This window comes from Achromobacter sp. 01N37, from assembly GCF_056399725.1.
In genome coordinates, this window is record NZ_JBFTRX010000018.1 from 55691 (window position 1) to 102104 (window position 46414).

At 63.6% G+C, this 46414-nt stretch carries 32 protein-coding genes and 1 pseudogene (1 of these 33 only partly in view); 24 read left to right on the forward strand and 9 right to left on the reverse strand.

Annotation, left to right across the window (positions count from 1 at the left end):
• Positions 1-346, reverse strand: partial view of a 30S ribosomal protein S12 methylthiotransferase RimO gene (gene rimO / locus AC1DSJ_RS26660; protein ID WP_054420633.1) — the 5' end (the start) only. The gene continues 971 nt to the left of window position 1, outside the view; only the first 346 of its 1317 coding nucleotides appear in the window; its start codon is at positions 344-346; its stop codon lies beyond the left edge, outside the window.
• 377 nt (positions 347-723) lie between these two features.
• On the opposite strand from rimO, the gene AC1DSJ_RS26665 reads away from it, so the two are divergent.
• The 8 genes and pseudogenes from AC1DSJ_RS26665 (at position 724) to AC1DSJ_RS26700 (ending at position 20584) form a co-directional block, all read left to right on the forward strand.
• Positions 724-2439, forward strand: coding sequence for a ShlB/FhaC/HecB family hemolysin secretion/activation protein (locus tag AC1DSJ_RS26665; RefSeq protein ID WP_441372509.1), 1716 nt, complete (start codon positions 724-726; stop codon positions 2437-2439).
• Positions 2440-2554: 115 nt separating this feature from the next.
• Complete coding sequence (locus AC1DSJ_RS26670; RefSeq protein WP_441372508.1) at positions 2555-16492, forward strand: two-partner secretion domain-containing protein; 13938 nt, start codon at positions 2555-2557, stop codon at positions 16490-16492.
• Complete coding sequence (locus AC1DSJ_RS26675) at positions 16489-16866, forward strand: DUF7674 family protein (RefSeq protein WP_175171742.1); 378 nt, start codon at positions 16489-16491, stop codon at positions 16864-16866. The genes AC1DSJ_RS26670 and AC1DSJ_RS26675 overlap by 4 nt, the downstream gene beginning before the upstream one ends.
• Before the next feature lie 286 nt (positions 16867-17152).
• Positions 17153-18037: pseudogene (locus tag AC1DSJ_RS26680) on the forward strand (hemagglutinin repeat-containing protein); the annotation flags it as partial.
• Positions 18038-18092: 55 nt separating this feature from the next.
• A complete protein-coding gene (locus AC1DSJ_RS26685) occupies positions 18093-18518 on the forward strand; it encodes a hypothetical protein (protein WP_217483403.1) in 426 nt (141 codons plus the stop codon).
• A 456-nt stretch (positions 18519-18974) separates the two neighbouring features.
• Complete coding sequence (locus AC1DSJ_RS26690; protein ID WP_441372519.1) at positions 18975-19244, forward strand: hemagglutinin repeat-containing protein; 270 nt, start codon at positions 18975-18977, stop codon at positions 19242-19244.
• 291 nt (positions 19245-19535) lie between these two features.
• The gene (locus AC1DSJ_RS26695; RefSeq protein WP_175171744.1) at positions 19536-19958 is read left to right on the forward strand and encodes a hypothetical protein; all 423 of its coding nucleotides are present in this window, start codon (positions 19536-19538) and stop codon (positions 19956-19958) included.
• 278 nt (positions 19959-20236) lie between these two features.
• Positions 20237-20584, forward strand: coding sequence for an immunity 8 family protein (locus tag AC1DSJ_RS26700; protein ID WP_441372507.1), 348 nt, complete (start codon positions 20237-20239; stop codon positions 20582-20584).
• 407 nt (positions 20585-20991) lie between these two features.
• Here AC1DSJ_RS26700 and AC1DSJ_RS26705 read toward each other — a convergent pair whose 3' ends face one another.
• Positions 20992-21624 carry a LysE family translocator gene (locus AC1DSJ_RS26705; RefSeq protein ID WP_441372506.1) on the reverse strand — a complete coding sequence of 211 codons (633 nt, stop codon included), beginning with the start codon at positions 21622-21624 and terminating at the stop codon, positions 20992-20994.
• A 93-nt stretch (positions 21625-21717) separates the two neighbouring features.
• Between AC1DSJ_RS26705 and rsmB the strand changes: the two genes are divergently transcribed.
• The 7 genes from rsmB to AC1DSJ_RS26740 all read left to right on the forward strand — a co-directional run bounded on the left by rsmB (position 21718) and on the right by AC1DSJ_RS26740 (position 31172).
• Positions 21718-23055, forward strand: coding sequence for a 16S rRNA (cytosine(967)-C(5))-methyltransferase RsmB (gene rsmB, locus AC1DSJ_RS26710; protein ID WP_175171747.1), 1338 nt, complete (start codon positions 21718-21720; stop codon positions 23053-23055).
• A 39-nt stretch (positions 23056-23094) separates the two neighbouring features.
• A complete protein-coding gene (locus AC1DSJ_RS26715) occupies positions 23095-23685 on the forward strand; it encodes a DUF4390 domain-containing protein (protein WP_156336368.1) in 591 nt (196 codons plus the stop codon).
• Complete coding sequence (locus AC1DSJ_RS26720) at positions 23682-25997, forward strand: sensor histidine kinase (RefSeq protein WP_175171748.1); 2316 nt, start codon at positions 23682-23684, stop codon at positions 25995-25997. Before AC1DSJ_RS26715 ends, AC1DSJ_RS26720 begins: the two co-directional genes overlap by 4 nt.
• Positions 25998-26008: 11 nt before the next feature.
• On the forward strand, positions 26009-26701 hold the full coding sequence (locus AC1DSJ_RS26725) for a response regulator (protein ID WP_054420624.1): 693 nt from the start codon (positions 26009-26011) through the stop codon (positions 26699-26701).
• Complete coding sequence (trkA, locus tag AC1DSJ_RS26730; RefSeq protein WP_054420623.1) at positions 26698-28077, forward strand: Trk system potassium transporter TrkA; 1380 nt, start codon at positions 26698-26700, stop codon at positions 28075-28077. Before AC1DSJ_RS26725 ends, trkA begins: the two co-directional genes overlap by 4 nt.
• 53 nt (positions 28078-28130) lie before the next feature.
• The gene (locus AC1DSJ_RS26735) at positions 28131-29600 is read left to right on the forward strand and encodes a TrkH family potassium uptake protein (protein ID WP_054420622.1); all 1470 of its coding nucleotides are present in this window, start codon (positions 28131-28133) and stop codon (positions 29598-29600) included.
• Positions 29601-29927: 327 nt separating this feature from the next.
• Complete coding sequence (locus tag AC1DSJ_RS26740; protein WP_427949482.1) at positions 29928-31172, forward strand: YbdK family carboxylate-amine ligase; 1245 nt, start codon at positions 29928-29930, stop codon at positions 31170-31172.
• A 27-nt stretch (positions 31173-31199) separates the two neighbouring features.
• On the opposite strand, the gene AC1DSJ_RS26745 is transcribed toward AC1DSJ_RS26740, so the two are convergent.
• Positions 31200-32135: a methyltransferase domain-containing protein gene (locus AC1DSJ_RS26745; protein WP_441372505.1), complete on the reverse strand. Its 936-nt coding sequence runs from the start codon at positions 32133-32135 to the stop codon at positions 31200-31202.
• Positions 32136-32384: 249 nt separating this feature from the next.
• On the opposite strand from AC1DSJ_RS26745, the gene AC1DSJ_RS26750 reads away from it, so the two are divergent.
• The gene (locus tag AC1DSJ_RS26750; protein WP_441372504.1) at positions 32385-32936 is read left to right on the forward strand and encodes a ComF family protein; all 552 of its coding nucleotides are present in this window, start codon (positions 32385-32387) and stop codon (positions 32934-32936) included.
• Between the two features lie 174 nt (positions 32937-33110).
• Positions 33111-33581: a tRNA (cytidine(34)-2'-O)-methyltransferase gene (locus tag AC1DSJ_RS26755; RefSeq protein ID WP_054420619.1), complete on the forward strand. Its 471-nt coding sequence runs from the start codon at positions 33111-33113 to the stop codon at positions 33579-33581.
• A gap of 28 nt (positions 33582-33609) precedes the next feature.
• Here the strand turns inward: AC1DSJ_RS26755 and AC1DSJ_RS26760 are convergent, their stop codons facing one another.
• From AC1DSJ_RS26760 to AC1DSJ_RS26780, 5 genes are read right to left on the reverse strand one after another with little or no spacing between them, the layout of a single operon-like run.
• Entirely contained in the window at positions 33610-34602 is a 993-nt protein-coding gene (locus tag AC1DSJ_RS26760; protein ID WP_175171751.1) for a Bug family tripartite tricarboxylate transporter substrate binding protein, read from the reverse strand.
• Between the two features lie 49 nt (positions 34603-34651).
• Positions 34652-35737 carry an NAD(P)H-dependent glycerol-3-phosphate dehydrogenase gene (locus AC1DSJ_RS26765; RefSeq protein WP_054420617.1) on the reverse strand — a complete coding sequence of 362 codons (1086 nt, stop codon included), beginning with the start codon at positions 35735-35737 and terminating at the stop codon, positions 34652-34654.
• Between the two features lie 15 nt (positions 35738-35752).
• Positions 35753-36292 (reverse strand): protein-export chaperone SecB, encoded by a 540-nt coding sequence (gene secB / locus AC1DSJ_RS26770; RefSeq protein WP_175171752.1) that lies wholly within the window; start codon positions 36290-36292, stop codon positions 35753-35755.
• 40 nt (positions 36293-36332) lie between these two features.
• On the reverse strand, positions 36333-36590 hold the full coding sequence (gene grxC, locus AC1DSJ_RS26775) for a glutaredoxin 3 (RefSeq protein WP_054420615.1): 258 nt from the start codon (positions 36588-36590) through the stop codon (positions 36333-36335).
• 44 nt (positions 36591-36634) lie between these two features.
• Positions 36635-37057, reverse strand: coding sequence for a rhodanese-like domain-containing protein (locus AC1DSJ_RS26780; RefSeq protein ID WP_054420614.1), 423 nt, complete (start codon positions 37055-37057; stop codon positions 36635-36637).
• A 184-nt stretch (positions 37058-37241) separates the two neighbouring features.
• Here AC1DSJ_RS26780 and gpmA point away from each other — a divergent pair, with 184 nt between their 5' ends.
• The 7 genes from gpmA to AC1DSJ_RS26815 all read left to right on the forward strand — a co-directional run bounded on the left by gpmA (position 37242) and on the right by AC1DSJ_RS26815 (position 45608).
• Positions 37242-37994, forward strand: a complete 753-nt coding sequence (gene gpmA / locus AC1DSJ_RS26785; RefSeq protein ID WP_054420613.1) for a 2,3-diphosphoglycerate-dependent phosphoglycerate mutase — start codon at positions 37242-37244, stop codon at positions 37992-37994.
• A gap of 188 nt (positions 37995-38182) precedes the next feature.
• A complete protein-coding gene (locus tag AC1DSJ_RS26790) occupies positions 38183-39796 on the forward strand; it encodes a murein hydrolase activator EnvC family protein (RefSeq protein ID WP_054420612.1) in 1614 nt (537 codons plus the stop codon).
• Between the two features lie 68 nt (positions 39797-39864).
• Entirely contained in the window at positions 39865-41310 is a 1446-nt protein-coding gene (locus tag AC1DSJ_RS26795) for a S41 family peptidase (protein WP_054420611.1), read from the forward strand.
• Complete coding sequence (locus tag AC1DSJ_RS26800) at positions 41307-42062, forward strand: HesA/MoeB/ThiF family protein (RefSeq protein WP_054420610.1); 756 nt, start codon at positions 41307-41309, stop codon at positions 42060-42062. Before AC1DSJ_RS26795 ends, AC1DSJ_RS26800 begins: the two co-directional genes overlap by 4 nt.
• 140 nt (positions 42063-42202) lie before the next feature.
• The gene (locus AC1DSJ_RS26805) at positions 42203-43399 is read left to right on the forward strand and encodes a GGDEF domain-containing protein (RefSeq protein ID WP_441372503.1); all 1197 of its coding nucleotides are present in this window, start codon (positions 42203-42205) and stop codon (positions 43397-43399) included.
• An 80-nt stretch (positions 43400-43479) separates the two neighbouring features.
• Positions 43480-44199 (forward strand): FadR/GntR family transcriptional regulator, encoded by a 720-nt coding sequence (locus AC1DSJ_RS26810; protein WP_441372502.1) that lies wholly within the window; start codon positions 43480-43482, stop codon positions 44197-44199.
• Positions 44196-45608 carry an FAD-binding oxidoreductase gene (locus AC1DSJ_RS26815; RefSeq protein ID WP_342068083.1) on the forward strand — a complete coding sequence of 471 codons (1413 nt, stop codon included), beginning with the start codon at positions 44196-44198 and terminating at the stop codon, positions 45606-45608. Before AC1DSJ_RS26810 ends, AC1DSJ_RS26815 begins: the two co-directional genes overlap by 4 nt.
• 606 nt (positions 45609-46214) lie before the next feature.
• Here AC1DSJ_RS26815 and AC1DSJ_RS26820 read toward each other — a convergent pair.
• Positions 46215-46414, reverse strand: a 200-nt coding sequence (locus tag AC1DSJ_RS26820; protein WP_476760417.1) for a hypothetical protein, incomplete at its 5' end; no start/stop codon positions are given.

Below are 46414 nucleotides of genomic sequence, written 5' to 3' on the forward strand. Positions count from 1 at the left end.
TGGGCGGCGCGGCCTCATGCACGGCGCGCACCACCTCTTCATATTGCTGAGGGCCAGTCACCGCGAGTACGCTGGGGTGCACCTTGCGAATCACCGATTCCTCAACGCCCATACAGCCGGTGACGATCACCTTGCCGTTTTCGGCCAGCGCTTCGCCAATGGCTTCCAGCGACTCCGCCTTGGCGCTGTCGATGAATCCACAGGTGTTGACGACGACAACATCCGCGTCGTTGTACTCGGGCGTGACTTCGTACCCTTCGGTGCGCAGTTGGGTCAGGATGCGTTCGGAGTCGACCAGGGCTTTAGGACAGCCCAGGCTGACGAAGCCGACTTTGGGGGAAGACATGGAATACCTCGGTGGGCGCGAGCCGGCGCCAATGATCAAAAGCTGCGCAATTTTAGCGCGGGCAGAGCGGGGGCCATTATTTTAGGGGAAACCGCCGAAAATCAAAGGGTTACTTGCATGGGGCCGGGCGCAATGTGTCCCAGGCGCTGCGGCGCCGTTCCCTGGCAGGGACGGAAAAGTGAAAATCTGAAAATTACTAAAATCCATCAACGTCGCCCAATAACATTAAAACGTCGTTCAAATATTAGTAAAAATCAGATTTTGACCCGTTGCGGCGATTTCTTGTGGTTATTGGCTATCTTGTATCGCAAACTACATCCACATTTAGTTTCATCGAGATAGATGGCGCCCGCGGCTCGCTGAGGCGCCGAACCGTTATGAATTCCCATTGGTGCCGGCGTGTCGCCGCAAGTATTTTGATCGCGGCGGGCGCTTTTCCCACCGAGCCCATCGCGCAGACTCCGCCGGAAGCGGTGCTGCGACCCGTGGAGGTTGAACGCAGACAAGAGCAAGAACTGGACGCTCAGCGCGCCCGCGCGGCCGAGCGTCCGGACGTCATGTCCTCGGGCGGCGATACCGGCGCAGCCGGGCTGGAGCTGCCCGTTGAGACGCCTTGCTTCGTGATTCGCGATCTGTCCTGGGAGCAAGCCGCGCCGCCTACGGCCATGGCTGGGGCCGCAAGCGGCGTCATCGTCGGCCACTGCGTCGGCGGGCAAGGCTTGCGCCGCTTGCAAGACCATCTGAATGGTTTGCTGATTCAAGGCGGGCAAGTCACCGCGAGGGTGGTCGTGCCTGAACAGTCCCTGGCCGCAGGGGTGCTGACCTTGCGCTACTTGCCGGGCCGCATTTCTGGCGTGCAAGACGAAGGCGCCATCGGCTGGTGGCGCACCGCGATGCCGACCGGCCCCGGCGGCAATTTGAATCAGCGTGATCTGGACCAGGCGTTGGAGAACATTCGCCGGCTTCGCGGCCAGTCCGACGCCGCCATCGACGTCGCTCCAGGCCCGGAACTGGGCGACTCCGACATCATCCTGCGCCCAGGCACCGGCAAACGCTGGCATGGCTATGTGGGCGGCGACAACGGCGGGCTGGATGCCATCGGCAAGTATCAGGTCAACGCCGGACTGACCCTGGATTCCCCTTTGTTCCTGTACGACCAGTTGTCCGTCGCGTGGAACAGCAACGCGCGCTGGCGCGACGCAGATTCAAACACGCGGGCGGCGTCCATCCACTACAACATTCCGTTTGGCTACTGGGCCGTGTTCGCCAGCGCCAGCAAATCCACCTATCGCCAAGCCGTGGCCGGCTTCGATGAGCCCATCGTCTACGGGGGCACGACCAAGCAGCTGCAAGCGGGCGTGTCGCTGGTGCCTTATCGCGGCGCTGATTACAAGGGCACGGCGACGTTGGCCCTGCTGCGCAAACGCGTTGGCAGCACGTTGAACGATGAGCCCATCGATGTTCAACGGCGCGACGTCACGGGCTACGACTTGAACGTTGCGCACCGCCACTATCTGGGCCGCGCGGTGCTGGACATGGGCGCAGGCGTGCGCGGCACGCTGACCGGCTTGTCCGACCAGCCCGGCTACGTCTACGGCAAGCCCGATTGGAACGGCCGCAGCACCATCGTTGCCGCCAATGCCGGCCTGTACCTGCCGTTCCAGATGGCGGACCAACCCTGGGCCTACCACGTGAACTGGCAAATCCAGCATGCCAAGACGCCCGTGGTGCCCTCGGACTATTTCACCATCGGCAACCGCTATGCGGTGCGTGGTTTCGACGGACAGATGACCTTGGCGGCCGAAGACGGCTGGACGCTGCGCAACGACTTGTCGCTGGGCCTGGACAACATGCTGGGAGCGCCCGGCCATCAACTGTATGCGGGCGTGGACGTGGGTCGCGTGGGCGGCGAATCGGCGCAATGGTTATCGGGGCGCACGTTGGCAGGAGCGGTCACCGGACTGCGCGGGCGCTTATCGGTTCCGTACGTTCAAGCCAGCTACGACCTGTCTGCCGGTTGGCCGCTGAAAAAACCTGAGTCGTTAAAGACCGCCTCTACCGTTTTCGCCGCCGCCTTGATGTTCGAGTTCTGATGCCGCGGCCTTGTGCCGCCGGCTTTCCTGATTGATCTGGTCGACATCGCCCGGGGCTTGTGCCCGGGGCGCGACGGCTTACGCCGATGTCGACCCTTACGTTACCCGGGTTCGCATGATGTCCAAGCTTCGTTCGATGATTGTCTGGTCCGTCGTTTTCTTGCAGGTCTGGTCGCCAGTGCTGGCGCAGACCCTGCCGATCACGGTCGACAGAAGCGTGGCGGGCGCCAAGCCTGCCGTGGGCGTGACCAATGGGGTGCCGGTGATCAACATCGCGCCGCCCAGCGCCGGTGGCGTGTCGAACAACCGCTACACACAGTTCAACGTGGGCCCGTCCGGCGCGGTGCTCAACAACAGCGGCGGCGCCAGCCAGACGGAGCTGGCGGGGCAGGTGGCAGGCAACACCATGCTGGGCAACCAGCGCGCAACCACCATCCTGAACCAGGTCACCGCGCCGAACCCCTCGCAATTGCTGGGCACGTTGGAAGTGGCCGGCAACCGCGCCAACGTCATCGTCGCCAACCCCGCCGGTATCACCTGCAACGGCTGCGGCTTCTTGAACGCGGACCGCGCCACATTGACGACCGGGCGGCCGCAGATCGGTACGGATGGACGTATCGGCTTTGACATTGCATCGGGCAACATCCGCGTCGATGGCGCCGGGCTGAACGGCGCGAACCTTGGCCAGGTGGATCTGCTGGCCCGCACGTTGGAAATCAACGCAGGCGTGTGGGCCGACAGGCTCAACGTCACGGCCGGCGCTGCGCGGGTCGATTACGAAACGGGTGTTGTGTCCGCACGAGCCGGACAAGGCGTCACGCCCGAGGTGGCGCTGGACACGGCCGCGCTGGGCGGCATGTACGCCAACAGCATCCGGCTGATCGGCACCGAGGCCGGCGTAGGCGTGAACATCGGCGGCAACCTGGTGGCGCTGACGGGCGACCTGCACGTCAACGCGGCGGGAGACGTGCGCATTGCGTCCAGTGGCACCGTGCAGGCGGCGGGCGCGCTTCAGGTCGACAGCGGCCGGGACCTTGCCGTGCAGGGAATCGCGCAGGCCGCGGGCGCGGCCACGTTGACCGCGCGCCGCGATGCAACCATCTTGGGCGCGGTCGGGTCTGGCGGACCGTTAAGCGTGCAGGCGGGCAAGAATGTGATTGTCGGCGCGCAAGGCAGTTTGCGGACCCAGGACGCATTGAGCGTGGTCGCCGCCAGGGATCTGGTGCTGTCGGGTCACTTGCTGACGGCGGATCAGAACATCCGCGCGGTGGCCTCACGCAATCTGAGGATGACTGGCGCGCAGGTTCCCGCAGTTCAGCCCGACGCGGGCGTGGCGAATGGCAGCGGCAATAGCAGCGGCAACAGCAACAGCAACAGCAACAGCAACGGCAACGGCAACGGCAATAACCCCGGCAACGGCGGTACCGGCAACGACAACGGCGGCAACGGGGATGCGGACAAGCCTGGAAAGGGCGCATCGGCCAGCATTGCGGCATCCGGCAAGCAGGCAAGCGGCGCGTCGGAAATTCCCGGCGTCGTTTCCGCCAAGGCAGGCGTCTCGCTGCAAGCCGGGCGCGACCTGGTACTGCCGCGACAGGTATACACGTCTGGCACGTTGTTGGCCCAGGCAGGCGCCAACATGGTTTCCGAAGCGGGCGCGCAGGCACAGTCGGCAAACGGCATGACGATGCGCGCGGGCGCAGACGCCAATCTGGCGGGCGCGGCCTTGACGGATGGCGCACTGTCGATCGACGCGGCGCGAAATCTGCGCATGGAAGGCAGCGCGCTGGCCTACGGCGGCGGCCTTGATCTTAAGAGTGGAAACGATCTGCGGCTTGGCCAGGCCAGCCGCGCGCAGGGCAAACGCATCGTGGTGGACGCCGATGGCGATGTCCGCACGGGCGGTGAAATGGCGTCCGAGGGAACCGTCGACGTGAAGGCGGGCGGCAATGCCCTGCTGACAGGCGCGCTGAGCGGCAATCAAGGCGTGGCCGCGCGGGCGGCTGGCACGATGGGTATCACCGGCGCGGCCGGCGCCGCACAAGGCGCACTGACGCTGACGTCGGGCGGTGACCTGTCCATTGGCGGCAGCGGCAGCGTACGGGCCAGCGGTCCGGTCACATTGCGTTCCAAGGGCGCCTTGAATGCGGCCGGCACGGTGTCATCCATGGCGGCGCTGACGGCGCAGGCCGCGCATGACGCCAAGGTCGACGGCAAGCTGTTGGCAGGCGGCTCGTTGCAGCTTCAGGCTGCGGGCCAGATGGCGGCAGGCGCGAATGCACGGCTGCAATCCGAAGGGGCGATGACGCTGCTTGCCGGTCAGGACTTGTCCTTGGCGGGCGAAGCGGAAACCAATGCGGGCCTGAAGTTGGATGCCGGGCGCGACTTGCGCATCGATGGTGCGGCGCGCGCTTACTCCGGCGCGCTCTCGATGAACGCGGGCAATGCAGTGCAGCTGGGCAAGACCAGCCGTGCGCAAGGCGACGGCGTATCCGTGCGAGCGGGCGGCGATCTTGTCGCTGATGGCTCGGTGGGTGCGCGCGGCGACATGGCATTGACGGCGGGCGGGGACGCGCGGGTCGGCGGTCAGGCGCAGGCCACGGGCAAACTGAACCTGCAAGGCGCGGGCAATGTCACGGTCGGCCAGGGCGCAAGCATCGACGCTGAACGCAGCGCGGTCGTCAAGGCGGGGCAAAACATCCTGATCGCTGGCGCGCTGCGCAGCAATGACGGCAATCGCGTTGAAGCCAAGGGCGCGTTGCGTCTGGATGGCGAAACGTCTGCCGCGCAAGGCGGGCTGGAGATGCTGGCGGGCGGTGACCTGTTGGTCGGCAAGCAGGGCAAGGCCGTGGCGGGCTCGACCTTGCGTGGCGAAAGCGGCGGCGTCCTGAGGATGGATGGTGCGCTGTCCAGCAAGGGCGCGCAAACACTGGCGGCGGTGCGCGACATCGCCGTGGGCGGGCAACTGCTATCCGGCGACACGCTGTCATTACGCGCGGGCCAGGACTTGGGCGTCCGCGCGGCCGCACAGCTGCAATCGGCCACCAACATGGCCTTGAACGCAGGGCGGAACGCAGATCTGTCGGGCACGGCTACCAGCGACGGCGCGATTGTGATCAACACGGTGCGCGACCTGAACTTTGACGGCGCGGCGCAGGCGTACGGTGGCTCGCTTGACTTGAATAGCGGCAACGATCTGCGTTTGGGTGAAAGCAGCCAAGCTCAGGGCGTAGGCGTTGCCGTGGCCGCCGCGCGCGACCTTTACACAAACGGCGACGTATCCGCCGTGGGCCCGGCGGTGCTGACGGCGGGCAATCGAGCAATGCTCGGCGGCAAGCTTGGCGCCGATGGTGATCTGACGTTGCGGGCGGCGGGTGCGGCCCACGTCACCGGTGCATTCGAAGCCACCGGCAGCGCGGCCTTGGCAGGCGGTGGCGATGTTGGGCTGGCGGGTAGCCTGCGCAGCAACCTGGGCACGCAAGTGAACGCGCTGGGCAAGCTGGATCTCACCGGCACGGTGGATGCGGCGCAGGGCGCAGTGACCCTGGCGTCGGGCGATGACCTGTCCATTGGCACAAGCGGCCGCGTCAATGCGGCAGGGCCAGTGGCCTTGCTTGCCGGGGGCGCGCTGAATGCGGCGGGCACGGTGTCGTCGTTGGCAGCGCTGACGGCGCAGGCGGCACGTGACGCCACCATCGACGGCACACTGCTGGCGGGCGGAAATCTGCTGCTTCAAGCGACCGGCATGGTCGCGGCAGGTGCCCATGCGCGCCTGCAATCGGAAGGGGCCATGAACGTGCTTGCCGGTCAGAATCTGGCCATGGCGGGCGAAGCGCTGGCCAACGCGGGCATCACCCTGGACGCGGGTAACGATCTGCGCGTCGACGGCGCGGCGCGAGCCTACGCGGGCGCGCTGACCCTGAACGCGGGCAAGGCGCTGCAACTGGGCGAGTCCAGCCAGACTCAGGGCCAGGGCATATCGGCGCAGGCGGGCAGCGATCTGTACGCGGCAGGCACGATGGGGTCGCGCGGTGCGATTGAATTGGCTGCGGGCCGCGATGCGCGAGTGGACAGCACTGCGTCGGCCAGTGGCGACGTGTCGCTTGTCGCCAAGCGCGATCTGGACATGGGCCGGGCGGCGCAATGGGAAACCGAGGGCGCGTCGCGCGCGACAGCGGGCAACGATATAACGCTATCTGGCGCATGGCGGGGCAACGGCGACATCAACGTGGCCGCCATCGGCGCACTGACGGTGGATGGCGAAATGGCTGCCAGCACTGGCGGCCTGGACCTGAGTGCGGGGCGCGACCTGTCGGTTGGCGCCTTGGCGCGCATTGCGGCGGCCGGGCCCGCGCGTGCAAAGACGGACGGCGACCTTCATGTGGCGGGCAAGGTCAGCTCATTGAAGGCGTTGACCTTGCAGGCTGCGCGCAACGCAAGCATCAGCAATCAGCTTTACGCGGGTGGCGCGCTGGACGTGCGGGCGGGCCATGCGTTGACCGCGGCGGGCGGATCACACCTTCAGTCCGATAGCGCACTGGCGCTGCAAGCGGGTCAAGATCTGAACATCGCCGGGACCGCGTTGTCCGAAGGCGGCATGGCGCTGTCGGCCGCGCGCGATCTGCGCGTAGAGGGCAATGCGCTGGCCTACGGCGGCACGCTGGCGTTGAAGAGTGGCGATGATCTGCTGCTGGGCTCGGGCAGCCAGCTGCAAGGGCAGGGCGTTCACGCGCAGTCGGGCCGCGACCTTGTCGTCAATGGTGTGCTGGTGTCCAAGGGCGATGCGCAATTGCGGGCCGGCCGGGATGTCGGGGTCGACGGCAAGGTGGGCGTGGATGGCTCGCTGAATATGGCTGCAAAGAACGACGTGCGCGTCGGCACGCTGGGGCAGTTGGAATCCTCCGACAACGCGCGAATCCAGGCGACGGGCGCGGCGACAATCGCAGGCGCCGTTCGCGGCGATCAAGGCGTGTTGATACAGAGCGGCGGCGCAATGGCGCTGACGGGCACGGCGGCGTCGGCGAAGGGTTCATTGCAGCTGATCGCCGCACAAGAGATGGCGCTGTCGTCTGACAGCCGAGCGCTGGCGGGCGGCGCTTTGCTGGCGCGCGCGGGCGCTTCGCTCGTGGCGGCTGGCACGATGTCATCACTGACCGATCTGGTTCTGGATGCGGCGTCCAACATCACGCTGGCAGGCCAGAATCTGGCGACGGGTTCGATCAGTGCAAAGGCCGGCGCCGGTCTGACCGCCTTGGCGGGCTCGCGGGTGCAGGCGGATGGAACCGTAGCGATCCACGCGGATAGCGCGGCGTTGTCCGGCGCGCTTGTCGCCGGACAGGCGGCGCAGTTGCGCACGCAGCACGATTTGACGGTGGACGGCACTGTGCTGGCCGATACGGGCACGCTGTCTGTCAGCAGCGGCGGCAACATGACGCTGGGCGGCGCAAGTGAACTGCAAGCAAGCGGAAAACTGATTGCCAAGGCCGACGGGAAGCTGCTTGCCGCGGGTACCGTTTCCAGCGCAACCGACATCGCCCTGACTGCGGGTACGGACGCTGAATTGCAGGGCAAGACGGTCGCCAACGGAACTCTTGAAATCGATGCCGCCGGAAATCTGACGGTAGCCGACAAGGCCCTGGCGCAAGGCAGCCGCAAGTTGCTGATGGCTGCGGGCCAAGACTTGCGTATCGCTGGCACAGCAGGCACTGCAAACGGCGCGGTCACCCGGGACGCCATGGGTGGCACGCTGCGCGCGCAGGCCGGTGGCGATCTGGTCATTACAGACACGGGCACGGTTACCGCAGGTTCCCCCGTCGCATTGAAGGCGGGCCGCAACATCCGCATTGACGGCATCGCGACCGCCCTGGCGGGCGCGCTGCAAGCAGACGCCGGCGCCAAGCTGCAAGTGGGGGCGGCCGGCAGGATGCAAGCTTCCGACGGCCTTGCCGCAAGCGCGGGCGCCGATCTGGATACCGACGGCGTCATTGCCGCTGGCGGCGGCCTCACGCTGGCTGCGGGCGGTAGCGCCCGATTGGGCGGCGTCGTGGCGGCGTTGGGCGAGCGCGCGGCAGGCGATGCGGTGATCTCTGCACAGCATGATTTGGTCGTGAAGCAAGGCGGACAGGTCCAGGCCGCTGGCGCGCTGAGCGCACGTGCAGGTCAAGACCTGAGCGCCTTGGGCGTATTGAGTTCGGTAGCGGAGATGGCGTTGGCCGCCGCGCGCGATGTGCGAGTGGACGGCACCGCGGCTTCCGACGCGAACCTGACACTGACCGGACGTGACGTAACCGTTGCCGCGTCGGGTCTTGCGCAAGCAGGCGGCGCACTGGCTGCCACCGCGCAACGCGCCATGTTTGCCGCCGGCCGCATGTTGGCCGGACATACGCAAACCCTGATCGCGGGTGACGACTTGACGGTGGACGGCACGGTTGCCGCGCTGAACGGCGATTTGACGCTGACCTCGCTGCGAGGCGACCTGACATTCGGCGCGGCATCGACGGTGCAGGCCAGTGACGCATTGACGGCCGATGCCGGCGCTGCGTTGCGCACGCAAGGTTCGCTCGCTGCGGGCCAGGGTATGCGCCTGCAAGCGGGCACGGATGCCGCGCTGGGCGGCCTCGCCGCAACCCAGGCGGGCGATCTGAACGCGCGCGCGACGGGCAACTTGGCGGTTGCCGCAGACGGCCGTCTTCAAGCGGCCAGCGCACTGGAATTGGTGGCCGGCGGTACGTTGGCCAACGCGGGCGTTGCGTCCGCCCAGCAAGACGCTCGCCTGAACGCGGGCGCAGCATTGTTGAATCAGGGTTCGGTCCTGGCGGCGGGGGACGTGCTCGTCACCACGCCGGGCGTGCTGACCAACGCCGGCCGTTTCGTGGCCGGCATGGACGGCGACGGCGTCCTTAACCAGCCCGGCAGCCTGACGCTGACGGCGGGCGACATCATCCATCACGGCACCAGTCTTGCTGGCAAAGACCTGACGCTTACCGCAGGCCGTCTGGATCTTGCGCACGGCACGCTGTCCGCATTGGGCAACGTCACGCTTGCCACGCCGGGCGATATCGACACGCGCAATGCCGTCGTGCAAGGCGGCGGCCTGGATATCACTGCCGACAATCTACACAACCAGGCAGGCAAACTGACCTCGACCGGCGCTGCGACCCTGACGTTGGATGGCAAGCTCGACAACACCGACGGGCTCATCGCCGCAGCGGGCGACTTGAACATCGCCGCCGCCACGGTCGTGAACCGCGCGGGCACGTTGGCTGGTGGCAATTTGGTGCTCAAGGCGGATGGCGCGCTCGACAACCGCGCCGGTCTGATCCAGGCCGATAACGCACTGACATTGACGTCGGCCTCGCTGGACAACCGCGCCACGCTGACAGCGGATCGTGCAACGCCAAAGGGCGTGTTGGGCAAGGTGATCGCCATTGTGGCGGACCGCGTCGACAACCAAGGCGGCTCGATCCAGGCAGGCGAGGACCTGACCCTGACCACGCGGGAGCTGGATAACCAGGGCGGCGAGGTCGCCGCGCAGGGCAACGCCCGCATCGTGGCCGACACGTTGAAAAACGGCCAAGGCAAGCTGCTGGCGGGCAACAGCCTGACCGTCATCGCGCAGGTCTTGCACGGCCTGGGCACACTGCAATCGGCGGGCGATCTTACCTTTCAATATGCGGGCGCGTTGAATCAGACGGGCGACCTCTCCAGTGGCCGCGACATGAACTTGTCCTTGGGCGGCGTGCTGCACAACAGCGCTACCATCAGCGCCGGGCGTGACTTGAGCATCAAGGCGGACTCGCTGGTCAACCAGGCCAGCGGTCAGCTTTTGGCCGGAGGCGCCAATACGCTCAACGTCGCGCAGGGCTTGACCAATGCAGGGCTGATCGATGGCGCCGCCACGCACATCAACGCCGGCCGCGTGGATAACCTTGCCCGCATCTACGGCGACAAGGTCGCGATTCAGACCCAAACACTCGTCAACAGTGCAGGCGTGGGCGGCGGCGCCGTCATCGCGTCCCGAGGCGCCATGGACCTGGGCGCCGCAACGCTCGTGAATCGCGAGCACGCGCTGATCTATGCCGGTACGGATCTTGCCATCGGCGGCGCGCTGGATGCCGGCGGCAACGCGGCAGGCCAGGCGGGATCGCTGCTGAACACGGGTTCCACCATCGAAGCGGCGGGCGATGCCCGCATTTCGGCGGCGTCGCTGTTGAACCAGAACGCGGGCTACACCAGCCAGACCGTGCAGGTTGCGTCGCAGTCAAAGGTGTACTTCACCCCGGCCGGCAGTACCGACATGTACGACGCCGAGACGCACTGGTTGTGCGACGAGGTCACGCCCCAGTGCAGCAAGGACCCGGCTTGGCTGGACGACGATCCCGAACGCATGTTCCTGCTGCCGTCCGACAAATACCCGGCGGCGCGCTACGGCCCGCCGTTCGACTACACACCCGGCGGAAGGCGCCAGGCGGGTGTCAGCGCGCCGATTGCACTGGCCTTTACCCCGGCCGACGTCGCTTGCAGTGGCGGCGACGCCGGAGGCGGATGCTGGGACGTGCCTGAATGGTTCGGCTATGGCACCGACGCGCGCATCTGGTCGGTGTTCGGCGTCACGCCGCCGACGGGCTCTTTGCCTGTGTGGGTTCCCCCGGAAGCTCCCTGCTTTACCAACAGCCCCGCGTGCCTTGCGGAAGCCGCGCGCCGCAAAGCCTTTGAAGCGGCCTATGCCGCTTACACGGAGCCATACAAAGCGCTGGACGCGCGCATCCGCGCATTCAACGCCGATTTCAACAACCGGCTGGTTGGCACGCTGACCTATTACCAGGTCAACGAAACGGTCACCGAGACGCGCACGCTGTCCTCGGACCCGGGCAAGATCCTGTCCGGCGGCGCAATGACGTTGGCCGGCACGGTCACCAACGACAAAAGCCAGATCGCAGCGGGCGGGGCGCTCAATGTAGCGGGCCCGGCCATCAACAACATCGGCGCGGGCGGACAGCGCACCGTGACGCGCCAAGGCACGGCCACGGTTTCGCAGGCGCGCTCCAAGGACCGCAAGGAATACTCCAGCCCTTACACCGCCACTCTGGCGGGGCAGGCCATTGAACTTCCTGTGGGAACCTCGGGTGGATACACCAGCGTCACGCTCGACGGATCGGCGCCCGGCGCCACGGGCGTCGGTAAGCCGGGACCCGTACTGGTCGCCAGCCTGGATATGCCCGGTGGGGCGGTGGTGCGCACCGTTTCAAACCCGGCCAGCATCCCCGACAACCAACTGTTTGCAGTGGACAAGCGCCCCGACGCGCCTTACATCGTCGCCACCGATTCGCGCTTCATCGGCCAACGCCCCACCGTGTCCAGCGACTATCTGTTCGACCTGCTGCGCCAGCCAGATGCGCTGCCGGGAACCACGGTAGCGGGCAGCGCAGGGGCAGGTGCCGGGCTTGCCGGTCAGCACGCTGACAAGCCTGCCGATCCCAGCAACGTCCAGGCCACCATCGGCAAGGGCGCCGTTACGTCGCAGGGGCCGGCAGGCCCCGCAGTAGGCGCTGGTTCGAGCGTAGACGTGCAGCGTCTTGACGCCCCGACGGCGTCCGCGGCCGGTAACACGGTGCTGGCCAACGGCAGCACCGTAACAGGCAACCCCGTGCAAGACGCCAAGACGCTGTCTGGCGCGCGGCTGGCGGGCTGGGACGCTCTGGTTCCGCCTGGCGCCAAGTTCCTGACGCCTTCGGGTCAACCCAAGCGACTGGGTGACGGATTCTATGAGCAAAAGTTCGTATCCGATCAAATACTCGCCACGACCGGTCAGCGCTTCCTGGGCCGCTTCAGCGACAACGACAGCCAGTACAAGGCCTTGATGGCCGAAGGCGCCAAATTCGCCCGCGACCACAACGTCAAGGTGGGTGTTGCGCTGACTGAAGCCCAACAACGCCAGCTAACCAGCGATCTGGTGTGGCTGGTGGCCGAAACGGTCACCCTGCCTGATGGCAGCACAGAAACCGCATTGGTGCCCAAGGTGTACCTGGTCGTTCAAAACGACGACTTGAAAGGCGACGGCACGCTGATGGCCGGACGCGACGTCAAGCTGGCGGCGGACGGTGATATCAACAACAGCGGCACGATCGGCGCGCGCCACGCCACCGTCATGAGCGCATCGAACATCGTCAATCAGGCAGGCGGCCTGGTCCAGGGCGCCACCGTGGATCTTTCCGCGCGCACCGACCTGACCAACCTGGTGTCGCTGATCAAGGGAAATTCCGTCGCACTGAAGGCGGGGCGCGATATCGCGCTGACCTCCACATCAGCGTCGGAGAATCACGGCGCGACGTGGGGTTCACACATCTCGGGCGTCTCTCGTGTGGACGCCGGCAACCTCAGCATGCAGGCAGGACGCGACGTCACCTTGACGGCGGCGCAGGTGGCCGCCAAGGACGGCGTGCGGGTGCAAGCGGGCCGGGATATCAATCTGGCCACGCTGGAGGAGAGTCATGGCGAATCGTTGGTTCTGAACAGGAAGAATCGGCATGACCTCGCCACCAGCAAGGAAATCGGTTCGAGCATCGATGCGGGCGGCAACGTCACGTTGATCGCGGGGCAGGACGTCAACGCGCGAGTGGCTGATGTTACGGCCGGTGGGCAATTGGCCGTTGGCGCAGGCCGCGACATCAACCTTACCGCCGGAGTGCAGAGCGGCTCGGCCTACGACGAAACGCACTACAAAACCCGTGGTTTCCTGTCGTCGAAGACCACGCATACTAAAGCGGCTCTTGACTGGGAACAGTCCTTGGCCACCACCTTCACCGGCGACACCGCCGTGCTGATGGCTGGCCGCGATCTGACTGTTGCAGGCTCGAACGTTGGCGCGCAGAAGGATCTGGTGATTTCAGCCGACCACAACGTCAACATCCTGGCCGGCCAGAACGCCGAAGACGGCTACGACTACAAGATGGTCAAGAAGTCTGGCTTTGGGGCCATGGGTGGTTTCAGCTATGGCACTCGGCAGCAGACGGATTCGCTTGATAGCAAGAAGGTCTTCCACAACGCCAGCACCGTCGGCAGCGTCGAAGGCGACGTGCTGATCAACGCAGGCGGCGCCCTCAATATCACGGGCAGCAACGTCATTGCGCGGCAAGGCGACATCACGCTGATCGGCAAGGAAGTCAAAATCGGCGCGGCGCTGGATACCACGCAAGAGAAGGAATTCCACGAGATCAAGCAGACAGGGTTGACGCTTACCGCGAGCAATCCTATTGTCAGCGCCGTACAGACTGGTGCACGGATGGCTGACGCTGCGGGCAGGACGGACAACGCTGTTATGAAGGGCCTGGCAGGCGCTACGACTGCCTTGGCAGCCGTCAACGCCTATGACGCCGTTCAGGCGTCCGCCAAAGCCGCCGACGCGGCGGAAGCTGCCAAGGCCGGTTCATCCAACGCGGTCGACCAGGTCGGAGGCGTGAGTATCAAGCTGAGCCTGGGCACCAGCAAGAGCAGCAGCACGACCGACCGTAGTTCGTCTAGCGCCCTCGGCTCGACGGTTGCGGCCGGCAAAGACCTGACCATCGTCGCGCAAGGAGCTGGCCAGGACTCGGACATCACTGTCACGGGATCGAACCTGTCTGCTGGCAACAATGTGGTACTCAAGGCCGAAGGCGACATCGTTCTGCAGGCCGCTCGCAACGCGTTCGAGCAGAAAACCGACAGCAAGAGCAGCAGTGCCAGTATCGGCATCGGCTACTCCACCGGCGGCTCGCAGAATGGCTTCACGCTTGAACTGGGCGCCTCGGTTGGACGCGGCGAAGCCAACGGCCGCGACGAAAGCTGGACCAACAGCAACGTCACCGCGGGGAATGTGCTCGCGATGCAGTCTGGCGGCGACACCACGTTCAAGGGCGCGGCGGGCCGCGCTGAACAGATCATCGCGTCGGTCGGTGGAAACCTGCTACTTGAGAGCCTGCAAGACAGCAGCAAGTACGACTCCAAGAACAAAAGCGCGGGCTTCGGGCTGAGCCTTTGCATCCCGCCGTATTGCGTGGGTTCGAGCAGCGTGTCCGCCAATGCCAGCACCGGCAAGATGAACAGCGACTTCAAGTCCGTCACGGAACAGACGGGCTTGTGGGCCGGCGACGGCGGCTACCAGATCGACGTCAAGAACAACACCAAGCTGGTAGGCAGCGTCATCGCCAGCAGTGACCGCGCGGTAGCCGACGGCTTGAACAAGCTCATGACGGGCACGCTGGTCACGGAAGACATTAAGAACACCGCGAAGTACAGCGGCAGCCAGGTGTCGATTGGGGCGGGCTTTGGATTTGGCGGAGACGCCAAGCCGAGCGAATCGGGCCTGGGCACGACCAAGGGCGGTGAGGTAGCGGGCGGTGCAACGAAGCAGCACGGCACGTCGGTCTCCACGGGCAGCAGCGGCTTCGGGATGGGTATGCCAGCGGTGGTGGCGGCCAGCGGCAACAGCAGCTCGACCACGCAAAGTGCCATCAGCGGCGGCACGATCGCCATTCGGGATGAGGCGGGGCAGTTGGCCCTGACCGGCAAGACAGCCGCGGAGACGATTGCGTCGTTGAACCGGGACACGGCCGATACGTTGAATGCGCTGAAGCCGATCTTTGATAAGGAGAAGATCGAAGCGGGATTTGAGATCGCGTCGGAAGCTAGCCGGCAGGTTGGGCAGTTTTTGACGAATCGGGCGAAGGAGGCGGATGCGCTGAAGAAGGCGATGGATGCCGAGACGGATCCCGCGCTCAAGGACGATCTCAAGGCCCGGTATGACGAAGCGGCAAAGTGGGGGCCGAATGGCGAGTATCGGCTTGGATTGACCGTCTTTTCAGCAGCTGCTGGGGGGAACGTTACGGGAAGTGCGGGGCAATTCGTGCAGTCCGCCGCGGCGAACTACCTGCAGGCGTTGGGCGCAGGCAAGGTGAAGCAGCTTGCGGACACGTTGGACAGCGAGGCGGCCCGGACGGCATTACAGGGATTGGTGGGCTGCGCTGGAGCCGTCGGTCAAGGAAGCAATTGTGGTGCTGGCGCAGCCGGGGCTGCGGCGAGTGTCGTACTTAGCAACCTCATTCAGGGTCTTTCGGGGCAAGGTGCCAAGGACCTAACGGCGGAGGAGAAAGAGTCACGAGTCAATCTGGTCGCCAGTCTCGTCGCGGGCCTCACCGTAGCACTGGGTGGAGATACTGCTGTTGCGACCCTAGCCGCCCAGATCGAGACCGAGAACAACTACTTCGGACAAAGATCCGAGGGTTTCAGGCCGTCCGAACAAAGGCAATTTGATGCGGCGATTGCTTCTTGCGGTCCTGGAAATCCTGAGAGCTGCGCCCGGGCGCGTGAGCTTGCTGGTATATCGGAGCAGAAGGACAAAGAGCTGGCGAGCGCATGCGTTGTCCCGGCCTCCTCTTTGTGCCGTGCCGCCGTCCAGTTAGCGGTGGCCAGCGGCAATGTAGTGTTCTTCGATAAACAGGGAAAGCCAACTGCAGTTCCTGCCGACTCGCCTGTCATTCAAGTCACGCCTGATCCTAGGGATGGAACGTTCCATTACTCCCTAGCGGCGAGTGTTGCCGAGGCTTGGGCGATTGATGCAACCGGCTTTGCATTGGGCGGGGCGATTGCAACGCTTCGAGCAAAAGCGGTCGCTGCAAAAGCGGAAGCTCTGCTTGCGGCAAAGGGTGGAATGGGTTCGGCAGGCAAAACGGTAGTAACTTCTGGAGGTGCTGCCAATTCTGCGACGGGTGCAAAACTTGCCGATGATCTTGCTTCAAAAATGGTCAAGCCACAAGTTTCAGACTCGAAACTTGCCGGGCTAATGGACGATTTATATCGTGATGGGGCGAAAATTGGGACGGGTAGCACAGCCGATGCTGTTCGTTACGAAATTAGGACGGGAAGCCCAGTTGGGGGAAGACTCCATACCCAAAAAGCTAAAGATTACTCGGCTGCGCTTCAGAAATGGTTGAATTTCAATCCGAATGCGTCCTTTAGTGATCGTTCGGCAGCGCAGAATGTCTTGCGCGATCTTCATAATGCTCTGCAGGGAAAATGATGGAAGAAGTGCATACAATTTTTTTGAATAATTTGACCCGTATTCAGGCTATCCATCAAGCTAAGGTGGCCGCTGTTCAGTATTGGGGAGATGATATTCCACTAACCGTTTTGTTTGCGGAATTGGGACGAGCTATCGTCAGTGAATTCGAGAAATTCTCGCATGAAGAGCGGGCTTATGTGTTTGATGTAGTAGAGCAGGGAATGAATTCGTCCGATGCTGTCCTCAGTACCGCTGTCGCAACAGGTTTGCTCGAGGCTATAAGCGCGAAAATTTCTAAAGACCCAAATCTTGATCGAAAATTGGATAGTCAACTTGGAACGGTGTCGAAGAAGTACTTAAATGATTGGAGCAACTGGCACACCTCTAAGTGATTATTCCTGACTGTGTGGCGGGAAAGTTCACCACCCAGTCTGACTGTCTTGTGGTTGGTTCTCGCCCTGCATTTTTGGGCAGATTGCCCCTTAAATTTAAAGTGTCAGACTGCATGGTAATTAAGGGAAGCATTGATGCCAATGCTTTGCAGAAGCTCGCCAATATTCCCAGAGCCGGTCGATTTTTGGATGCAAGGACAGGGCATATCAACGTCATTGAGGAAGTCGAGGGATGGTTGATTCGAATTCACCCTTGAACTAGGGCGCCTAGGTCGGACGCGGAAAGGCCAACGGCCGCGATGAAAGCTGGACCAACAGCAATATCACGGCAGGCAACGTACTCGCCATCCAGTCGGGCGGGGACACGACATTGAAGGGCGCGGCGGGCAAGGCCGACCAGATCATCGCATCGGTCGGTGGCAACCTGCTACTTGAGAGCCTGCAAGACAGCAGCAAGTACGACTCCAAGAACAAGAGCGCGGGCTTTGGCGTGAGCCTGTGTATCCCGCCGTACTGCTACGGTTCAAGCAGCGCATGGGCCAACGCCGGCGCCGGCAAGATGAACAGCGACTTCAAGACGGTCACTGAACAGACGGGCTTGTGGGCAGGCGACGGCGGTTTCCCGATCGACGTCAACAACAACACCACCTCGCTCGGCAGCGTCATTGCCAGCAGCGACCGCGCGGTGGCGGACGGCCTGAACAAGTTGACGACGGGCACGCTGGTCGCGCAGGACCTGAAGAACACCGCCAAGTACAGCGGTAGCCAGGTGTCGATTGGTGGAGGCTTCGGGTTTGGCGGAAGCGCCAAGGCGGGCGACTCAGGGCTGGGCACGACCAAGGGCGGCCAGGTAGCCGGCGGCGCATCGAAGGACGCGGGTTCGTCCATCTCGACAGGCAGCAGCGGCTTCGGGATGGGAACGCCGGTGGTGGTGGCGGCCAGCGGCAACAGTAGTTCGACCACGCAAAGCGGCATCAGCGGCGGCACGATCGTCATTCGAAGCACGGCGCTGAATTTGGGGCAAAGTCATCAGCCGAGTATTTGCAGGTGGGCAAGGACATTATGCAAAGCGGGGATAAAGTTCAATATCTATACAAAGGCGAAATGCGAACTGGCTACGTTCAGTTCATGGGTAACTCGTCCCGTGGCGATGCGAAATATGGATTTGTAGGAGCTAATTCTGATGGCACCATTACTACAATTCATGTGGAAAGTGGTAAGAGCTTTTGGAAGATGTTGAATGGCAATCCCGCAGACAAAACCATAAGTCCTGTACCATGATTTACTCAGTGCTTGTTGATGGCATCAGTCCTGAAGTTGAGGAGGAGGTTTCGATCGTTGTCTGCGGTCAGCGGTTTACCTGCTTTGCAAGCTATCTTCCCTATCAGCTCGAGGTGGGGCGAGTGTATCGGGCAGAGTTATTAACTATGGTTTTTGATGAGTATATTATTCAAGAAATTTCTCATGCTGAACCTGCAGTCGTTAGAGAAGGAACAGGCTATTCATACAGAATTATCGGCGAGCTGAGGGATGGCTGTTTGCGCTGTGGTGGGTTGACTTTCTGTGATGAGATTTTGCTGGCGGATTTCGGTTTCCTTGAGGGAAAGCTGATTTCATGGAAAATCGATAGGTTAGATATTTCGTTTGTCTGAGTTTTCTTTGATGCAAAAGCAACTGATGGCACTGCCGGAAAGGTAGATGATCTAGCTACTAGTGGCTTAAGTTCAGCGTCAAACCTTCCAAGTGGAATAGGTCTTGGTGGTTTCAAGGTCGGCTGAAGTGCAGACGATATCACCGCTATAAATTCACGGTTTGGCGGTTCGGTTTCAATCAGAGAGGTTGATGCGGCTATTGCAAATACTGCCAATTTTGAGGGTTTTTATAATAAAGCTGAATCAATGGTCAGGGATATTTCTGGCGGGCATCTGATTGATAATGGAAATAAACGAACTGCTGCTGAAGTGGTTGTGAGGTTGATTATAAAAAACGGCGTGGAGGGTCAGCCAAAACAAATGGTTTGGAGTGTTCTGGATAAGGTTGCGACGGGGAAGCTAACTAATGTCCAAGATATTTCAAAAGCACTAAGAGGCCTGGATTAATGTCTTTCAATCGTTGCGCAGGGCGCGGGCAAGGACTCGGGAATCACCGTCACGGGGTTGAACCTGCCTGCTGGCAACAATGTGGTGCTCAAGGCCGAAGGCGGCATCCTGCTGCAAGCGGCGCGCAATGCGTTTAAGCTGAAGACGGACAACAAGAGCAGCAGTGCCAGCATCGGCATCGCCTACTCCACTGGCGGCTCGCAGAATGGCTTCACGGATGAACGAATAAGGTGTCAGACTACATTTTCACTTAGGCCATCGCCGGAAAATGTAGTCTGACACCTTATTTTCTGACACCTTATTTTCACGAGCTTTACTGCAGGAAATTATGGACTCTAAACTGCCGGTCGGCGACCCGCGGGGAGTGCCAGGAGCTCTTCGCTGGGATGTCCAAGGCACAATGAATGGAAGCAAAGGTACGTATGAGCTAGTTGTAGATCCTAAGACTGATACGGTGCTTCACTTTCTATTCAAGAGTGGGGGTTAATTGTGATGCATGTTGGCTTTAAATTCGATTTGACAGCAAGTCCTCTTGCTGGGCGGTTGATCTATCGGAGTTCGGAATACTCAGTGGATTTTATTGATTGTTCTCGCGAAGAGGTTGCCTTAAGTGCCGGAGCGAAAGGGTGCTGCTCTTTAGCAGTTGGCACTCTCCAAATTGAAGTGGGCGTCGAGACAGGACGGTTGCTTTACCCATGGGGGTTGTGCAATTTAGCGCATTTAGAATCGAAATGTATACCCATTAAAACCATAGAGCGTGCGGGTATTTATATTGATTCTGGAGGGGTCGAGTTGGCCGTTGGCGCGGCGGTTGAACTTCCCGGCTCGATCTGCTGGCGGATGTTCAAGGATGTGGCTACAGGTTGGATCTGCATTGGTAATTTCGACATGAGCGCCAAAGTACGCCTTATTCAGTTTGCAACGAATGCGATGATCTCGCTCTGTGGTGAGGCGGTAATTGCGGTATGGATTAAACCTGAAGTAGAACCGTAAATTAGTTTTCGTGACTCTGTAGGGGCAAAGGCGGCTGCGTGTCATTCGTGATGGCACTGGCCAAAGTGTCCTGACCAGAAAGACGGCTGCGGAATCGATCGCGTCGTTTATTCGGGCTGCACGAAATTAATCTGTCAGCCTGCATTTCCTGATTGTCGACTCCCAACGGAAAGAAAATCTGAGCAAGATTGCGGCCTAGGACTCAAGATTAGCTGCTGCTGTAAACGGCAGTGGAACGAAAAATCCGAATTTCTCTATAGGACTGATTAGGAGGAGCAATGCGTGCTGTTATAAAAGGTATCTCTAATGATATTGTTGATATTGAGACCTATTTCCCAGGGAGCGTAGACAATTTTTCTTTGAGTCTTCGTGTTCGAATTGGGCTGGATTGTACAAAAGGGGCAGATGATTTTGAGCTTTTCGTCTGCACGCCAAAGTGGCTAGAAGAAACAGTATGGGAGGCTCGTTGGGGTAGAGGTCTATTAATTGTTCGAGAATATAATTTTTCTACTATTAATGGTTTGATTCACGACTATGTTAGTCGCTGTGAGGGAGATAGCTGGGAGGATATCGTGAGACAGCTAGGAAAGGTATTTTCCTGGGAATTCGATGATTATCAAGCCTAGTGGCTAGTGCAGTTAGTTAGTTTATCCAGAGACTCTACGGATAAAGCATCAAATATATAAATCAGGATAAAGAATTAACTGTCGCGCTAGAGATCTGAGTAGGTAATCGCCCAGACGGGCGGCGGCCTGCGTCGGCCACGATTAAGAGCGACTTCAAGTCCGTCATGAAGCAGACAGGCCTGTGGACCTGCCATGGCGGCTATCAGACCGCCCGGTACTACGCCGCATGCATCGCCTAGTGGCGCCTTCGGCTTTGACAACAGCACTTACAGGGGCAACCGCGGAAGTCGCAAAAGCGTTCCCGTTAACTCCTTGCTAGGATTTAACGGCCTCTAATCAAGCGCCTCGAACAAATTCCAGCGCCATCCAATCCGCTTTCCGCCAGTTCCCCGCCACCCACCCGCCCCTCAAGCCCCCCGCCGATACAGCGCCAACGTCCCCGCCAGCCCAATCATCAACCCCCCACAAACCCGATTCAGCCAGCGCAGTCCCGACCCCTGAAACGCCCGCACCAGTTGCGCGCCCAGCGTCGCATAAACCAGCATCGTCAATATATTGATCGTCGCCAGCACGCCCGCCACGATGGCGTATTGCATTAACAGCGGCGCTTGCGGGTTGATGAATTGCGGCAGAAACGCGGACATAAACAACAGCGCCTTGGGATTGGTCAGCGCCACCAGGAAGCTGCGCATGCCCAGCGCAAGCCCGACTGGGCGGGCGTCGCCTGCCGAGGCCGATGATGGCAAGACCAGCGCCGAATCCGATCGCAGCATCTTCCAACCCAGATAAGCCAGATACGCCGCGCCCACCCATTTAATAATCTGAAAGGCGACTTCCGACGCCGCCAGCACCACGCCCAGGCCGGACGCCACCGCGCCGACCAACATCAAATCCGCCAGTACCGCACCCGCCATGCCCCAACTGGCGGCGCGCACGCCGTGGCGCGAGCCGTTGCTCATGGCTAGCAGGGTGGTGGGGCCCGGCGTCACGATGGCGACGGCCGAAGCCAGGATGAACAGCAGCAGCGTGGCGGTGGTCATAAAGGGCTCCCGGGGCAGCGGCAAGTTTGACGCGCGGGCCGCCATTCGTCCAGGTGCGGCTACCATATCGGTCTTATCCTTTGAATACCCACCATGTCCACGCGTTCCGACTCCCCCAATCTTGCCCCCCCGCTTTCCTCCGTTCTTCTTTCCAGCGCGGGGGTGGTCGAGGGCGTGCTGGACGGCCGTTCCTTGACGGACGCGTTGACCGACGTCAGTTCCGCCCTGCGTCCGGCCACCCAGGCCGTGTCTTTCCACGCGATGCGCTATCTGGGTTGGGCCGATGCCGTCGGCCGTGAACTGGTGCAGCGCTATCCCAGCGTGCTGTTTGAATCGCTGTTGCTGGTGTCGCTGACCTTGCTGAAAGAAGAGGGCGACGCCGCCGCGGCGCTGCCCGGCATGCCGGTGTATGCGGCGCACACGGTGGTGGACCAAGCCGTGACGGCTGCCTCCAATACTCGCAGCCTGTCGTCATTCAAGGGCATGCTGAATGCCTGCCTGCGCCGTTTCCTGCGGGAGCGTGCGGCGCTTGAGGCCGCCGTGGCCGACAGCCCCGAGGCGCAATGGAACCATCCCGGCTGGTGGGTCAAGCAGTTGGGCGTGGCCTATCCGCAGCAATGGCGCGAGATCCTGGAATCTGCCAATGTGCCGGCGCCGTTGACGCTGCGTGTGAACCGCCGCCGCGCGACCCGCGAACAGGTGCTGGCCGCTTTTCAGGCGGCAGGGTTGGCGGCGGAGCCGGTGGGCCAGTCTGGTCTGGTGCTGGGCAGCCCCAAGCCTGTGACCCAGTTGCCGGGTTTTGCGGAAGGGTGGTGGTCGGTGCAGGACGCGGGCGCGCAGTTGGCGGCCGAACTGCTGGCCCCCGCTGACGGCATGCGGGTGCTGGACGCCTGCTCGGCGCCCGGCGGCAAGACAGCGCATCTGCTGGAGCTGGCCGACATCGATCTGGTGGCGTTGGATGCCGACGGCGAACGCCTTGAGCGCGTGGAAGAGAACCTGGGCCGCCTCGGTCTGGCTAGCAACCGTGTGCAGTTGCAAGCCGCCGATGCCGCCGATCTGGACGCCTGGTGGGACGGCAAGCCCTTTGATGCGGTGCTGGCGGACGTGCCGTGCACGGCCTCGGGCATCGTGCGCCGGCATCCCGACATCCGCTGGTTGCGCCGTGAAAACGACGTGCGCCGCACTGCCACGCTGCAAGCCAAGATTCTGGATTCGCTGTGGCAAACCGTCGCGCCCGGCGGCCGGCTGCTGTATGTGACGTGCTCGGTGTTCCCGATCGAGGGCGCCCGCCAGGCGCTGGAATTCATGCAGCGTCATCCGGAAGCCGAGCGGCTGGACGCGCCGGGCCAGTTGCTGCCAGTTGCGCTCAATGCAACACCCGCCGAGCAACATGACGGGTTTTTCTACGCCTTGTTTGCCAAGCAGTCCTGAATCACCAAGAATAGGGGCATGACGGTGTTTCGGTGTCGTATGTCCACTATTTCGCGTTTATTTCTTGGGTTGTTGCTGGTATCTGCCTTGCTTTCGTTAGTGCCGGGCGGCGAAGTTTATGGCGCCGAGCCCAAGGTCACCCGGGTTGAACCGGCCGTGCGTAACGGCAAGCTCGAGATCGACGCGGACATCGAATTTGAATTGAACCAGCAGTTGCGGGACGCGGCCCAGCGCGGCGTCCCGCTTTATTTCACCGCCGACCTCACCATGACGCGCGAGCGCTGGTATTGGTTCGACAAGTCCCTGGTGGACACGTCGCGCACCTGGCGGGTGGTCTACAACGCCCTGACCCGGCAATGGCGCGCGGGCGTGGGCGAGCTGTCTTTCCCCGTGGCCTCGCTGGATGACGCGATGAGCGTCATCCGCCATATCCGCAACTGGCCGGTGGCGGATGCCGCTGATTTTGACCAAGGGGTACTGTATGGCGGCCAATTGCGTTTGCGCCTGGACACCTCGCTCTTGCCCCGGCCGTTCCAGGTCAACGCCTTGAATAGCAGCTCGTGGGCGCAGGGGACTCCCTGGATGGACTTCTCGTTCATGCTGAGCGACAAGGAGAAAGATCCCTCATGAGGCTGTTGCTTCGGCTGGCCCTGATGGTGGGTGCCGTAAGCGGCCTGGCGTTGCTGGGCTTGCTGGCATGGTCCACGGGCAATGCCTCGCGCTTTGCGCGGTATTACGACACGCTGCTGGTGTTGAACGGCATCTTCGCCCTGGCGCTGTTTGTCTGGGTGGTGGCGCTGACGGTGCGGCTGGCCCGGCAGATCCGGCGCCGGCAATTCGGCGCGCGCCTGACCGCGCGCTTTTCACTGGCTTTTGCGCTGATCGGCGTCGTCCCGGGCGCCCTGATCTACACCGTCTCGGTGCAGTTCATGTCGCGATCCATCGAATCCTGGTTCAACGTGCGCGTCGACACGGCGCTGGAAGCCGGCCTGAACCTGGGCCGAGCCGCGCTGGATTCGCTGCTGGCCGACCTGGATGCGCGCGCCCGATCGATGGCGATGGAGCTGAACCGCAGCACCGACAGCGGCATAACCTTGGCCCTGACCCGCTTGCGTGAAGCCAATGGCGTGCAAGAGGCCATGGTGTTCACGGGCAGCGGCCGCATGATCGCTTTTTCGACCAGCCAGTACGGGCAGCTGCTGCCCGCGATGCCGCCGTCGACCGTGATGAACCAGTTGCGTCTGGCGCGCGGCTATTCGGCGGCTGAAGCCGATGACCCCGTCACGCCCGGCGTCGAGGGCGGCCTGCATCTGCGCGTGGTGATTCCGCTGACCGGGCCTGAGCGTTACGACAATCTGTTGGGCGCCGCGTCCGAACCGCGCTGGCTGCAACTGCTGCAACCCGTGCCTGAGCAAATCGCGCACAACGCCAACCTGGTGCAACAAGGTTTCCGTGATTACCAGGAGCTTGCGTTGTCGCGGCTGGGCCTGCGCAAGCTCTACGGCATTACGCTGACGCTGGCGCTGCTGCTGGCGGCATTCGGCGCCATCGCCGTGGCGTTGTCGCTGTCCAAGCGGCTGGTGCGTCCGCTGCTCAGCCTGGCGGGCGGTACGCAGGCGGTGGGTGTGGGGGATTACCGGCCGCTGCCGGAACCCCCGGAACGCGACGAAGTCGGCCAGCTGACGCGGTCGTTCAACGCCATGACGCGGCAACTGGATGAGGCGCGGCGGATGGTCGAAAGCAATCGCCAGCAGCTGGAGCGGTCAAACGTTTATCTGGAAAGCGTGCTGTCGAACCTGTCTTCCGGTGTGCTGGTGTTTGACGAGTCGTTCCGCGTGACCACCGTCAACCAGGGCGCCCAGACCATTTTGGGCGCGGACCTGCGTTCGGTGATTGGCCGGCCGCTGGAGACGGTGGACGGCATGCTCGAATTCGCCAACATCGTCCGGCAGGCGTTTTCGACGCACGCGGCGGTGGGTTCCGAGCGTCAGCACTGGCAACAGCAATTTGAAATCGGCCCCGCTCAGGGGGGCGCTCCTACTGCGCCGCATCCGCTGACCTTGCTGGCTCGCGGCACCCATCTGCGTGTGGATGGGCGCGGCAACGGGTATCTGGTGGTGTTCGACGACATCACCGAAGTGATCTCCGCCAACCGGACCGTGGCCTGGGGCGAAGTGGCGCGCCGGCTGGCGCACGAGATCAAGAACCCGCTGACGCCGATCCAACTGTCGGCCGAGCGCCTGGCCATGAAGCTGGAAGGCAAGCTGCAACCGGCCGAGGCCCAGATCGTCACGCGGTCCACGAATACCATCGTGAATCAGGTGGCGTCGCTCAAGCAGATGGTGGACGATTTCCGCGAATATGCCCGCACGCCGCCGGCTGTCATGCAGCGCATTGATTTCAACGCGCTGGTGGCCGACGTGCTGTCTCTATATGGCTGGGAGCCCGATGGCGCGGCGTCTCGCCATGTGGGCAAAGCGCTGAACCTGGACGTGAAGCTGGAGCCGGGCCTGCCCGAAATTGAAGGCGACCCCACCCAGTTGCGCCAGGTCATACACAACCTGCTGTCTAATGCCCGCGACGCGATTGCCGAGCTGGGCGGCGAGGGCCGGGTCAGCGTCACGACCCAGTTAATGCGCAGCGAACAGCCCGACCGGGCCGATCAGCAGGCATTGAGATTTACCGTTGCCGACACCGGGCCGGGCTTTCCGGCGCAGGTGATGCAGCGCGCGTTCGAGCCCTACGTAACCACAAAGTCCCACGGGACTGGGTTAGGATTGGCAATCGTACGCAAGATTGTGGAAGAGCATGGCGGACGTATCGACCTTGCCAACCGCAAGGAAGGAGGCGCGCGGATTTCCATCTTGTTGACCCGGTTGGCTCCCGGGACAGACACTATGGACGCGACCGCGCAAGAAAAGGATAATGCGGCTACGCAATAGGTGGATGCTTTATGGCCAGAATTCTGGTGGTTGACGACGAAGTCGGTATACGCGAGCTTTTGTCGGAGATCCTTTACGACGAAGGACACACGGTCGAACTGGCCGAAAACGCGGCGCAAGCGCGCGCCGCACGCCTTCGCATGCGTCCTGATTTGGTGTTGCTGGACATCTGGATGCCCGACACCGATGGCGTGAGTTTGCTGAAGGAGTGGGGCTCGCAAGGCCTGCTCGACATGCCGGTGATCATGATGAGCGGCCACGCCACCATCGATACGGCAGTCGAAGCGACGCGCATCGGCGCCATGGATTTCCTGGAAAAACCGATCACGCTGCAACGTCTCTTGAAGACCGTTGCGGCGGGTTTGGCGCGCGGCCGCGCGCCGCATCCGGCGCCGGTTGCCGCACATCCTGCCGCCGCCAGCGCCACCGTGGCGCTTGAAGACGAGCTTGATCCCCCCGTGCTGACGACGGCGCCCGCCAATGACGCGCCGGTGGCGTCCAACGGGCTGCTGGGCAGCATTTCGCTGGATCAGCCGCTGCGGGAAGCGCGCGACGAGTTCGAACGCATCTATTTCGAATACCACCTGGTCCGCGAAAGCCACAGCATGACGCGTGTGTCGGAACGCACCGGGCTGGAACGTACTCACCTCTACCGCAAGCTCAAGCAATTGGGCATCGAGTCGGCGCGCAAGCGCAGCACATGAAAATCCTGATCATGGGCGCTGGTCGCGTAGGCACCAGCGTGGCCGAAAACCTGGTGTCCGAGGAAAACGACATCACCGTGGTGGATTCTGATCCCACGCAGTTGCAGTACCTGCAAGAACACTTCGACTTGCGGGTCGTCCATGGCGACGGCTCGCAAGTGTCGGTGCTGGAAGCCGCTGGCGCCGCCGATACCGACCTGTTCATCGCCTGTGCGGCCTCTGACGCCGCCAACATGGTGGCGTGCAAGATCGCCCGCCAGCTGTTCAACATCCCCCGCCGCATTGCCCGCATCCGCTCCGCCGAATTTCCGGAACACCCGGAATTGATGAGCGAAGACGGTTTCTGCATCGACGCCCTGATCAGCCCCGAACGCAGCGTCACGACGTATCTGCACAGCCTGATCGAATTTCCCGAAGCCTTGCAGGTTGTGGAATTCGCCGAAGGCCGCATCAGCGTTGTCACCGTGCGGGTCGGCCACGGCAGCCCGATGGCGCATTCGTCCGTCGACAAGCTGCGTGATGTCTGGCCGGACGTAAAGGCGCGCGTGATTGACGTCTTGCGCGGCGGACGCCCGTTGAGGGCGGGCAGCGGCACCGTGATCGCCCCGGGCGACGAAGTCGTGCTGGTGGTGGATTCGCGGGATGCGCGCCGTGCCGTGCGTCAGTTGCGCGATGCCGAGCGCGCCGTGCGCCGGGTGATGATCGCGGGCGGCGGCAATATCGGCCTGCGTCTGGCGCGCCAGCTGGCCGAAGAAAAGTACAGCGTCCGCATCATCGAGCGCGACCTGAAGCGTTGCGAATACCTGGCGACCCAGTTGCCCGACAGCGTACTGGTGCTGCATGGCAGCGGCACGGACGAGGCCCTGCTGGAACGCGAAAATATCGAAGACATGGATACCTGGCTGGCCCTGACCAGCGACGACGAAGACAACATCATGTCGTCGTTGCTGGCCAAGCGGCTGGGCGCCCGCAAGGTGATCGCACTGATCAACCGGCAGGCGTATGGCGAGCTGATGCAAGGCAGCCATATCGACATCGCCGTGTCGCCGTCGCAAGCGACGATGAGCGAACTGCTGCGCCATGTGCGGCGCGGCGACGTGGCGGCCGTGCACCGGCTGCGCCAAGGCGTGGCGGAAGCGTTGGAGGCCATCGCCCATGGCGACCGCTCCACCTCCAAGGTGGTGGGCCGGCCGGTTGGCCAGATCAGCCTGCCCAAGGGCGCCAGCATCGGCGCTCTGGTCCGGGGTGACGAAATCATCATGCCCGACGCCGACACCGTTATCGAAACGGACGACCACGTGATCGTCTTTGTGCCCTCGCGCCGGCAGATGCCGCGCGTGGAAAAGCTGTTCCAAGTCTCGGCGTCCTTCTTCTGATGCGCGCCGTTCCCATGCCCCCTTGCGGGCCACGCGCCGCTGGATAGGCTCCCATGAAGCGCGTCCTGGGCACCCTCTATATCTTGGGTCTGACCATGGTGATGTTCGCCCTCACCATGCTGATTCCGTTGGTGGTCGCGTATGTGGGCGGCGACGCCGCGCGCCAGGCATTCCTGAACGGCTTCCTGATCTCGGTGGGCATCGGGGGCGGGCTGGCCGCGCTGACCCGGCGCAGCCGCTGTGAACTCCGGGCGCGTGACGGCTTTGTGTTGGTCTCGGCCGTGTGGGCCGGGCTGCCGCTGTTGGCCGCGATTCCGCTGATGCTGTACTTCCACGGCGCGGGGCTGCCACTGTCGTTCACGGGCGCCTACTTCGAGGCCATGTCCGGGCTGACGACCACCGGCGCCACGGTGCTGACCAACCTGGACGCCTTGCCCGCGTCGATCAACCTGTGGCGCGCCACGCTGATCTGGATTGGCGGCATGGGCATCCTGGTGCTGGCCGTGGCGATTTTGCCGCTGCTGGGCGTGGGCGGCCATCAGGTCGTGCGGGCCGAAACGCCCGGGCCCATGAAGGACGAGCGCCTGACGCCGCGCATCGCCAGCACGGCCAAGGCGCTGTACGCGGTGTACTTCGTGTTCTCGATCCTGTGCTTCCTGGCCTACCGGGCCGTGGGGCTGTCCTGGTTTGAAGCCTGGTGCCACATGGCCACCACGATGGGCCTGGGCGGTTTTTCCACCTGGGACGATGGGTTCGCCCACTTCGATTCGGTGGCCGTGGAAATGGTGGCCATGGTGTTCATGCTGATCGCCGGCATCAACTTCGCCACCCACTTCAACGCCTTCCGCCAGCGCAGCCCGCGCGCCTACGTGCGGTGTCCGGAAGCCATTCCCTACCTAGTCATCGTGCTGGGGGTGGGGCTGGTCATTTCGGTGTTCCTGTACGTCAAGGGCGTCTACGCCGAGCCGCTGGAAGCGCTGCGCTACGGCATGTTCAACACCATTTCGATGGCCACCACCACCGGTTACGCCAACACGGACTTCGCGCAGTGGCCCCTGTTTGCACCGCTGACGATGCTGCTGCTGTCCGGCTTCGCGACGTCGGCCGGGTCAACCGGGGGCGGCATCAAGATGATTCGCGCGATCCTGCTGGTCAAACAGGCGCGCAACGAGCTGGTAACAATGTTGCACCCGCATGCGGTCAGCCCGGTGCGAATCAACGGCCGGGCCGTTGAGGGCCGCACCATGTCGTCCGTGCTGGCCTTCATGCTGTTCTACGGGCTTTCTATCGCGGTTTTCACAAGCCTGCTGCTGCTCTCTGGGCTGGACCCGATTACGGCGTTCTCGGCCGTTTTCGCCAGCGTTAACAACACCGGCCCGGGCCTGGGCCCGGTGGGCCCCATGGGCAACTTCGCCGTGCTGTCTGATTTCCAGATCTGGGTCTGCACCTTCGCCATGCTGATTGGCCGCTTGGAATTGCTGACCGTGCTGGTGCTGTTCACGCCCATTTTCTGGCGCAAATAAGGGCCACCGGGCTCGAATTTTCACCCGGGATAACCCGATAAAGGGTTATCCCACCCCCTCTCGAAATCCGCTTCCTGACTTGGATTGCCGCCGCCATCGGCCCGCAACCCGCGCCGTTTCTATGTTGTAAGCACTTGCTCACTTATCCTCAGAGGGCAAAACTGGATGCTTCGCGATGTTGCACACAAATGTCACGATTTTCAATCGTTTTGCCACAAACCTGCGGCTATCATGCGTTCACAAGCTGCCGTCTAGTGCCCCCCGGGATGTTGCCGGGCTTCAAGGTCGAACGGCGCATCCCTCATCAAACATTCAAAGGAGTCCGAGATGGAACAGATCCCGTTCATTTCGTCGGCCCCCAACACCTTGGGCATCGAACTCGAGCTGCAACTGATCGACCCCCGTAGTTTTGATTTGACCGCTGCCTCCGATGAACTGTTGGCCCAGATGGCCAACCACCCCATTGCCGATCGCGTTAAACCGGAAATCACGCGGTCAATGATCGAACTGAATTCCTCGGTGCATGAGCACCCCATGGGCCTGCTGGCCGAAATGCGCGAGATGCGCGACGCCTTGGTCGAAGCCGCCGACGCGGTCGGCGTATCGGTCGCAGGCGGCGGGGCGCATCCGTTCATGCGGTGGCAAGAGCGCTCTATCTCGGACACCCCGCGCTTCCAGTACCTGGCCGAAATGTACGGTTACCTGGCGCGTCAATTTACGGTTTTCGGCCAACACATCCACTTGGGCGTGAAAAGCGGCGACGATTCCATCAAGCTGCTGCGCCGTCTGTCCCCCTATGTGCCGCACTTCATCGCGCTGTCGGCCTCGTCGCCGTACTGCGAGGGCGTGGATACGCTGTTTTCGTGCTCGCGTCTGAACGCGGTGAACAGCTTCCCGCTGGCTGGCCACATGCCGCCCGAAGTAAAGGACTGGTATCAGTTCGAGGCCCATCTGGCCCAGCTGCGTGAATACGGCCTGGCGGAAAGCATCAAGGACTTGTACTGGGATATCCGCCCGAAGCCGGAGTTCGGCACGGTCGAGATCCGCGTCTGCGACACCCCGCTGACGGTTGAACGCGCTTGCCAGATCGCGGCATTCGCTCAGGCCTTGGCCGTGCTGCTGATGCGTGAGGACGACCCCAGCGACAAGGCGTGGCTGTCCTATCGCAGCAACCACTTCCAGGCTTGCCGTTTTGGCTTGCAGGGCAGTTATGTCACGCCGGACGGTCAGCGCCTGCGCCTGATGGACCATCTGCGCGCCTTGTTCCAGCGCCTGATGCCGGTGGCGGAAGAGCTGGGTACGGGCGACATGATCGCCGCGCTGCGCGACGAGGCCATGCGCAGCGGCAACGATGCGCGCTGGCTGCGTAGCCAGTTTCATCGCCTGCGTGACCTGCCGCTGGTGGTTGATGCCATGGCGCATGCCTGGCGTGGAGAGTCGGCGGCTGCCGCTGCCCCGGCGGAACCCACGGCGGTGCTGCGCCGCCGTATCCGGGCGAACTCTGAGCCGATGCAGCCTTTGTCGGCCTCTGAGCCGGGGGTCAGCGTGCCCCTGCCGGAACGCCTGCACTAGGCACGCGTTCCGGGGCGCGGACCCTGTTCAGGGGTTTCCGCGCTGCCGGCCGCCGATGGCGCTGACGGACAGCCGGGTTTCTCCGGCCACCGTTCGATGCGCGGCGGCGCGCCAGGCGTGGCCATAGGCCACTTCAATACTCAATGCGATCAGCCCGTCGGGCCGTCGCTGCGCTTCCAGTGCGGCGACGAGGCGGTTGCGCCAGTCGCGGCCGACCAGCCCGCCACGACGGCCTTCAGCCGGGTTGCCGCCTAGCGCGCGCACGTCCGCCAGCAGCTTTTCGGGGCTGCGGTAGGTCAAGGTCAGGATTTCCTGGTCCATGACCGGGTCGGCAAAGCCGTTTTCCACCAGCAGGTCACCAAAGTCGTGCATGTCCACAAAGGACGGCGTGGCGGTGGCCAGGCCGGCGTCGGTCAACGCCTGGCGCAGCTCGCGCAGCGTGGCCGGCCCCAGACAGGAGAACATCGCCAGCCCGCCCACCTTCAGGATGCGCCGCCATTCGGCCAGCACGGCATGCGGGGCGCGGTGCCAGTGCATGGCCAGGTTCGACCAGACCAGTTCCAGCGATTCCGGGGCCAGCCCCGTCTCCGCCAGATCGGCGTTGACGAAGGCCGGGGCAGACGGGCCGCGGCGGGCCAGCTTGCCGATCCAGGCGCCCAGGCCCGCAGGCGCGTGGCGCTTTCTGGCCAGCTCCAGCAGCGGTTCGCAATTGTCCAGCCCGGTGTAGGCGGCATCTGGATAGCGTTCGCGCAGCAGGGGCAGGTTATCGCCGGCCCCACAGCCCGCATCCAGCATCGCTTGCGGTTGTACGCGTATGTATTGCAGGCGGCCAAGCATGCGGCGGGCCACTTCGCCATACAGAAATTGAGCGTCAGACAAGTCGCCACGGCGGGCAAACTGGCGCGGCACATCGGCGCTGACGATGGGAAGAGTGGGGAGGGGGGCGGATTCTGGCAGGGACATTTCGGTCACGCCCGCGACGTCGCCGCGGGGCGGAACATGATTTCATGGGGGATGGCACCCATTATTGCGCATCCCGGCCGACGTACCCGATTGCCCCTACAGGCCATGGGGCGGTGGTTGGCGTCCCGAATCGGCTGCGACTGCCCGCTGTGCGGCGCGCGTGTGGCGGGGGCGCGGCTATGTGGTGGGTGCCAGGCTGACATCACCTTTGCTCCGCCCGGCAGCCCGCCGCGTTGTACGCGTTGCGCCTTGCGCTTACCCAATACGGCGTCAAGCTGCCCGGCTTGTCTGGGCGCCCCGCGTGCCTACCTGCGCACGATCGTCGCGTTCGACTACCTGCCGCCCGCTGACGCCCTGATTCGCATGCTGAAGACCCAGCTGCGCTTGAGCATGGCGCCGGTGCTGGCGCGCCTGCTGGCTGACGCCGTTCGCAGCGAAGGCGGGCTGCCCGAAGGCACCTTGCTGGCGCCCATTCCCGCCAGCCGCGCGTCGCTGCGCCTGCGCGGCATGAATCCGGCGGCGGAGATCGCGCGCAGTTTGTCGGCGGAATTGAATGTGCCACTTGTCCGCCACGCGCTGCGCCGGCGGCGCGAAACGCCCCGGCAGACCGCGTTGGGCCGGCGCGCCCGGCGTCAGGTGGCGGCGGGCGTGTTTCTGGGCGCGCCATCGGTGCGGGGCCGGCATGTCGCGGTGGTGGACGACGTCATGACCACGGGCAGCACCGTTGAAGCCGCCGCCGTCGCCTTGCTGGCGGCGGGCGCGGCCGGGGTGACCGTGCTGGTGGTCGCCCGTACGCCGTGACCCCGAACGCCTTGCGCCGCAAATCGGCGACAATTCCGCCAGGCGGCGCGTCGCTGCTCCGCATTCCGTCCGCGTTTTCGCCGTCTTGTATTGGGGGCTCGGCTTTCGGCCTAGCCCCTTCGCCCAGACCCGCCGCCCAGACTTTTCCCCTAGCCTTCGCCCCGTAGCCCCGTCATGTTCCACGTCATCCTCGTCTGCCCCGAGATTCCTCCCAACACCGGCAACGCCATCCGGCTGTGCGCCAACACCGGGGCTCAATTGCACCTGGTGCGCCCGCTGGGTTTTGAATTGGACGATGCCCGCATGCGGCGCGCCGGCCTGGATTATCACGAGTGGCAGCCCGTGCGCGTGCATGACACGTTGCAGGAAGCGTTGGACGATACGGGGGCGGACGCCTCCAGCATCTACGCGCTGACGACGCAGGCGCAGCGCAGCGTGGCAGACATCGGATTCAAGCCGGGGGATGTGTTCGTATTCGGCCGCGAGACGGCCGGGCTATCCGACGAACATCAGGCGATGTTCGCGCCCCAGCAGCGCTTGCGCTTGCCGATGCGCGCCGGGCAGCGCAGTTTGAACCTGTCAAACGCCGTCGCGGTGACGGTGTTCGAAGCGTGGCGCCAGCAAGGGTTTGAAGGCGGCGTGTAAGCACGCCGCCTGTTCCTGAACGGCGCGCTCAATCCAGCGACAGGTTCAGCTTTTCAATCACCTGGTCCCAACGCGCCTTCTCATTCTTGATGCGGGCGGTCAGGGCTTCCGGTGTGGACGGCGCGGGCGTGAAGTACTGCAACGCCAGTTGCTTGCGCACGGCGTCGCTGTTGATGATGCGGGCCAGCTCGCTATTGAGCCGTTCAACGATCGGGGTGGGCGTGCCTGCGGGGGCCAGCACCGCGTTCCACGAAATGGCTTCGAAGTCGGGGTAGCCTTGCGAGGCCATCGTCGGCACGCCCGGCAACGCTTCACTGGGCTGCAAGCTGGTCACGGCCAGCAGTTTGACCTTGCCGTCGCGCGCTTGCGGCACGGCGATGGCGGGCACCATGAACCCGGCTTGCACATCGCCGCCGATGATGGCGGTAATGACCTGCGGGAAGCCGGAATAGGGAATGTGCGCCAGGTCCACACCGGCGCGTTCCTTGAACATTTCCATCGCCAGATGCGCCGAACTGCCCGGGCCGACCGAACCGTAGTTCAGCGAGTTGCCGCGGCCTTTGACGAGTTTGACGAAGTCCTGGACGTTGTCGACCTTCAGGCTGCCCGGCACGACCAGCACGTTGGGGCTGGTGCCCACCAGCGAGATCGGCGCCAGATCGTTGATGGGGTCATAGCCCAGCGTCTTCTTGTACAGCGTGGGGGCCGTGACCAGCGGGCCGTTGATCGTGTAGAGCAACGTGTAGCCGTCGGGTTTGGCCTGCGACACGATGCGCGTGCCGATGTTGCCGCCCGCGCCCGGCTTGTTGTCGATGACGATGGGCTGGCCCAGCGCTTGCGACAGCGGCTCGGAAATCGTGCGCGCCAGAATGTCCGGCGACGAGCCGGGCGGGAAGGGCACGACCATATGGATCGGGTGATCGGGCCAGTCGGCATGGGCGGCGGCCGGCAGCACGGCGGCTAGAGCCAGGCACAGGCCGCGCAGAAGCGGGCCGACCCGGAGCTTGCGGGTTTGCGTCATGAAGGATGTCTCCTCGAAAGGGGGCGGGTGTTTTGTTGTTAGGGTGAAATCAGAGGTGACCGCCCAGCGATTCGTCGTCCAGCGGGCCGCTGGCGTCCGCGCTTTCGTCGCGCGGGTCGCGCGCAAGCAGGGCGGACACCGCGGTCATGGGGGCGACGCCGTCAAACAGCACGGCGCAGACGGCTTCGGTGATGGGCAATTCGACGTTGATGGCGCGGGCGCGGTCGCGCGCGGCGCGGGCGCAGCGCACGCCTTCGGCGGTGATGCCGCTGGCCAGAATGTCGGCCAGCTTGCGGCCGGCGCCGATTTCCAGGCCCACGCGGCGGTTGCGCGACAGTTCGCCCGTGGCGGTCAGCACCAGGTCGCCCAGGCCCGTCAGGCCGGCGAAGGTGCTGGCGCGTGCGCCCAGCGCAACGCCAAAGCGGGTCATTTCGGCCAGGCCGCGGGTGATCAGCGCGGCGCGGGCGTTGGTGCCCAGCGCCAGCCCGTCGCCAATGCCACAGGCGACCGCAATCACGTTTTTCAGCGCGCCGCCCACTTCCACGCCGACCAGATCAGCGCTGGCGTACACGCGCAGCGCCGCGCCGTGAAACGCGGATGTGGTGGCGTCACGCAACGCGGTGCTGGTGCTGGCGACCGTCAGCGCAACCGGCAGGCCTTGAGCGACTTCGCGCGCAAACGACGGGCCCGACAAGGCGCCGCCGATGGCGTCAGGCAGCGCCTGGCGCATGATTTCGTGGGGCAGCCTGGCCGTGTCGGCTTCAAAGCCTTTGCACGTCCAGACGATGGGGGTGTCTTGTAATCCCAACGCGGGCAGCCGGCGCGACAGTTCGCTGCAAATGGCGGTCAGCCCGGCCACAGGTACGCCCAGCACGATCAGGCGGCGTGCGCCCTCGTCTTGCAGGCTGCGCAGCGTGGCGTCGAGATCAGAGGAAAAATTCAGGGACTTGGGCAGAGAGATGCCCGGCAGATAGCGCGCGTTTTCATGCGTGGCGGCCATGGCGGCAGCCTGCGCGGCGTCGCGCGCCCAAAGCGTGGTGGCGTGGCGGCGGCTGGAGGCCGCCGCCAGCGCGGTGCCCCAACTTCCCGCACCCAGAACAGCAACGCGCAAGCGCGGCTCGGTGGGATGGTTCATCGGGGCGTGGCGTGCTTACTGGCGGGTGGCGCTGGCGGGCAGGATGATGCCCGAGTCGCTGCCATTGCCATTGCCGTTGGCGGCGCCTTGCTGCTGTTGCAACTCGGCCAGGCGCTGTTCGTACAGAGCTTGGAAGTTGACTTCGGTCAGGTGCAGCGGCGGCATCGAGGTGCGGGTGATCGCATCGGCGATGTTGGCGCGCAGGTACGGGTACAGCATCGTCGGGCAAACAATGCCCAGCAGCGGATCGAGCTGCTCTTCGGGGATGTTGGCCGCTTCGAAGATGCCGGCTTGCGTGCCTTCAACCAGGTACACGACCTTGTCGTTGATGCGGGTCGTGACGGTGACGGTGACCGTGGTTTCGAACACGGTTTCGGCCAGGCGCTGGCCGCCCACGGTGATGCTCACTTCAACCTGGGGGGCTTCTTGCTCCAGGAAGACGTGGGGCGCGTTCGGCATTTCCAGCGAAAGGTCTTTCAGGTAGACGCGTTGCAGATTGAACGAGGGCGCGTCGTTGCCGCCTTCTTGCTGGGTGTTTTGGTCTTGATCAGCCATGAGTGTTTCCGTTGGTGGGAGGGGGCAAAGGTAAGGGCGATTAGCCGTTCAGCAAGGGGGCAAGGCCGCCCGAGCGATCCAGGGCCATCAGGTCGTCGCAACCGCCGACATGGGTATCGCCAATGAAGATTTGCGGCACGGTGCGTCGGCCGGTACGTTCGATCATGACATCGCGCTGGGACGGGTCCCGGTCGATCTGGATGATTTCCAGGTCGCTTACGCCGCGTTGCTCAAGCAGAGCCTTGGCGCGTGCGCAATAAGGACAATAGTCCTTGCTGTACATGACAACTTTATTCATAGGCGCTCCTGAGGATTCAAGATGAAAAAGGGGGCGAGCCGCGCTCAGCCCTTTTGGGTGACCGGCAGGCTGGCGGCCGACCAGGCGCGCATGCCGCCGTCCAGCGGCACGACGTCCGCGAAACCCTGGGCGCGCAGCTTGGCGGCGGCGCGGGCCGAGTCACGGCCGTTATCGCACACCACAACCAGCGGCTTGTTCTTGGGCAGCGACGCGGCCTTTTGTTCGAGATCGGCGGCCGGCACGTTGCGGGCCTGGGCGATATGGCCGGCCTGGAACTGTTCGGCGGGGCGCACGTCAACCCAGACAGCGTTGCGCTGGTTGACCATCTGAATGGCTTCGCCGGTGCTGACGGCCGAGCCGGAGCGGCCCTTGCGCAAGGCTGGAATCGCCAGCATCACGCCGGAGATCACGGCCACGCCGACGATGAAGACGTTGTTTTTATCGAGCAAGAATTGCAAAAGATCCACGGGGCATCCTGAAGGGTGGCGACGAGCCTGGTAACGGCGAACCCGAGATGAAATCCGGGTCGCCGCGCCAGGGAAATGGACGGGTGCGCCGGGGCTAAATCAAGGGCAAAATCACTCAATTATAAAATGAGCGCATTCTTTAACCATCCTTTAACTTTAACCCGCGCGGAAAGCGTGCCAAACCATGCATAAACTCGTTCTGATGCGCCACGGCGAAAGCCAGTGGAATCTGGAAAACCGTTTCACCGGCTGGACCGACGTCGATCTGACCGAAACCGGCCGCGAACAGGCCCGCAAGGCGGGCGAATTGCTGAAGAAAGAGGGCTACACCTTCGATCTGGCCTATTCGTCGCTGCTCAAGCGCGCCATCCGCACCCTGTGGATCGCGCTGGACGCCATGGACGCCATGTACACCCCGGTCGGCGTGAACTGGCGCCTGAACGAACGCCACTACGGCGCGCTGCAAGGCTTGAACAAGGCCGAGACCGCCGCCAAGTATGGCGACGAGCAGGTCCTGATCTGGCGCCGCGCCTACGCCATCGCCCCGGAACCGCTGGCGCTGGACGACGAACGCCACCCGCGTTTCGACAGCCGCTACGCCAAGATCCCGGCTGACCAGCTGCCCGCCACCGAGTGCCTGAAAGACACCGTGGCCCGCGTGCTGCCGTTCTGGAACGAATCGATCGCCCCGGCCATCCGCGCCGGCCGCAAGGTGCTGGTCGCCGCCCACGGCAACAGCCTGCGCGCCCTGATCAAGCACCTGGACAATGTGTCGGACGACGACATCGTCAACGTGAACATTCCGACCGGCCAGCCCCTGGTCTACGAATTGGATGATGACCTGCGCCCGATCCGCCACTATTATCTGGGCGACGCCGCCGAGATCGAGGCGGCCATGGCTGCGGTCGCAGCTCAGGGTAAGGCTAAGAAGGACTAAAGGACCTGTTCACACCAGATGGAACCTCGCATGATTGCGCAATCACCCTTCGGGCAGGCTGAAAATCGGGCGCCTGGCGTTGTTGTAGCCTCCTTGCGTGGTGCAGGCCACGCGGCGTCGGCCACGCCTAGCCCGGCACCCGATTTTCAGCCTGTGCGAGGCTCCCTCCGGTGAGAGCAGGTCCTACTATGCGTCGCACGGCAGGGGTGTTGTTGGCGGTCATGTTGACCGGCGGAGCGTTGTCGGCTCGGGCCGCGCCTAACGACCTTGCCGGACGCCAGTCCGACGCTGAGCGTCAGCAGGCCGCCTTGCGGGATCGCATCGAAAACCTGCAAAAGGATATCGATGGCCGCGAGGCCGCCCGCAAGGAAGCCGCCGATGCGTTGAAGCAATCGGAATCGGCCATCTCCAAGATCAACCTGCGCCTACGGGAGCTGGCCGAGGCCAACCGCCAGGCGCAGGCGGACCTGACCGGGCTCGAAAAGCAGATCGGCGTGCAGGAAACCGTGCTGGCCAAACGCCGCACGGAACTGGCCGAACAATTGCGCACCCAGTACACCAGCGGCTTGTCGCCGTGGACGGCGCTGCTGTCTGGTGACGATCCCCAAGTGCTGGGCCGCAACCTGGGTTACCTGGATTACGTGTCGCAAGCCCGCGCCAACGCGGTGCAGGCCTTGCGCGAAGACATCGAACGCCTGGCCGCATTGCAGACGCGTGCCGACGCCCGGCGCGCGGAAATTGAAAAAGTCGTGGCCGAGACCTCGGAGCAGAAGACCGCTCTGGTCGGCCAGCAGAAAGAGCGCGCCACCTTGCTGGCGCAGCTGGAAGGGCAGATTGCCGCCCAGCGCGCCGAGGCCAACAAGCTGGGCCGCGATGATCAGCGCCTGTCGCGCCTGATCACCGATCTGGATGCGGCCATCGCCAAGCAGATCGAAGAGGCCCGCAAGGCCGAGGAAGCGCGCAAGAAGGCGGAAGAGGCCCGTCGTGTGGAAGAAGCCCGCCGCGCCGCCGAAGAGGCCAAAAAACGTGCCGAGGCCGAACGCCGTGCGGACGAAGCCCGCAAGAAGGCCGAGGCCGACCGCAAGCTGGCCGCCGACGCTGCTGCGCGCCGTGATCGCGATTCGCGGGATGCCCGCGATGCCGCGCAGGCGCGTGAACAAGTCGAAGCGGCCTCGCGGCAGAATCGCGGGCCGGTCGCCGTGGCCGACCCGGACGCCGCAGGATTACGTCCGGCTGAACAGAAACACACGCGTTTGACCGATCCGGTTCAAACGCCGCCCGCGGCAGCGGAAAAACCCGCAGAAACGCCTAAAAAAGCGGAACCTAAAGCGGAACCTGCCGAGCCCGAAACCACTCCAACCCGCAGTGCATCGGCTCAGCAGGCCAGCCGCGCCGCGCCTGCGGTCGGCGGCGGCAGCGGTTTGAAGCATGGCCTGGCCATGCCGGTGCGCGGCCAGGTGCAAGGCCGTTTCGGGGTCGACCGCCCGGATGGCGGCGTTTGGCGGGGCGTGGTGCTGCGCGCGCCGGAAGGCACGCCTGTCAAGGTGGTGGCCCCCGGCACCGTCGTCTACGCCGAATGGTTGCGGGGTTTTGGCAACCTCATCATTGTGGATCATGGCCAGCAATACCTGACGGTCTATGCTTACAACCAAAGTCTGCTCAAACGGGTGGGGGATTCGGTGACAGGTGGCGATACTATTGCTACGGTAGGGGCAACCGGCGGCCAAGTGGAATCCGGCCTATACTTTGAAATTCGCCATCGTGGCGCTCCTGTGGACCCGGCCCAGTGGCTGGCCCAATAGGTTGGTAGGTAAAGTCGTTGGTAAATTACCAAACCCCCATCGGCGAAAACAAAATTCGGGAAGTGTGCATGGGCACTCGCAAGTTTCGCGGTTTCGGTCTGATTGCCATCGGTGCGGTGGCTGGCGTATTGCTTAGCGTGGGGGTAACAGCCGTTGCTCAGCGCGGCAGTCCTTTGCCTTTGGACGAGCTCAGGCAACTGAGCAACGTGTTCGCGGCCATCAAGAACAACTACGTCGAAGCGGTCGATGACAAGACCCTGATCGACAATGCCATCTCTGGCATGGTCTCCAACCTTGACCCCCACTCCGCCTATCTGGATGCCGACGCGTTCCGCGAAATGCAGACGGCCACGCAAGGCGAGTTCGGCGGCCTGGGTATCGAGGTCGGCGCGGAAGACGGCTTCGTCAAAGTGATTTCGCCGATCGAAGACACGCCCGCCGCGCGCGCTGGCGTGATGGCCGGTGACCTCATCATCAAAATCGACGACACGCCCACCAAGGGCATGACGCTGAACGACGCCGTGAAGCTCATGCGTGGCGCGCCCAAGTCGCCGATCACGCTGACCATCATGCGCGCCGACCGTCCCCAGCCCATCGTGCTGAAGATCGTTCGCGACGTCATCAAGGTTCGCAGCGTGCGCAGCAAGATGCTGGACAACGGCATTGGCTACGTCCGCGTTGCTCAGTTCCAGGAAAAGACCGGCGCTGATCTGGCCAAGCAACTGAAGGACCTGGGTGCGAAGGAAGCGCCCAAGGGTCTGGTGCTTGACCTGCGCAACGACCCGGGCGGCCTGTTGACCAGCGCCATCGGCGTGTCCGGCGCGTTCCTGCCGCCTGACGCCCTGGTGGTGTCCACCGACGGCCGTACGCCCGACGCCCGCCACAAGTATCTGGCCACGCCGTCGGAATACGCTCGCGGTGAAAGCAACTACCTGTCGGGCCTGCCCGCCTGGACCAAGACCGTGCCGATGGTGGTGCTGGTGAACGTGGGTTCGGCCTCGGCTTCCGAGATCGTGGCCGGCGCGCTGCAAGACCACAAGCGCGCCAAGGTGCTGGGCAACCGCACGTTCGGCAAGGGCTCGGTGCAAGTCATCCTGCCGCTGTCGGAATCGACCGCGGTCAAGCTGACCACCTCGCGCTACTTCACGCCCAGCGGCCGTTCCATTCAGGCCACCGGTATCGAACCCGACTTTGTCGTGGCCGATACGGCAGATGGCGACTTGTTCCGCCTGCCGCGCGAAGCCGACCTGCAACGCCACCTTTCCAACCCCGAGACCGCCAACGAGGTGAAGTCCAACTCGGCGCAAGACAATGTGGACTTGCCGACCAAGGTGTTCGAATTCGGCGGCAAGGACGACTTCCAGCTGCAACAAGCGCTGAACGTGCTGGCCGGCAAGCCGGTGCAGAAGGGTTCGGCGCGCGCTCAGGCCAAGGCTGACGCCAAGCCGGGCGGCGGCACGGCAACGCGCATGAAGATCACGCCGACCGGAGTCGAGCCCAGCAAGGACAAATGAACGACGAGCAACTGCTGCGCTACGCCCGCCACATCCTGCTGGACGAGCTAGGAATCGAAGGGCAGGAAAAACTGCTGGCGGCGCGTGTGCTCATCGTGGGGGCGGGTGGACTCGGTTCACCCGCTGCGCTCTACCTGGCCACGGCCGGCGTGGGCGACATCACGCTCGCTGACGACGACATCGTCGAACTCAGCAACCTGCAACGCCAGATTCTCCACACCACGGCCAGCGTCGGCCGGCCCAAGGCCGAGTCCGGGCGCGACATGCTGGCGGCGTTCAACCCGCAAGCGCAGGTCCACGCCCGTGTCGAGCGCCTGAAAGACCAAGCGCTTTCCGACGCCGTCGCCGCAGCGGACCTGGTGCTGGACTGCACCGACAACTTCACCACCCGCCACGCCATCAACCGCGCCTGCGTGCAACACCGCAAGCCGCTGGTCTCCGGCGCGGCCATCCGCTTTGACGGGCAGGTCAGCGTGTACGACCTGCGCGATGACAACGCGCCTTGTTACCACTGCCTGTTCCCGGAAGCCGACGATGTCGAAGAAGCCAATTGCGCCACGATGGGCGTGTTTGCGCCGGTGGTCGGCATCATCGGCAGCATGCAGGCCGCCGAGGCGCTGAAATTGCTGTCTGGCATTGGGGAAAGCCTGTCGGGCCGCTTGTTGTGGCTGGACGTGCGCACCATGCAATGGCGCAGCGTCAATGTCCAGCGCGACCCGGAATGCGAGGTCTGCGGCCACCGCGGGCAATAGGCAGGCGCGACCCGCCTCGTTTGTTGTTTCCCCTCATCTTGTGGCCGAATTGCCCTGCCGGACAATGTTAAAGCCTTGAAATACCTGCTATAACGCCCTCCAGCCTACAGAATTCGGGTGATGGCTTTGGACGTGACGGTGTGGATACAGGACTGAAATTCAGTTTGCCTAAGTGGCGCCTGACGCGCTGGCTGACGCATGCTGGTCAGGACACGCCTGCTGATATCCGCGCGGCGCTGATCGCCAGCCTGTTCGGCACGCTGCCCATTTTTGCGGGCGGCGTGATCAACACCTTGATGATTTCCGGCGTGGTCGCCTGGCGCCGGCCCGAGCCCCTCTATATTTCGTGGCTGGTGCTGGAAGTGGTGCTGGCCATCATCCGCGTCACCATCCTGCGGTCCGCGTTACGCGCCGCGCCCAAGGGCGGCAACACCCACACCGACATCTACATTCTGCTGGCCCTGCTGTGGGCGTTCAGCGTGGGCTACGGCGTTTTCATCACGTTCATCAACGGCGACTGGCTGGCGGCGACCTTGGCAGGCGTGTCGTGCGGGGCGATGGCCGGCGGTATCTGCTTTCGCAATTACGGTGCGCCACGGCTGGTCGGCGCAATGATCTTCCTGAGCCTGGGGCCGATGTGCCTGGGCGCCTTGTTCACCGGCGAATACGTCACTGCCATCGTCTTCGTGCAGATCCCGTTCTACCTGGTCAGCATGAGCATCGCCTCGCATCGGCTGAACCGCATCCTGGTGTCGACCATGCTGGCCGAGCGCGCCAGCGAACGCCGCGCCAGCGAAGATGCGCTGACGGGCCTGGCCAACCGCACCGGCTTGCAGGCGGCGCTGGAACGGGTCTGCGCCAGCGAGCGCGGGCACGACAGCGACGCCGCGCTGCTGTACGTGGACATGGACGACTTCAAGCGCATCAACGATACCTACGGCCATGCCGCGGGCGATCAGGTGCTGACGACCACCGCCCAGCGTATGCGCGCCATGCTGCGCGTGGACGACGTGGCGGCCCGAATCGGCGGCGACGAATTCATCGTGCTGGTGACGGGTATCGACGCCACGGCCGCGTTGCGGCTCGGCGAACACTTGCTGCGCGATGCCTCGCAGCCGATCGCATTGGCGGATGGCACGCGCGTCTGCGTGGGGTTGTCGATCGGCATCTCGATCATTTCGGGCGCCCATCGCAGCCCGCAAGCAGCGTTGGACCTGGCCGACGCGGCGCTGTATCGCGCCAAGGCGCGCGGCGGCCGCTGCTGCGAAATCGTGGGGGACAGCGAAGCCGAAGACGCGGCGATGGCCCGCGGCAACGGCGAACCCGCGACCGCCTGACGCGATCAAGCAACGTTATTGAATCCGGATTTTCATCAAAAGTTATCAGATAACCTGAAAAGTAGGCCTATAATCCGCCCATGTTGACCAAGAGCCTCACCCTGACCGAACAGGTCGCCCGCCAGATCGCCACGGATATCGCCGATGGCTTGCACGCCGTGGGCGTCAAACTTCCCCCTGGCCGCGTCCTGGCCGAGCAGTACGGCGTCAGCGCCGCCGTGATCCGCGAAGTGACCGAACGCTTGCGCGCCCAAGGGCTGATCCAAAGCCGCCAAGGCTCGGGCAGCACCGTGATATCCCGCACGGGCGCTCAAGGGTTTCAGGTGTCCAGCGGCCTCGCCGTTGACCGCGACAAGCTGGCCGACGTCTACGAATTGCGGATGGAACTTGAAGGCGGCGCGGCGGCGCTCGCCGCCGTGCGGCGCAATGCCGCCGACCTGAGCGCCATGGCGCAGGCGCTGGCAGACCTGGAGGCCCATCTTGAGCACCCCGAGCAGGGCGTGGAACACGACATCGCGTTCCACGTCGCCATTGCCACCGCCACGCACAACCGCACCTATCAAGACCTGTTGCAGTACCTGAACCTGCAGCTGAGGCTGGCCGTCAGCACCGCCCGGTCGAATAGCCGCCTGCAAGACGGCCTGACCGCGGCCGTGCATCAGGAGCACGTCGCAGTCTTTGAAGCGATTCGCGCACGCAATCCCGAACGGGCCCGCCAGGCGGCGGTGCGCCATTTGCAGCAGGCGGCCAGCCGCCTGCAACTTGATTCCCTCTTTCCCGCAGCCACGCAGACATCATGAGCGCATCCGATTTCACGCAACGCCTCACCCAAGCCCTGGGCCCCGACACCGTCTACACCGCCGAGGCGGACATCACGCCGTGGCTGTCCGACTGGCGCGGCCTGTACAACGGCCACGCGCAAGCCGTGGTGCGCCCGCGCAATACCGCAGAAGTCGCCGCTTGCCTGGCCTTGTGCCAGCAAGAGGGCGTGCCGGTGGTGCCGCGCGGTGGCAACACGGGCCTGTGCGGCGGCGCGACACCAGACAGCGGAACGAAGAACGTCGTGCTGAGCCTGGACCGCATGAACGCCGTGCGATCCATCGACACGGTCGCCAACACGATGGTTGCCGAAGCCGGCGCCATCCTTGGCAACCTGCGCCGCGCGGCGCAGGACGCCGGGCGCTTGTTGCCCTTGAGCCTGGCGGCGGAAGACTCCAGCCAGATCGGCGGCAACGTCGCCACGAACGCCGGCGGCGTGAACGTGGTGCGCTACGGCATGGCGCGTGAATTGGTGCTGGGTCTGGAAGCCGTGCTGCCCACGGGCGAAATCTTCAACGGCCTGCGCACGCTGCGCAAGGACAACACGGGCTACGACCTGAAGCAGTTGCTGATCGGCTCCGAAGGCACGCTGGGCGTGATCACCGCCGTGGCGCTGCGCTTGTTCCCGCGCACCGATGTTCGCTCCGTGGTGCTGACTGCCGTCGAGTCACCGGCGCAGGCGTTGCAGCTGTTCGAGATTCTGTTCGAACAATGCGGCGCGCGTCTGCAAGCGTTCGAGTACTTCTCGGGCGATTGCCTGGACCTGGTGCTGACGCATGCCGAGGGCGTGCAGGAACCCTTTGATCAACGCTATCCCGCGTATGTGTTGGTAGAGCTGGCGGATACGGCGGATGAAGCGGGTCTGACGACGTTGCTGGAGAACGTGATTGGCACGGCGCTGGAACGCGGCCTGTGCCTGGACGCGGCAGTGTCTGCGTCGTTGTCGCAGTTGCAGACGTTGTGGAAGTTGCGCGAAGAAATTTCGGAAGCCCAGCGCGCCGACGGCCCGCACCTGAAGCACGATGTGTCGCTGCCGATTGAACGCATTCCGGATTTCATGGTGTCGGCGGAAGCACGCGTGCGCGCGCTGTACCCAGATATCCGCCCCTTCATCTTCGGCCACTTCGGCGACGGCAACCTGCACTACAACCTGTCCCGCCCGGCAGGCGCGGCACGCGACTGGGTAGCGGTGAACGGCGCGGCGATTACGGATGCGGTGTTGGACGAAGTGAATCGCTATGGCGGGAGTATTTCAGCGGAACACGGGATTGGGCAGCTGAAGCGCGAGCATTTCTTGCATAGCAAGGATGCCGTGGAATTGAGGTTGATGCGGGAGATCAAGAAGGTGATGGACCCGGCGGGGATTATGAATCCTGGGAAGTTGTTGTAGGCGGGATTTTGTTGAGTGATCGAGGGGCTTCGTTAGCTTGGTTTCTTGGGGCGGTCGGTTGATCTTCGTAGGTCGCCCATCGTCGCGGTGGCCCTGACTGCGCGCGCCCACGATTGCGGTCCGGAGCCTTCGCTCCGGACGTCCCTAGGCGGCCCCCCCCTTCGTCATCTTCGTCACCCGCCTTCGGCGGGTTCCTTCAGATTCCCTCGGGCGCATCGAGGTTGCGCGCAGTCAGGGCCACCGCGCCGACGGGCTGCCGCTGTCTTGGCATGTCGCGCTGCTAGGGTGTGCCTTAGCCACGAGTGCTGCGGGGCCCGCCGAGTGGCGGCCGCGCGGGCGGCCTTACTCGGCATACGCATTGGTGGGCGTTTGCGCGGTAGTCGCTTTCGCGAATGTGCAGAGCGGTTTTCTAATGCTCCCGCCGCAGGATTTTGGGGGGTAAAGGGTGGCGCGCGGCGCGAACTGTCTTGCGCATGCCGACCCATTGCGCGCCACGCACTGGGGTTTAAGTGGCGGTCACCGTTCGTAGGATGGATGAAGCGCATTAATGCAGTCAGACTGCACTTCTTCATTAATGCAGTCTGACTCTGAGGTTTCCCCACGAATTTATCGCCATCCTTCAATCAGTTCGGCGGTGCTCACTGGTGTTCGCAAGAGCCCAAGGACTGACGTTTCGGTCAAGGCCAGCGTCCGTTCGGCATAGATCATGGCCCCAAGCGTGAGCAGCGAGATGGTCGGCCGGTCTTTCCGGTTGTTGGATTCATAGGCCGGTCTCAGCTTTCGGCTCTCGGCCAATTTGCCGACTA

What these genes read in the sequence shown, in the direction of transcription:
- AC1DSJ_RS26665 (WP_441372509.1), top strand. Translation starts at nt 724, where the DNA reads ATGAATTCCCATTGGTGCCGGCGTGTCGCCGCAAGTATTTTGATCGCG.
- AC1DSJ_RS26670 (WP_441372508.1), top strand. Translation starts at nt 2,555, where the DNA reads ATGATGTCCAAGCTTCGTTCGATGATTGTCTGGTCCGTCGTTTTCTTG.
- AC1DSJ_RS26675 (WP_175171742.1), top strand. Translation starts at nt 16,489, where the DNA reads ATGATGGAAGAAGTGCATACAATTTTTTTGAATAATTTGACCCGTATT.
- AC1DSJ_RS26700 (WP_441372507.1), top strand. Translation starts at nt 20,237, where the DNA reads ATGCGTGCTGTTATAAAAGGTATCTCTAATGATATTGTTGATATTGAG.
- AC1DSJ_RS26705 (WP_441372506.1), bottom strand. Translation starts at nt 21,624, where the DNA reads ATGACCACCGCCACGCTGCTGCTGTTCATCCTGGCTTCGGCCGTCGCC.
- rsmB (WP_175171747.1), top strand. Translation starts at nt 21,718, where the DNA reads ATGTCCACGCGTTCCGACTCCCCCAATCTTGCCCCCCCGCTTTCCTCC.
- AC1DSJ_RS26715 (WP_156336368.1), top strand. Translation starts at nt 23,095, where the DNA reads ATGTCCACTATTTCGCGTTTATTTCTTGGGTTGTTGCTGGTATCTGCC.
- AC1DSJ_RS26720 (WP_175171748.1), top strand. Translation starts at nt 23,682, where the DNA reads ATGAGGCTGTTGCTTCGGCTGGCCCTGATGGTGGGTGCCGTAAGCGGC.
- AC1DSJ_RS26725 (WP_054420624.1), top strand. Translation starts at nt 26,009, where the DNA reads ATGGCCAGAATTCTGGTGGTTGACGACGAAGTCGGTATACGCGAGCTT.
- trkA (WP_054420623.1), top strand. Translation starts at nt 26,698, where the DNA reads ATGAAAATCCTGATCATGGGCGCTGGTCGCGTAGGCACCAGCGTGGCC.
- AC1DSJ_RS26735 (WP_054420622.1), top strand. Translation starts at nt 28,131, where the DNA reads ATGAAGCGCGTCCTGGGCACCCTCTATATCTTGGGTCTGACCATGGTG.
- AC1DSJ_RS26740 (WP_427949482.1), top strand. Translation starts at nt 29,928, where the DNA reads ATGGAACAGATCCCGTTCATTTCGTCGGCCCCCAACACCTTGGGCATC.
- AC1DSJ_RS26745 (WP_441372505.1), bottom strand. Translation starts at nt 32,135, where the DNA reads ATGTCCCTGCCAGAATCCGCCCCCCTCCCCACTCTTCCCATCGTCAGC.
- AC1DSJ_RS26755 (WP_054420619.1), top strand. Translation starts at nt 33,111, where the DNA reads ATGTTCCACGTCATCCTCGTCTGCCCCGAGATTCCTCCCAACACCGGC.
- AC1DSJ_RS26760 (WP_175171751.1), bottom strand. Translation starts at nt 34,602, where the DNA reads ATGACGCAAACCCGCAAGCTCCGGGTCGGCCCGCTTCTGCGCGGCCTG.
- AC1DSJ_RS26765 (WP_054420617.1), bottom strand. Translation starts at nt 35,737, where the DNA reads ATGAACCATCCCACCGAGCCGCGCTTGCGCGTTGCTGTTCTGGGTGCG.
- secB (WP_175171752.1), bottom strand. Translation starts at nt 36,292, where the DNA reads ATGGCTGATCAAGACCAAAACACCCAGCAAGAAGGCGGCAACGACGCG.
- grxC (WP_054420615.1), bottom strand. Translation starts at nt 36,590, where the DNA reads ATGAATAAAGTTGTCATGTACAGCAAGGACTATTGTCCTTATTGCGCA.
- gpmA (WP_054420613.1), top strand. Translation starts at nt 37,242, where the DNA reads ATGCATAAACTCGTTCTGATGCGCCACGGCGAAAGCCAGTGGAATCTG.
- AC1DSJ_RS26790 (WP_054420612.1), top strand. Translation starts at nt 38,183, where the DNA reads ATGCGTCGCACGGCAGGGGTGTTGTTGGCGGTCATGTTGACCGGCGGA.
- AC1DSJ_RS26795 (WP_054420611.1), top strand. Translation starts at nt 39,865, where the DNA reads ATGGGCACTCGCAAGTTTCGCGGTTTCGGTCTGATTGCCATCGGTGCG.
- AC1DSJ_RS26800 (WP_054420610.1), top strand. Translation starts at nt 41,307, where the DNA reads ATGAACGACGAGCAACTGCTGCGCTACGCCCGCCACATCCTGCTGGAC.
- AC1DSJ_RS26810 (WP_441372502.1), top strand. Translation starts at nt 43,480, where the DNA reads ATGTTGACCAAGAGCCTCACCCTGACCGAACAGGTCGCCCGCCAGATC.
- AC1DSJ_RS26815 (WP_342068083.1), top strand. Translation starts at nt 44,196, where the DNA reads ATGAGCGCATCCGATTTCACGCAACGCCTCACCCAAGCCCTGGGCCCC.